We start from the raw sequence: 49,476 nt of genomic DNA, 5'->3' as shown, positions 1-49,476 counted from the left end.
CGCAGGCGCTGCCCTGAGCGAAGTCGAAGGGAGAAGGGGGAAAAGTCCCTCTCCCGTGGGAGAGGGCTATTCCTGCGGACATGAAAGGGAGAGGGCAAAAACGACATCAACACTCACCCTCATCCCCCTACCCCCTTCTCCCGCAGGCGCTGCCCTGAGCGAAGTCGAAGGGAGAAGGGGGAAAAATCCCTCTCCCGTGGGAGAGGGATATAGGGAGAGGGCATTTCCAATTGCACAACTCATTTAGACTAGCTATAACTACAAAAATTCAGAAATCGAACTTGGGAATCGTCTTCAGATTGGAGAAGCGAAAGCCAGATACTTTAAATTATCTGGACTCGATCTCAAACATGACAACAGGGCAAATTCCTATAAGAATATGCTCAACTAAAAAAGTCAGGAAGCAGTTGGGGGCGGTTGTTTCAACCGTATAAATTAATCGCATCAGAGTGGACTGTATCTACCATCAATACTCCACAAAAATTTGGGTTAATATTGATGCAGTATCCAGAAATTAAACGACCAAAATATTCTGTTTCTAAATATAAAAATCTCAATCCTTTAGAAGAGGAACACCTATTACAGCGTCTCTATGAAGGGGATCTAAATGCCTTTTGGCCGCTCTGGCAAAATTATCAGGACTATCTTCATACGCTCTGTTTGCGTTGGCTGAATAATGATGCTCATGAAGCCGAAGATGCCCTCAGTTTGGCTATGCTCAAAGCCAGAAAGAAATTGCCCGATTATGCCCATAAAATCACCCATCTCCGGGCTTGGTTAACTCGTTTAACCCATAATCTGTGCATGGACAAGTATCGACAAGATCGACGCAGAGCCGTGGGTGTGGAGAATATTGACGAGATCGCCCCTACTTCTCTGGACTCTCTTCTCATCAGTTATACTTGCCCGGAATCTACCCTACTTTCTGAAGAGTTATCCCAGTCTATTTTTCGCGCTATTAATCTGCTTCCTGAGCGACTGCGGCAGCCGTTTATTTTGCGTTACTATCACCATGTTTCTTGTGCTGATATTGCCCAACAATTGGCGATCTCTCAGGACAATGTATACAAGCGAATTCAGGAGGCAAAATATCGGCTAAAAAAACATTTAAGGTGCTATTTATTAGGGCAAGATGATACGGTTTTTCATGGCCAGACTGCGGTCAATCTAAGGAGTTTATCGGATGCTCTCACTGCCAAGACTCTCCCCTATGTCAATCCAGTTATTAGTTATCATCTTACTGCCACATGCCTAGTCAAAGGGTCTCATCGGTTGCCGTAGTTTCTCAGCCTTCAGGAATGGAGGCTGAGGTTTGTTTGGTTTTGGAGAAAAAGCCGACCCGAATTCAGCAGAAACTCAAGTCTTTAAATCAGTATATCCAGAAGTATCCATCGGGATGGAAAAAGCGCTTACAATTGGCGAATTTGCTCTATAAAACGGGAGATTGGCAACCGGCAATTGAGCAATATCGACAGGTGATTGAGCGACAGCCTCAAGTGCTGGAGGCATACTTAAAGTTGGGTAAAATTTTGCAGTTGATGGCCCAACCGATGGAGGCGGCGAGGGTGTACGAGCAGGCTTTGTCCCATGTTCTCTATGAACCGACGAAAGGGCATATTCGCGGATTGATTGCGGTGTGTAACTGGGATTTGGAGGCGGCGGTAGACTTCTTCGAGTCAGCCGCCTCATTGGAGCCGGAAAACCCGTCTCACTGGCTGTCCCTGGGGCGGGTGCAGATGGCGAGAAACGATGCTGCGGCAGCTCTGGAAGTCTATGAGCGCATTTTAGCGAGGTATCCTGACGATATTGTAGCGGCAGGCGATCGTTTTGATGCGCTGATGGCTTTGGGGCATGTGGAGGAAGCACAGGAGCAGTTAAACCGACTGATGGAACTTGCTCCCAATGACGTGCGGGTACAACAGCGATCACAAAGGAAAAGATCGTAATTCTAAAAATTCAAAAATTATCCCTAACTATCGTTTTATAACTGAAAGCGACTCATATAATAGAGAGGATGAAGAAATTATGAATGTAAATGAGTTTGGAAACTATTATTATCGAGATACAGATAACGGAGACAATTTTGCTTTGACTGGAATTTGTATATATAATCACCTCCAATTTCACAAGAACTTTAAACTCACCTGGGCGTGTCGCCCAATCTCCCATCTTTGGCTGGTTAATCTAATCAAAAAAATGAATGATGATGACAAACAACTAATAACTCATGTCTTATCTGGTAGTCATGGCTCCCCTGAAGGAAATACAAGCCAAGATCGCGAATATCGAGAACATTATTTCTATAAGCAAGATCTAAACACTGTAAATGACTACAATTTGCAGAGAAGTTGGACTGTTCATGATATTGGAAAAGCTCATGATGAAGAAATGTTTCTTCATTTTTTGCAGAACCTTTTCACGCAGAATCCTTCGATGGAGCATCTTATTGTTTCTTGGTGTTATGGAGCAGGTACTGTTGTTCAGTTGATGGACAAAATACCAGGGCTACAGATCCAAGATAGACAGACTCTTGATATTACACCAGCTAAGTAGATAGATACCAACGGATAGATTGTAGGGGGTTTCATTGAACTACTATTTGGTATGTAGGGGCGAACGGCCGTTTCGCTTCACGACATGAAACACCCCTACAGATTGTCAATACACCACTAAACCTTGTCCTATTGGATGATGTTTAGTCGAATTAAGAGCCTGTTTTAAAACCCCTACAGGATTAGCTCCTGTGGGAGAGGGATATAGGGAGAGGGCATCACAAAAAAATTTCACAAACTCACCCCCACAAACGTCTTATAAATAGAACACCCTAACATACTCATAAACATCCCAACCATGAAAAACCGTCATCTTGCCCTCGCAAGTGCCCTGGCTATCCTCGGTGCTGTAACCTTGGCTCCCAAAGCCCAAGCCCAAAACAGCACAACTGTCAACTTCAATGGCACTGTGAGCAGCACCTGCACGTTTAGTAACGTTCAGAATGGTACATTGGTGCAGCCCAGTGCCACGGCTGAATATCTGATGGCTGACAGTCAGTTTAACAGTATTGGTACGTCAGGGTCTCTACAGGTCAACTGTACAGCCCTTAGCAATCTTTCTATTAGTGCCCCAGTGAAAATTCAGGCTCCGGCTGGGTTCAACCCCGATATTGTTCAAGCGTCTCTATACAATCTATTCAATCTAGAGTTTACACACAATGGCAACGGCGAGTTTAGCAATAGTTTTCCTTGGAATGTCTCTACTGGAAATTCAATAAAGGCTACCAGCAATTCAACCTATGGTGTCGCTATGGTTGTGGGCAAGAATGCTAATACTAATGGCTTACCTTCCGGGACTTATGAGTATCAAGTCACGGTGACTGCGACTCCTAACTAGGGGCATTTTAAGTAGAATATTTCCCCGGTTGAATGGGGCAATTCTTATCAGTCTATTATGGGGGGCGAAAAATTTTTCGCCCCTGGTTTTGTTGTTGGTTAATACTGATGGGTAAGGTGGGCAGTGCCCACCAATCTATTCAAAGTGACCCTAACTACAAAAAATCAGAAATTGAACAACTCAATCGTCTTAGAGATAGAAGGGAGAAAATCGTCAAATTTATCTCCCTTCAGAAATACTGAAACTTGAGGAAAAATCAATGACTGAACTGGTTGAAAAAGGGGATTGGATTACATTTGATCCTGACAGCTATAAAAAAGAAGAGGTAATTAGATGGCAACAAAATTTAGGAAGTCGTGAAGAGCCATATGTTGCTCTTCTCTACTCCGTTAAGGACAAAGAAGCAAGTGGTAGTCTTTTTGTTTTAAAGGGGCAAGCTAATCAATTTTTTGCGAAATGTCAAAAAAACGAATCTGAAAACCCCCTAGTCAGTGGTGGATATAAAATCCAGGTTGATGATAATTTCCAGTATGGACAGAACCAGGAAAAAACCTTGAGGTTTTTGGTTTACCATAACAAATCGAATAAACCCTATCAACATCGGTTTATTGAAACCACTGCTTTTTCTAACATCGGAAATAAAATTGCAGCCGTTGGCTCCGCAGCAGGAGAAGCTTCGGCTTGGGGTAAGCTCGTAGAACAAGGACTGGAGATTGGTAAGGCTTTTATTGGTGATTACCTAAGAGATTTCTAGTCTCTCCTCTCCTTCTTATAGCCATTTCCAATAGCAATGAGACATGATTGATTGTAGGGGCGAACGGCCGTTTCGCTTCGCGACATGAAACGCCCCTACAGATATCGTTGTTTTAGATAAACTGTTGTGTCTCAACTTTAATCGAATTAACTATATAATTATAGCATTAGCGATCGCCTGAGTTGCTCTAAGCAGACAAAGCAAGCTTTGAAGCAATACCTTGTTTTAAGGAGATTTGCACCCAAAGCAACCAATCGGCATAGGAAATTCCATAAACGGTTGGGTCATAGTAACAACTGAATTCAAAGACTATCATTGCTTTTAATTGATTGGGTTCAAGGTTCTGAGTCAGTAAGTTTTCGATATCTTCAAGAGTTTGTTGTACTTGGGTTATGGGTTCATCTTGAAGATAGTTGTGGATCAGACCTAATGCATCAGGAGCCTCTAAATTCCAATCTTGGTGAAAATAACTGCTACAAAATTGAGCAAGTCCAGGAAAGTTTTCAGTATTCATGGTTCTGGGTAAGCGGTTAAAATATAGTATCCTAGCGACACAGTGGCATCTCGTTTCAAAATGATGCGTAAGTTTTGGGCGATCGCCGGATGAAGATTATTTTGAGCTAGACTAATACCGATCGCCTGGTTGACTCTATGATAGATTGATAAGCGAGCAGTGGCCGTTGCCAGCCAATTGACAATTTGGGTTTGATTTGCATCCATCGCATCTGAAATCGTTTGCTCTGCAATTTCTCGATTGAAGAAGGATGAGGCCCTAGGAAGAGTCGGCTGAGTAACCAAGCGGTTAACCAGTGACGCTTCAGTTATGCCAACATGCCTCGCTAACGTATGACCTCCTGCCCTTTCATGAACAACCAGACCTCCGCCTGGGGTTAGCCGACTAAAGTTAGTCACGGATATTTGGCTTGATTGAGGAAAAGTTAAACCTGGGTCAGGTAGTATTATACTACCCATTCAATGAAAGGCGATCGCCTCCCCCAAAGCCACAAACAATACCTTCGCCAAAACCAAAAATGCCTTGATTCGTAGGTTGGGTTGAGGAACGTGCATGTCGGCGACAGCCGAAAACCCAACAAATACGTTGGGTTTCACTTCGTTCAACCCAACCTACGGGAAAATGGCGAAGGTATTGCACAAAGAAACCGGGTTTCTGCCCTAACTGGCGACGCTCAACCCCCCCTCTGGCCGGAGAAACCCGGTTTCTAAACCTCTGGCGATAAAATAATGATTAACCAAGGTTGAGTTTGTTGGTCATTTCCTACCTAGAATAAATACAATAGCCCCTTTTTCAACCCAGTTCCCCTATGAACAAACTCCGAAAACAACTCTACGCCCTCCTACTCGCCCTAGTCTGTACCAGCGCCCTCCTCTTAGGAGGCATCACCCTAGGACAAGCCCAAACTCCCAGTTCTACCCAAATTCAGACCCAAGTGGTGGAATATCAACAAGGGGATGCGGTTTTAGAAGGATATCTGGCCTATGATGCATCCCGTAATGACCAACGACCTGGAGTGTTAATTATCCACGCTTGGAAAGGCTTAGGAGAATTTGAAAAAGAGCAAGCCGACAAACTGGCGCAGATGGGCTATGTAGCTTTTGCTGCTGATATCTATGGTCAAGGCATTCGCCCCGAAACCACCGATGAAGCGAGGGAGCAGGCAACCTATTATCGTTCTAATCGTGGATTATTGCGCGATCGCGCCCAAGCCGGATTAGACTACCTCAAACAACATCGTCTCACGAACTCCAAACAAACCGCCGCGATCGGTTACTGTTTTGGCGGCACAACCGTCCTAGAACTGGCTCGCAGTGGGGCACAAGTCTCCGGAGTCGTCAGCTTCCACGGCGGACTCGATACCCCCAACCCAGACGATGCCCAACAAATTACCGCCAAAGTTCTCGCCCTTCATGGTGCAGACGATCCTCTCGTTCCCCCCGAAGAAGTCGCTGCTTTCCAAGAAGAAATGCGTCAAGCTGGGGTAGACTGGCAACTGATTGCCTATGGCGGAACGGTTCATAGCTTTACTAACCCTAAAGCAGGCAATGACCCTTCAAAAGGATCAGCCTATAACCCAGACAGTGCCCGCCGTTCCTTTGCCGCCATGGAACTCTTCTTTGACGAACTCTTTCAATGAAACTTCTAGTCAGTAATGATGATGGCATCTTTGCCCAAGGGATTCGCGCCTTAGCCAATACTTTGGCCAAAGCCGGCCATCAGGTGAGCGTGGTCTGTCCAGACCGGGAACGGTCAGCCACCGGCCATGGTCTCACCTTACATAAACCCATCCGCGCTGAAGAAATAGATGCCGTTTTCGATCCGAGGGTGAAAGCCTGGGCTTGTTCCGGCACGCCCTCAGATTGTGTAAAATTGGCATTAGGGGCCTTACTGCCAGAGAAACCCGATTATGTTCTCTCTGGGATTAATCATGGGGCCAATTTAGGAACCGATATTCTCTATTCAGGAACTGTTTCGGCAGCCATGGAAGGATTAATTGAAAAAATTCCGGCGATCGCCTTCAGTTTAACCAGCTATACAGCACAAGACTTTAGCGTAGCAGCCAACTTTGCCGCCTCCTTAGTCAGCGCCTTAGATGCAACCCAACCCTTTCCACCCCTGTTGCTCAATGTCAACGTCCCCCCTCTCAAGGCTGAGGCGATCGCCGGAGTGGCCATTACCCGTCAAGGCACTCGTCGCTATGACGAAATCTTGGAAAAACGCATCGATCCCAGAGGTAAAACCTACTATTGGCTGGCCGGAGAATTAACCGAAGATGTCCTTGACCCCCCTTCTCAAAATCCTTCCGACTCGCCCATACTCACAGATGTACAAGCTATCCGCCAAAACTATATCACCCTAACTCCCTTACACTATAATTTGACTTGCTCTTCAGGCTTGGAGCATCTAACCCATCAACGGTTGCATTTACCCTATCCGCTCTTGGGTTGATCCAACGATCCAGATGAAGACCTCTGCGATCGATTCAGATTGGGCCAGACCCGAAACGTCACTTCTCAGGTTACCCTAGTGAACAACATGCAGGTGGCACATTAGCTCAAAGGTTGTGGAATCCGGTAAAGTCTTATGTCTCTTACACAACAACAATTCACGGTTCATTTTTGGGGCGTTCGCGGTTCAATTCCCTGCCCCGGCCCCGAAACCGTTCGCTATGGCGGCAATACGTCTTGTATTGAAATGCGAGTCGGCGGTCATCGTATTATTTTTGATGGCGGCACAGGATTACGGGTATTAGGCCAATATCTTTTAAAGCACATGCCCGTTGAAGCCCATTTATTTTTTACCCACTCCCACTGGGATCATATTCAAGGCTTTCCCTTTTTTACCCCAGCCTTTATTCCTGGTAATACATTTAATATTTATGGTTGCGTTGCTCCCAATGGAGAAACCATAGAGAACCGCTTAAATAACCAAATGCTCCATCCCAATTTCCCTGTCCCCCTGAAAGTGATGGGATCGAAATTGGTCTTTAATGACATCGAGGTAAAGCAACCGATTAAGTTTGATGATGTGGTGATTGAAAACGCTCCCCTGAATCATCCAGGGGAAGCCGTGGGATATCGTGTCAGTTGGGGCGGCCATACGGCGGCCTATATTAGTGATACGGAGCATTTTCCCGATCGCATGGATGAGAATGTGCTGTTCTTAGCCCGAAATGCTGATGTGATGATTTATGATGCCACTTATACTGATGCTGAATATAATCATCCCAAGACCAGTAAAGTCGGTTGGGGCCATTCCACTTGGCAAGAAGCGGTCAAAGTGGCTAAAGCGGCCAATGTGAAGAAATTAGTGATCTTTCACCACGACCCTCTCCACAATGACGAGTTTCTCGATAAGGTGGGCGAAGATGTAGCTCAAGCTTTCCCCGATAGCCTGATGGCGAGGGAAGGTTTATCCCTAACTCTGGTTTCTCCCCCCTCCGATCCCCTAGAACCCTAGAGCTTGGATTCGTTTTAATGGGATTTCCCTGCTACCATGATAGGGATGTTTCATATTGCGAAATGTAAAGCGTGTGGTCTATTGCTTCCCCGACAACTGCGTTAAAGCCCATGGCGATCGCCCTGGGTAACTTTGATGGAGTTCACCGGGGACATCAACAAGTCATTCAACCCATTGCCGGTTTTCAGAGTCTTGGCCGCGATCTCTATTCCAGTGTGGTGACCTTTTTCCCCCATCCTCAAGAAGTGTTAACAGGCCAGAAAAAGTTGCTGCTCACTCCTCCAGAGGAAAAAGCCGCCTATTTGCATCAAATGGGGATCGATCAATTGGTCATTGTGCCCTTCGATCGCCAGCTCGCTTCTCTGAGTCCTGAAGAATTTGTTCGCCAAATTTTGGTCACCTCTCTGCACACAAAAATCATCAGTGTGGGGGAAGACTTTCGCTTTGGCTATCAACGCAGTGGAACCGTTGAGGACTTAAAGGCGATCGCCGCTCAATGGGGAATTAAAGTCATCATTACCCCCCTGGAAAACTGCCAAGAAGGACGCATCAGTAGTTCCCAGATCCGGTTAGCCCTCACCGAGGGAGATCTGGTGCAAGCTCAACGACTCCTAGGCCGACCCTACTCATTACAGGGTAAAGTCATTCAAGGACAACAGCTCGGTCGTACCCTCGGCTTTCCCACCGCCAACCTCGAAGTTCCTCCCCAGAAATTTTTACCTCGTCTCGGAGTTTACAGCGTCCGAGTTTCTAACCCCCTCTGGAAAGAAGCTCAACCCGTAATGGGAGTCATGAACCTCGGAAATCGCCCCACAGTGGATGGAGTGAAACAAACCATTGAAGTTCACCTCTTCAATTGGTCAGGAGACTTATACGATCAAGTCCTATGCGTTGAACTCGAATCCTTTCTGCGTCCAGAACAAAAATTCGCCTCCCTCGATGCCCTCAAAGCCCAAATCAAAGCCGACTGTGAAACCGCATTATGGGTAATGGGTAATCGGTAATCGGTCATGGAAAAACCGTTTTCCTGTTAAAAATACCTTCAGTCTTTTCTTGTAGATTGGGTTTCGTTCCTCAACCTAACCTACAAGTCATATCAAGTCCGCTAGATCAGTGACAATATGTCATTGCGAGTGGAGCGGAGCGGAACGAAGCAATCTCAGCAATATCGGGAGATTTGGCGATTGCTTCCCTGCGGTCGCAATGACAACTGTTTAACCGGACTTTATATCAAGACCTCTTTGGGCGATCGCTGACTATTTGGAAACCGATGAAAACCCTGTAAAACTGATTCTAAAAGCGGCATCATTTTGCCCAATTGGTGACCGCGAATCACCCAATCCCAGAACGGCTCAAATTTTTTCCAACTCCCCGCATAAACCAAATGACGTAAGCGATGATTAAAACTGGTTTTAGTCGCTGCTCCTTGCCAAATGGCACTCCACCGATAAAAATCTTGATAGGCTTGCCAATACCCCGCTTCCAACCTTTCTACACTCATTTTTGCCGGTTGAAACACCACATGACGAGTATCGTATAAATCCCAATTTTGGGTTAAAATTCGTCCTTCTTTCACCATCCGTTCATAGAGCGGTGTACCGGGATAGGGGGTGAGAATATGAAAAGTTGCCGTTTCAATTCCCTGGGAAATCGCCCATTCTACCGTCGTCTCAAAAACACTCTCATCATCTTCATCCATGCCAAACACAAAACTACCATTAATCATTACTCCCAAATCCTGTAAGCGCCGAATAGCAGCCGTATAATCCCGATTTAAGTTATGATATTTATGCTGTTGGCGTAAATTATCAGCATTTAAGGTTTCAAACTCAATAAACAAACTTCTCAGACCACTTTCAACCGCCAATTCTAACAGCTTGGGTTGTAAAACTGCCTGAATCGTTCCTGCGGCTTGCCAAATCCGATTCATACCCAGCATACCGGTAAAGAGTTCCCGCGCAAATTGGGCATTCCCAAACAAATGATCATCGAGAAAAAATAAATAGCGTCCCGGTAAACGTTCAATTTCTGCTAAAGCCTGATCGACCGATTGTGTATAAAAGGATTTCCCCCCTTGAAAAAATGCATCTTTATAACAAAAATCACAATGATGGGGACAGCCTCTAGACACCACAATGGAATTAGGTATCAGATACAAATGGCGTTTAATGAGATCTCGACGAATGGGCGGAGCGCTGAGTAAATCTCGTTCCTGAGAACTATATCGCTTTTGGGGATGTCCAGCCCGAAAATCGGCTAAAAAACGAGGCCAAGTATCCTCTCCTGGCCCTAAAAATATCGTATCTGCATACTGTTGTGCTTCTTGGGGTAAGGCCGTTACATGCAATCCTCCTAAAACAATATAAGCGCCTTTTTGACGATAATGATCGGCTAATTCATAGGCCCGATAAGCCGAGGTAATATACACTTGAATCACGACTAAATCGGGGCTATCGTCTAAAGTTAAGACTTCCACATGCTCATCTTGTAAATCAATCTCATCGTCTGGACTAAAAAATGAGGCGATTGTGGCTAAACCTAAAGGTGGAAATAGGGAATATTTAATTGGTCGCCAATGGGGACTAAGGGCTTCGGTTAAGGCGGGTAAAATCATTTTGATTTTCATGAGTTTAAGCTTGGGAAATTGAGGGTCAAGCAGGGAACTGAAGAACTTTGCCAAAATTCAAGTCTTTTTTTAGTATGGACTAAAAGTTTTTAATTGTGTAAAGATTGTGATTTATGTATTTTTATAGCTATCTTGTATGAAAAATTAAGATCTTTTAATCAAAGATGTTCTTGCGGGCGAAACAGAACGGTTTACCCCAGTACGATCTTCACATCAGCCGTCCCGACGTTAATGGGTCGATCGTGCTATCTTGTGCCTAGTAAGGGGTGGCTCAGTAATTACCAATCCTTGTAGGCTGGGCAGGAGCCTAGGCAAAATGATTCAAATTCTACCCGCATACCCTGCCCACCTTACCGCCATATTTTAATTGATTACCCGGACTTGATATTACTTATTACTCATAATCCCGTCCTGAGCCGTAGTGCCAACCCTCTCGCCAACGGTGATAAGTGTAGCGTTGCTCTGGAGAAAGGAATTGCAGATCGGGGTCTAAGGAATTACCCAGTATATCTAATAGGGTATAAACGCCTAAATTCTGATAATGGATCATCCAATTAATCAGGGTGGGTAAGCCGACTTGGGGAATGATTTTGAGGACAGAAAGGGGTTGTTGAATCCAGGTTTTGAGTAAGGTTTCAGTTAAGCCGGGAAACTGCACCACATCTTGCAAAAAGGGACGTAAAACATCATCGCCTGCTTCTTCCATAATGGCAAAAACGCCCCGGAGCAAGTCATTGGGAGGCACGAGAAAGTCTTTACTTTCCATGCTTAAACTCATGGAGCGCTGGAAGAGCCAAGTGACGGATAAACTGGGTTGATAGGGTTGGAGAAGGGATAATTGTTTTTGGGTCAGGGTATCGAGGCTTAAGGCTTCTTCTATACCCAAGGTTAAACGCTTTAGGTGTCGGATCATGGCTCCAAAACCGCCAAAACTGAGGGGCGACTGGCTACCACTACTATCACCGATGGGTAAGATGCGATCGAAGGGGAGTTTTAGGGGACTGTTTTGATAGCAGGGAAAGAAGCCGAAGAGGGCGCGTTGAAAGGTGAGTTGATCGAGGGAAATGTTTTGGTATTCGGGGAGTAGGCGCAAGTATTCTTCATAGAAAAATTCTAGGCTAAAGCGATCGCGATGGGCATCTAAGTAGGTGAATAAATAGGTGGTGCGCCCATCTTTGGCAGGAAAGGCTTCCCAGAAATATTGACAGTGATGCATCGGGGGAGTGAAGGAGACAAAGAGATCTCCGGTGTCGTTTTGGGGATAGCCTTGAGCGACGCTACCGACGACTAAACAGACGGCATCCGGTTTTGCTCCGGCTCGTGCTTGTTTGCTGATAGGGGAAAAGTGCCCCATGGCATCGAGGAGTAAGCGAGCGTTAATATTTTGATTTCCCGCTTTGACGATAATGCGATCTGGGTAAATCGTCGCTCCTGCAAACGGCGTTTGCTCTAATAGAGTTCCTCCGGCTGCCAAGAAACGCTGCTTTAGACACTCCAACAGAAACACCGGATCGATGCCAATATTGAGGATACCCTTAACCCAAATATCCCGGCTACCGGGAAAACTAATCCGGGCTGGGTTATACTCAGTGGCGATCGCCTCCTCCAGCTCCTCCTCAGTCAAAACCCCCAACTCCACCAACACCCCCAACTCCCGACGGGAAATATTCCACTCCTGCACCCTACCGCGCAAAATGCCCCGCTCTACCACCGTCACCCCAATGCCGCGCAACTGCAACGCACAGCCCATCATAATCCCCAGAGTGCCCCCACAGATCACCACATCCGTATCTAAGGGTTTATCCTCCGCACTCCCCGGATCAGCTACCGTAATCACTTCAGGAACCGGTATACTTGATGAGCGCACACCCGACCAGAGCTGATCCGCCTTTCGCAACCCTGCCAGCACATCCCCTGGTAATTGAGATAAAATTTCTTCAGTTTTACTCATACCCGACTCCATACACTCACCCACCCTCTAGGGTAACCCCAATTCCTTCTAGACGGAAACTTAAGATTTGAGTTACAATAAAAAATTGTGAGTTTTTAGGAAATAGAAGGCCATGCACGCTCAAGAGATCATCCGCTCCATCGAAGCGGAACAAATGAAACCAGAAATTCCCCTAATCTACGTTGGAGATACCATCAAAGTCGGCGTAAGAATCCGTGAAGGTGGAAAAGAAAGAACCCAGCCCTACGAAGGAGTCGTCATTGCCAAACGCAATGGAGGCATCAACGAAACCATTACCGTCCGCAGAATCTTCCAAGGCGTAGGCGTAGAGCGAGTCTTTCTACTCCACTCTCCCCGGATCGCCAGTATTCAAGTCATCCGTCGAGGAAAAGCCCGCCGAGCCAAACTCTATTATCTGCGCGATCGCGTCGGTAAAGCCACCCGTCTCAAACAGCGCTTCGATCGCCCCCTAAACAAAAAAATCAAGACCAAATAACCCTCCCCCTTGACACTACTTCCAATTGAGCTGTACAATCAGAGAGCTGAGGTTATAAAAAATCTCCGTGCGCTCTTAGTTCAGTTGGTAGAACGCAGGTCTCCAAAACCTGATGTCGGGGGTTCAAGTCCTCCAGGGCGCGTTAGCTCATTCCAATTGGCCAGCGTGTCATCCGTCCCGGTTAGGGCTGCCTGAGCAGCCGAAAAGGAAGTGGTGTAAAGGTCGTAAAACACAAGCCAGGTTCGTTAAACTGGAAATCAACACCAGGGGAGAACCCAACACACCCATGCTCACAACATGGGCACAGTTCACCCCTCACCCAACCACCCAATTGCAAGGGAGATCCAAACACCGTGGCCAAAAAAGAAACCGCTCAAGCCCCAGAAAAATCAGAAAACCCCATAGAGGTTACCCAAAAATTCCTGCAAGGAACCAAAGACGAACTGCAAAAAGTTGTTTGGCCCTCTCGCCAACAACTCATCAGTGAATCTGTTGCCGTCATGTCCATGGTAGGACTATTCGCCTTTCTCATCTTTGCAGTCGATAAACTATTTATGTGGACAGCCAGTCAGGTATTTTGAGCATGGTATCAGAGGAGTCTTTCGAGTCAAACCCCAGAGAAACCGACCCCCAGGAAACCGAAAATAAACCGGCTGAAAAACCCAGGTGGTACGCCGTACAAGTTGCCTCCGGTTGTGAAAAGCGAGTCAAAAACAACCTAGAACAACGGAAGCAAACCCTCAACGTCGCCAACCGCATTCTGGAAGTCAAGATACCGGAAAAATCCACGGTTCAATTCCGCAAAGGCGGCAAATCTCAACAGAGTATAGAAAAAGTTCTTCCTGGGTACGTCTTGATCCATATGGTTCTCGACGATGAAACCTGGCCGGTAGTCAAAAACACCCCCAATGTGATTAACTTTGTAGGGGCAGAACAAAAACGTCGCTACGGTCGAGGACGGGGCCATGTTAAACCCCTTCCCCTGAGTCCGACAGAAGTCGAGCGCATGTTCAAACAGACCCAGGAAGACAAAACAGTGGTCAGAATTGATATGGCCCCTGGTGACAAAATCCTGGTCTTATCTGGGCCATTCAAAGATTTTGAAGGAGAAGTGATTGAAGTTAGCCCCGAACGGAGCAAACTCAAAGCCCTCCTCTCAATTTTCGGTCGAGATACCCCAGTCGAACTCGAGTTCAACCAAGTTGAAAAACAATAAAGTTAATTAGGATAATTAGCCAATGGGTAAAAAAGTTGTTGCCATGATTAAACTAGCCTTACCTGCGGGTAAAGCTAACCCTGCTCCCCCCGTTGGCCCTGCCTTGGGTCAACATGGGGTGAACATCATGATGTTCTGTAAAGAATACAATGCCAAAACTGCCGATCAACCCGGTATGGTGATTCCGGTTGAAATCTCCGTTTACGAAGACCGCAGTTTTACCTTTGTTCTCAAAACCCCTCCCGCTTCGGTTCTGATTAAAAAAGCGGCCAAAATTGACAAAGGTTCAGCCGAACCCAACAAACAAAAAGTCGGAACCATCACCCGCGACCAACTGCAAGAAATTGCCCAAACCAAAATGCCCGATTTAAATGCCAATGACATCGAGGCAGCCATGAATATCGTCGCTGGAACCGCCCGCAATATGGGAGTCAAAGTGGTGGACTAGAAGAAGTATTCTTCTTGTGCTATCATAATAAAATTGTCTAATCTTGAGACAACCCTATTGAATCAATCGCGGGGGAGAAGTCAAACCTTCGTTATCCACCCCAGGAGACTCAAAAAACATGCCTAGAAAGCTATCGCGCAGACTGCAAGAGCTGTACAAAAAAGTAGAAGATCGGCCCTATGAACCTTTAGAAGCCATTCAATTACTCAAAGAGACAGCAACGGCCAAATTTCCAGAATCAGCAGAAGTTCATATTCGCCTAGGAATTGACCCCAAATATACCGATCAGCAGTTAAGAACCACCGTTGTTTTACCTAAAGGAACGGGGCAAACTGTCCGAGTCGCTGTTATTGCTAGAGGGGAAAAAGTTTCAGAAGCCTCCAGTGGTGGCGCAGATGTCTATGGTTCTGAAGAACTGATTGATGAAATCCAGAAAGGACGGATGGACTTCGATCGCCTGATTGCCACACCAGACATGATGCCGCAAGTAGCAAAACTCGGTCGTTTATTGGGGCCCCGTGGCTTAATGCCTTCACCGAAAGCGGGAACCGTCACCTTTGATGTTGCTCAGGCAATTACTGAAGTCAAAGCCGGTAAACTCGAATTCCGCGCTGACCGGACTGGAATCGTCCATATTCTCTTTGGCAAAGCAGCCTTTAGCGCCGAAGATCTCTTAGAAAACCTCAAAGCGATCCAAGAAACCGTCGATCGCAACAAACCCTCTGGTGCAAAAGGTCGATACTGGCGCACCGTCCATATTTGTGCCAGCATGGGCCCGCCCATTGAGGTCGATATTTCCTTCTTGCGAGATCTCAAAGCTGCTGAAGCTGCCTAGCTTGTACAGATTTAGATTGCAGCGCGTCTAAAACTCTAAACCTCTGAATTTTTTATATCAATTCAGCCCAAGATAGCAGGTGCGTACTGCTTAATTTCCTGCCGAGGCCTATCGAAAATGTTCTTAAATCCCCGATCGCCAACTCAGTATGGCCAGATTGGGGCGCTCATTTTCGCCCGCAACGCCCCGGCTCCCCGTCGGGGCGTTGCTTTTGGGCCACTAATGCCAAAGTCCGAGTAAGGTCTGACTCAGACCATGGAGGTAACACATCAATGGGGAGAACCCTAGAAAACAAAAAGGAAATCCTTGCCGAGCTTCAAGAAAGCTTGAAGGATACCCAACTGGCCGTTGTCATTGACTATAAAGGTCTGTCCGTTGCCGAAATCACCAATTTACGGCAACAACTGCGCCCAACCGGAACCACCTGCAAGGTCACCAAGAATACCCTAATGCGGAAAGCCGTAGAAGGGGATGAAGCTTGGGAACCCATGAAGGAATTCCTTTCCGACGCTTCGGCCTTTTTACTGGTTAAAGACGACATTGGTGGAGCCATTAAGGCCTATCAAGGCTTTCAAAAAGCCACCAAGAAAACAGTCCTCCGGGGCGGAGTCATGGAAGGCCGGGCCCTCTCCGAGGAAGAGATCAAAGCCATTGGTGACTTGCCCTCTAAAGAGGAACTCATCGCTCAAATTGCTGGGGCCATTAATGGCGTGGCCACCAAACTGGCGGTTGGAATTAATCAAGTTCCATCCTCGATTGCCCGTGGCCTGCAAGCCTACGTGGACAAAGAAGGAGGGGACGCTGGCAGTGATGCTGCTTAGAATCCCCTTCACGCGATCGTAAATGACTAATACGGAGTATACCTAACTATGTCTGCTGTTACTGACGAAATCATTGAAAAGCTGAAAACCCTTTCTCTGCTCGAAGCCTCTGAACTGGTGAAGCAAATCGAAGAAACCTTTGGGGTAAGTGCTGCGGCTCCGGCTGGTGGCATGATGATGATGGCTCCCGGTGCTGGTGGGGCTGCGGCTCCGGCTGAGGAAGTGGAAGAGAAAACCGAATTTGATGTGGTTCTGGAAGAAGTTCCGGCTGATAAGAAAATTGCCGTGCTTAAGGTGGTTCGTGGCCTGACCGGTTTGGGTCTGAAAGAAGCCAAAGAAATGGTGGAATCTGCGCCTAAAGCGGTTAAAGAGGCAGTGGCTAAAGATGCGGCAGAAGATGCTAAGAAGCAGCTTGAAGAAGCAGGCGCTAAAGTTAGCGTTAAATAAACAACCATTGGCCTGAATTGATATACCTGGAGGGGGTTGAATCACCCCCTCTTTTTTTTGATTGATGATTTTCCCATTACCAGCCCATAGCGCTTAAGCACTTTTGAAAAAGCGAATAATTTCTCTGGCATGGTTGAGAAATTGGGAATCTTCATTGATTTGGGCTAGGGCGGTTTGGGCTTCTCTAGAGAGTTGCTGATGGGCAGCTTGGTTAGTTGCTTTCAGGTCTTCGTGGGCGGTGGCTAACCGACTGAGGTCTTGGCGCAAGGTGTCTAATTGGTCTTGATGTTGCTGATGGTTTTGATCGAGTTTTTTGCTGAGGGCTTTGAGGGTTTTTTCCATTTCCATGAGCCGTCCTCGCACTTCGAGGATGTCTTCGCGGGGATATTTGAAGCTTTGGTTAAGACCGTTGAGACGAATGACGAGATATTGATAGAAGGCGATCGCCGGCCTTAAACCGGTAAATAAGAGGGCCGCTCCGGAGCTAATGTAGCCGATCGCACTGATACCAGTGGCTGCTAATAAATAGAGTCCGATCGCCGAGAGCAGGTGAAGGGCGATCGCTATTTGCAGGGCGCGACGAGCTACAACACTCACATAACGCTGTTGTTCTAAGTTAATAGGAATGCCTTTATTCATCGATTCTTGGCCATTATCTAAAACCGATTTAGCCGTAAAATAGACATTCCAAGGAACGGTAACAATGGCCATCAACCACCAAAAACTCGCCGTTCCTACAATCCAATCTAAAAAGTTACCGGTGGGAATATGCAGCCAAGTTAATAGGCCAAAGGTGACCAAAACAACCAGCACTAATCCCACACTAAAAGCAATGAAGTTTCCTAAGCTTTTAGAAATCATAATTCATTTTTGAGCAGTGATTTATCTTGGATAGTAGCGAGCAAATTACTCAGGTTTTGGGCACTTGTGACAGTTTTATAAGTGGTTTAGAGCGCAAGGTGGGCAAAATTAATCGTTAAGTTTCCTTCTCCTTTGTCTGAAGTATTTGCCCACCCTAGATCTTTAATTTTTAATGGATATTATGGAATCGGTAAACTAATCACAAACGTTGTACCTTGGGTGGCTTCGGGTGGATAGGCGGCTGGACTAAAGACTTTCAGAGTTCCCTGCATTTGTTCGGTTAAATCTTTGGCGATCGCCAAACCCAAACCGGTTCCGGGAATCTCTCCTTGGCTCTGAACCCCGCGATAATGGCGCTTAAAGACCTCTGTAATATCTTCTGGGGGAATTCCTGGGCCTGTGTCGCTAATGGCTATGAGCAGTTGATTTTGGCTGTTGTGAGCCGTAACTTGTAGATAAATGGTTCCCGGTGCTGGGGTGTATTTGATCCCATTTTCTAAAAGGTTGTTTAAGACTTCCGTTAACGCCTTCGGATCGACATCAATCAGGGGTAAATCATCGGGAATTTGCTGTTTGAGGGTCAGTCCCTTATCTTCGGCGATCGCCTCAATCGACGGCAAAAGAGCGCCTAAGATCTCTTCAATGGCGCAAGATTCAAGGGTGAGGGGCATGGCTCCGAGGGAAGCAGGGAGTTGGGCCACCGCAGAAGCTGTCGCACTCAACAATCGGGGTTCTGAAGCCTCACTTCCATCAGATTCTAGAGTACGATCCGATTGTTCTAGGACATCCATGGATTGATTAAAATGTTGCAGCAAATCTTGGAGCCTGGTACTTTCCCGGAGCATATTTTCAGCGATCGCCCGATTGGGATCTGCCGGCGCTAGTCGCTTGAGCAGCAATTTCCCAAAGGTTCCCAAAGCCGTTAGGGGGTTGCGAAATTGATGCAAAAAATTATGCAACAGTTCATGACGCTTACTTTCCAGCTCAGTCTGTTGTTGATAACGGTGTTCAGACCATTGCCCCCGTTGATCCAATAAACAAGCGATCGCCAACGTATTGGTAATTTGTTGAATCTGTTCTCGCTCTAGATCATTCCAGTGTCGATCTTGCCGTTGCGTCACCAAAAAGCCCATCAACATCTTTTGTTTCACCAGGGGGAGAATCAGTTGATGGGATTGGGGGAGTACCTCCGAGTCGGCTGATTCTGGCTTCGGATCGAGGGGATCGGGTAAAGAAGGGGTGAGACCTTGAAATTGCCAATCTGAGGGAAGAAAAGCGATCGCTTCTAGCTCATTCCAGGGAGTCGCCCGATCCGGATAAGCGGCGATCGGAATCAGTTGGGTAAACGACCGGTCTAGATGATGTTCGGTCAGATAAACTGCACTTAATGAAGCTCCCAAGGATTGGGTCAGTAGGGAGATTTGCGATCGACACAGTTCAATAAATTCCGAACTGGCAGGCCTTAACATGAGGATAGAACTTAAGCAGGGACGTTAGGATTTCACAACATCCGACATTGCCGTAATGCCAGAGTTAGATTTCGCTTTCCCTATTGTAGTGGTTTCCGGGGACTCAAGGGGTTTAGCCCGGAAGTTCTCTGGGCATCTCCACAGAAAGTGACCCCCGATGATTAGGAAATTTTGTTGATTTATCTTAAGACCGATTGATTTTTTTCATATAAACCGATATAATCTGCACGTATTTTGTAACCACAACTACATCTGTCTGCTAAAAGGGGAGGTAAGGACATTTGGCTAGAAGACGTAAGCGCAAAAGCCGTCGTCGTCAGGAAGGACGACGCATCCTCGAACAAGTTCCTCAGTATAGCATTGAAAGCGGCGAAGATAAACCTGTAACGGCAGCACGAAAATTCATTCGTGCCCAAGGGATTATCCCACCCGCTTTATTACTGGTCAAGCGGAACGAGCATACCACAGATCGGTACTTCTGGGCAGAAAAAGGTTTATTCGGCGCTCAATATGTTGAGGAAAACCATTTTCTGTTTCCCAGTCTTAAACATCCCGATGAACTCCAAGCCCCATCAATGCTACTGGGAACCGGCGTAACTGAAGCCAAATAAGCTGATACACCTTATCCGATCGGATAGCAGCGTGTCAAGCTTCAGGTCACTCGGCAAGTTTCTGAGGCAGGGTTTTAGGTGAACTCTGCCTCAGAAGAGATCAAGGGGTCTAAGGCTTTCTGAAGTTCAGCAAGTTCATCTCGGTGTGCTTTCAGAGCAATCAAACTTTGCGCCGTTTGGGTCGGTTGATCTAAGGGTTGAACTTGCAGCTCCACTTGTTCAGTACGATAAGCACCCTTCCAGTAGAAAAGGCCTGCACCAGGGGCAAGGGCAACGCCCATCCATAGGATTGGGGGAAACTCAGACCAGAGGGTGGAGAATACAAGATTAGCACAAAGGATGCCGAGGGCAGCTAAAAAAGAGAGAAAGATGGCTAGAAACCAACTGGGCTGAACCGTACCTTCGAGAGTAATTTTCTGGGTTTGGCTCTCTAGGGCTGTGACTTGATAGGCTCGGCGGTCAAAATAGTCTTGCAATTGGGGAAGTAATTCTTCTTCTGTAACGTTAGCAATGAGCGTGATTTCTTCCGTTCGGTCTTTCACCGATGCGCGGATAAAGAAAAAGAGACCGATACACATCAGAAGGGTCAGGATCAGTAAGGGAATTAAAGCAGGATTTTCGCCGATCATGTCAGGGTTTAAAGTATAGAAGACGCTTTTAATAGTTTACGACGGGGTTATGAAGGTTAAAGAAATTGGTGAACAGGGTCTGTTGCAGCATCTTTTTCGGTTTTGTCCGGCCCATCGGGTGGGTGATGATGGGGCAGTGTTAGAGCTTTCCCCAGGATACTCGATGGTGGTGACCACGGATGTGTTGGTGGATGGAGTCCATTTTAGCGATCGCACCACGCCCCCCCATGCAGTGGGCTGGCGAGCGGTAGCAGCGAATTTATCGGATTTAGCCGCGATGGGCGCTGCGCCTTTGGGGATCACGGTGGGGTTAAGCTTGCCAGGGGACACGGAAGTGGAGTGGGTTGAATCCCTCTATGAAGGGATGACAGAGTGTTTACACCCCTATGAGACTCCCATTATCGGCGGGGATGTGGTGCGATCGCCAGTGATTTCCCTCAGTATTACTGCTTTGGGACAAGTGCAACCCGATCGCCTCTGTCAGCGCCATACAGGAGAACCAGGCGATCGAATTGTGGTCACCGGGGTTCATGGAGCCTCCCGCGCAGGCTTAGAATGTTTGTTAAATCCGGAGTGGTCTACGGCTCTATCCCCTGGCGATCGCCAACGGTTAATTCAAGCCCATCAATATCCGAAACCGCGCCTAGATGTTTTGCCTCAGTTATGGGAGTTGCATCCCCAATGGATCACCGGAATGGATAGTAGTGACGGGTTAGCCGATGCCCTAGAGCAGATTTGCCGAGCCAGTGGGGTGGGCGCTCAGATTCATCTGAGCAAAATTCCCACGGCTCACGGCTTAAAGGCTGTACTTTCTGAAGAAGAAATTCGCCATTGGGCTTTTTATGGAGGAGAAGATTTTGAGTTAGTGCTGTGTCTTCCTCCACAAGTCGCCGAGCCGTTTGTAGAGAAACTGGGGGAAGATGCAGCCGTCATTGGAGAACTCACCGTTGGCGATCGCCTGGAACTTTTAGATCATTTCGACTATGGAGATAAACCAAACCCCAACTCGACCTTAGATCGACGTTGGGGCTTCCAACATTTTAATTAAATTATGGAGTCAATGGGCAATGGAGGCAATGCATCTATATTTAAGCTATTTAGGCTTGCCAGTTCTTCGCCACCACCTCAGCCAGATCCACAACTCGCTGAGAGTATCCCCACTCATTGTCATACCAGGCAATCACTTTTACCATATCGCCATCCATGACCATGGTTAGGCTGGCATCCACAATAGAAGAAGCATCATGACCGCGATAGTCACAAGAGACTAATGGGAGATCGCTATATTCGAGAACTCCTTTTAAGGGGCCTTCAGCCGCTTCTTGCAGCACTTCATTGACCTCTTCTACAAAAGTCCTTTTCTCCACCTGAACCACTAAGTCCACAACGGATACATTAGGAGTCGGAACCCGCATGGCTATCCCATTGAGTTTTCCTCTTAATTCAGGAATCACCAAGGCTACAGCTTTAGCTGCTCCGGTAGAGGTCGGAACAATATTCAATGCTGCGGCTCTAGCACGACGGACATCGCGGTGAGAAGCATCAAGCAGGCGTTGGTCACCCGTATAACTATGGGTAGTGGTCATGGTTCCCTTAATGATCCCAAACTTCTCATGGAGAACCTTGGCAAATGGAGCTAAACAGTTCGTCGTGCAACTGGCATTACTGACGACGTTATAATCTCCATGCCGATACTGTTGATCGTTGACTCCGACTACGAAGGTTCCGATGTTTCCTCCTTTTCCGGGAGCAGTAATCAGAACCTTTTTAGCTCCCGCTTGTAAATGCTTGGATGCTCCTTCTTCGGTTACAAATACCCCTGTCGATTCAATAATTAAATCGATATCCCATTCTTTCCAGGGTAAGTTTAGGGGGTTGCGATCGGAAACACATTTAATGGTCTTACCATTGACCGTTAGGGAGTTCTCATCCGCCGATATCTCTGCATCCAATGTGCCCAACATGGAGTCATATTTGAGCAAATGGGCGTTTGTTTTCGGATCGGAAGTATCATTAATACCCACAACTTCCAGGTTGCTATTCTCTCTGCCTGCCCAGCAGCGCATGAAGTTGCGTCCAATCCGACCAAAACCGTTAATTGCTACTCTAATCACTTCGTCTTGCCCTCTATTTCTTCAACCAAGTATTTTTAAGCAAATGCTAAATGTTTATTGTGACATTAACCCGACTAGAAAATCGCTGTTCGCGTGCGATCGCACTACAAAATCAGCTCTCCTCGCCCTGAATCAGGGATCGGATGGACACCAAATTTTATGACTGACTCCCCAAAAACCATGCAGATAAGGCTGCTTGATTTTGGGTCACTCACTGGCGATCGCCATCGATTGATTGAGGCAGTCCATCTAGCGATCCAGGGTTAAGCCCGATAGAGCCTGGCTTGGGTGAAGCCAGATTCTGTTGTTTATCCTCTAATCTAGAAAATCTTCCAGAATTGAGTTGAGCTTCCTAAGCATGAGAAAGCCTGTTCAATCTGAAGATACCATAAAAGGGAACCGAGTTTTTGAGAACATCCGGTTTAATTTCCGGAAGCAGGGGCAAGCAAAACGAAGAGATAATAAATAAATCTCTCTATTATATCATAAAACTCAAAAACATCCAAATCAGGCTATCCTGGGGGGCACAAACAGAATCAAAATAGGGAAAACCATGGTGATGCTCAGGAACAGATTGGGAATTTTATGGCATAGTATTGCCATAAAAACAAATCCTGAAATATGATATCGCGTGTTATTGGTGTGGTGTGTGAGGAAAAAATGCTTAGTCCGATAGACTTTGGTGGCAAACCCTTCCATTTTATCGGGATAGGTGGGATAGGCATGTCCGCTTTAGCGTACATTTTAGCCAAACGAAACCTACCCGTTTCGGGTTCAGATATTCGCTTATCCCATATTACCGAACGGTTGCAGGGGTTAGGAACTCAGATTTTTGGCTCTCAAGAGGGCCAAAACTTAGAAATCTATCAATTTAACCGCTCTGACTTAGAGAGGGGAGAAGAGAGGGAAAGCCAAGCTCAAGAGGCGATCGCCCCAGTCCCCCAAAGCCCAGTCACTACAACGAACCCAACCGTAACCGATCCGTATCGCTTACCCCAAGTGATTTGCTCAACCGCCATCAATACCAATAACGCAGAATATCGAGCCGCTCTAGAATTGGGCTGTCCCATTTTTCATCGCTCTGATGTCCTCGCTGCTCTGATCCAAGACTATCGGAGTGTAGCCGTGGCCGGAACCCATGGTAAAACCACCACCAGTAGTTTAATCGGTTATCTGTTGCTCAGAGCCGCGTTAGATCCCACCATTATCATTGGGGGAGAAGTCAAAGCCTGGGAAGGAAATGCCCGATTTGGCCAAGGAGAATTTCTAGTGGCAGAAGCAGATGAATCAGATGGTTCTCTGGTTAAATTGGCAGCAGAAATTGGAGTGATTACCAATATAGAATTAGATCATCCCGATCATTATGACAGTCTCGATCAGGTGATTGAAACCTTTGAAAGATTTAAGAAACAGTGTAAAACATTAGTGGGATGCATTGATTGTGCAACGGTGCGCGATCGCATTCATCCCACTCTTACCTATAGTTTAGATTTAGAGTCAGGGGCAGCATACAGCGTCGATCGGGTGGTCTATACCTCCCAAGGAACCCAGGCGAGGGTCTGGGAGCGAGGTCAGGTGTTAGGGAATATAGAAATTCCCCTCTTAGGCCAGCACAATCTTAGCAATGGGCTGGCGGCGATCGCCGTAGGTCGTCACTTAGGCATCGAATTTACCACCATTCAGGAGGCCCTGTCCTCCTTTGAAGGAGCCAAACGACGCTTTGAATACCGAGGAGAATTTAATGGCAGTATACTCATTGATGACTATGCTCACCATCCCAGTGAAATCCAAGCGACATTAGCCGCAGCCAGTCTCAGAGCTAAAGACCAGCGAGTGATAGCCATATTCCAACCCCACCGCTATAGTCGAACCCAAATGTTTCTGGCCGAATTCGCCCAATCCTTCGGACAAGCCAATCAAGTGGTGGTAACGGATATCTATAGTGCCGGTGAAGCTAATTTAGAGCATCTCCAGGGTGAAAGCGTCGCTCAGGCGATCGGTCAATATCACGATCGAGTCTGCTATCAACCCACACTCAAAGACGTTGAACACTACTTGGCCACCCATTTACAACCGGGAGATTATGCCGTGTTTCTAGGAGCTGGGAACTTAAACCAAATTATTCCCCCACTCATCTCTCGTTCGGTTTAATCCCTCACGTTCTCCCCACCTCCTCCACCTGCCCATACACCATTGATGAAAACCCATGACAATTTCCTACGATCCCCCTAGACTCAAAAGCGCTCGTGGTCTGACTCAGATGGCTCCTGAAGGCATCCAACTCAAACCAACGGATGGGGTGAGTCAACCGAGTATGATTCAATCCCATGTCCCCTTAGCAGGGTTAACCTCATTTCGGGTGGGGGGGCCAGCTCAATGGTATGCTGCCCCTCAATCAGAAGCCGAATTACTGGAGAGTTTAGCTTGGGCAAAATCAAAATCTCTACCTGTGACCGTGATCGGGGCAGGATCAAACTTGTTAATTAGTGATGAGGGGTTACCGGGACTGGTGATCGGGACTCGAAATCTGCGAAATATTGAGTATGACGATCAGATGGCACAAGTGAGCGTTGGTGCTGGTGTGTCCTTAGCCTATCTAGCTCGGCAAGTGGCTCGTAGGGGGTGGTCTGGACTCGAATGGGCGATCGGCATTCCCGGAACCGTTGGGGGAGCTGTAGTGATGAATGCTGGGGCCCACAAAAGCTGTATTGCCGATATTCTCATGGATATTGAAGTGATCTCTGGTAACGGCATCAATCAAACCTTAACCCATGCAGACCTCGAATATCGTTACCGCAGCTCTATCCTGCAAGGGTCAAACTACACGGTTACTCAGGCTCGGTTTCAACTCAAGCCAACCCACGATCCCCAAAGGATAATAGCAACGACCAATACCCATCTCCATCAACGTCACGCCACCCAACCCTATCATCTGCCCAGTTGTGGCAGTGTGTTTCGCAATCCTGAACCCCAAAAAGCGGCCCAACTGATTGAAAAAACGGGCCTGAAGGGCTATAAAATTGGAGATGCCCAGGTTTCTGAACTCCATGCCAACTTTATTCTCAACTGTGGCCAGGCAAAAGCCAGTGATATTTATCAATTAATTCACTATGTTCAGGATCAAGTGGCTCGGCAATGGTCAATCCAATTGAAACCGGAAGTGAAGATTTTAGGAAAGTTTAACCCATAACTCAAAACACTCCTATCTCTTAGGAGTCAAGGGTCTAACCCTAGATCTCCTGAGATTTTTACCGCCATTTTGGTTATGCCTGAGCCAAGTGTGGGTAAAATAGCGTAGGAAAGCAGAACAACCCAAATTAGAGTTAATCAATTATGTCACAAGGAAAGGGATTTGGCTTCGGTTTAGGAAAAATGAAAGAGCTGACCGAAGCGTTTAAAAAAGCTCAACAGGTTCAAGAGGGAGCAAAGCAACTCCAAGAAGAGTTAGAGGAACTCGAAGTTGAGGGAGAAGCAGGCGGTGGACTGGTTAAGGTGGTCATGAATGGCAACCAAAATCCCCAGCGTGTAACTATTTCTCCTGATGTTCTGGGAGAAGGGGCTGATGTGGTCTCAGACTTGGTTACCGCAGCCATGAAAGATGCTTATAACAAGTCTACAGCCACCATGAAGGAAAAGATGGAATCCTTGACAGAAGGATTAAATCTGCCGGGTATGGGATAATGCTTGCTCAGGGGTTCATGGGTCTGGGATCTTGAAGTGAACAGGCGATCGTGACCCCCTTTTGTACTGACTAGAACTGCTGTAAAGAGAATGCCATATAAGCTGTTATTTGTGTGTCTGGGCAACATTTGCCGATCGCCTTCCGCCGAAAATATTATGAACCATTTGATCGCCCAACGGGGTTTAGAAGACCAAATTGAGTGCGATTCAGCCGGTACAAGTGCCTATCATATTGGTAGCTCCCCAGACCGCCGCATGGCAGCCGCAGCAGCAAAACAAGGGATTGAGCTGAAAGGAAAGGCGCGTCAGTTTCAGACGGAAGATTTTGAAGCGTTTGATTTGATCCTGGCCATGGACAAGGATAATTATCGTAATATTTTGTTCTTAGACCAGAGAAATCAGTATAAGGATAAAGTGCGTCTAATGTGTGATTTCTGCACTCGTCATCCCCAGATTTCCGAAGTTCCAGACCCCTATTATGGTGGCCCGGAAGGGTTTAATCAGGTCATTGATTTACTCATGGATGCCTGTGAGGGGTTGTTACATCAATTAACAATTAACAATTAATATCAAATCCAGTTATTCATCCATAATTAAAAGTCTAGGGAGCCAGACGCTCCCACTCCAATAATATCAAGGGATTCCAGGAGTGCGGGCATCTTGCCCGCTTGTCTTTTCCCATTCACCGGACTTGATACAGCGCAAAGCGCTATATCATTCCCCCTACTCCCTACTCAATCAACCCGTGTTGCATGACATAGTGAACCAGTTCTGCTCGATTATTCGTTAAGGTTTTGCGTAATAAGCTACTCACATATTTTTCAATGGTGCGGGGACTTAAATGTAAACGCTGGCCAATTTGTGCATTCGATAAGCCACTGGTAAGTAAATGCAGAACATCCCATTCTCGATTAGTCAAAGCTAGATCGGGGGGTACAATTTTGCTGGTTAACGGTTCCGAAGAAGTACCAATAGCAGGAGTCGGGGCTTTAGAGGTTGCCTGCATCATTAATGAATAGCGTTCAACCAAATTCCGTACCACTGCCCCTAACTCTTCGAGTTCAAAGGGTTTGGGTAAATACATATCACATCCTAACTGATAGCCCCGAATGCGGTCTTCCATAGCTGTACGAGCCGTTAAGAAAACTACCGGCAATAAACGAAATTCCGGTTGCTTACGGATCTGGCGCACCAATTCGTAGCCATCCATCAAGGGCATAGCAATATCTGTGACTATCAGATAGGGATGATATTGTTTAACCTGTTGCAGAGCTTCTTGTCCATGTGCCGCCAGGATAACCGAATAACCTCCCTGCTCTAAATAGTCTTGAATAGCAAGGCGTGTTCCCAGATCATCTTCGACAACCAGAATCACCAGTGACATGGCAGTAGAGTATTAGTTTTTCTGTTTTTGGGTTTTGAGTCGCTCAATTTCTTGCTGTAACTCTTCAAGTTGATGACGCAGGTCTTCTGCTTCTTTTCTTGCTGACTTGGGCGCTTCTGAGTCCACATTGACCGATCCTTCGGCAGCCTCTTGGCGATAATTTCCTTGACGAATTTGGGCATATTCTGGGGAATCATACCAGGTTTGTAGATATTGGAGCCGGTCAACGGGGAAGGGATGACTTAGGAGCATTCCCTGTCCTCCATTGTACAGAAGAAACTTATAAACCTGATTGAGATTGTCTTGATCCAGGTCTTGATAGGTTTGAGATTGACGGATAAATTCTTGTAGATTGACTTCATGGCCATATTGACTCGATCCCCCTGCCATTTTCATCATGGTATTCATGACGAGAGGAAGGTTATCGGTGACGAGGAGAGCGGCACGATCTGCTGATAGTTCAGCTTTGCGCCGCCATTCGTAAAAGGCATAGATGAGACCGCTACTGACGACATTGCCTAAGCCAAAGGTCATTTCACCGATCGCTGCTGCTGTGTTCATGGCCCAGATCGCCATCTGAATTAAAATGGTGTGGCCACACTTAATATGACCGAGTTCGTGAGCCAGGACAGTTTTAATTTCCGCTTCACTCATCAAGTCCAATAAGCCGGTATTCAGAACAATAAACGGCTTATCTTTGCCCAAAGCATAACTATTGACTTGGGGATTTTGGGACACAAATAAGTCCGGTTGTGGGGAAACATCCAGATCGCGGACAGATTCCCGAAACAGTTGATAAATGGTGGAATACTGGCGGGGCCCCACTTCAATACTGTTGCCCATTAAGTAAATATATTGAGGACGTTCGTAAATAAATTCTACAAATTTGCGAGCGACTGCATCAAATCCTGGGAAACTGCGTAAGGTTTGTTCGGCTTCCCAGTCTAGGGGATGACGGAAGGCTTCGCTAGAGATTCCGGTATAAGTGGGCATAAGGGTTGATCTATCTTAGTTGTACAGTTACAAACCTCTTTTATGATGACATTTCTTGGCTGGCGTTGCCGTTAATTCGATTAAAACCCACCTCTGGTTTGGGATCTGAATGGGGTCGGGCGGGTTCATGGGGTGAAGCAACCTATTACCAATTCACCATTACTAGCGGAAAGCGCTATACAATGCAAGCGTTGATACATTCTATAAGAAGGTCATGAAAGTAGTAGCCCTTGTTCCTGGTGGCATTGGCGATCAGATCTTATTTTTTCCGACGCTCGATCGCCTGAAACAATCCTACCCCAAAGCGGAAATCGATGTCATTGTCGAACCCCGCTCAAAGGGAGCCTATCGCGTCAGTCAGTCTGTAAATGATGTGTTTGCCTTTGACTTCAAAGACCGCAACTCTCCGGCAGACTGGGGGAATTTATTGGGTATTTTACGCGATCGCGAATACGAAGTCGCCCTCTCCCTCGGTCAACGCTGGGCCGTCGGTCTGCTCCTCTGGCTCACCGGTATCCCCACCCGCATCAGTTATCAAGGGCCGGGGTCTTTCTTCCTCTCCAACCCCATTCCCCTCAAAACCGAGCAATACGCCGCTCATATGTACTATGACCTCCTCCAAGGTCTGAACATCAGCGGCCCCTGTCCCGACCTCTCCCTCAACGTCCCCAAAAAAGACATCGAATGGGCCGAGCAAGAACAGCAAAAACTCGGCATCGGTGAAGGCGGTTATCTCTTAATTCATGGAGGGTCGAGCCAACTGGCCCAAACCAAAGGCATTGATAAAATCTATCCTGTCGCCAAATGGCAAGCCATTGTCCAAACCCTCAACCAGCAACAGCCAGACTTACCCCTAGTCGTGCTGAAAGGCCCCGAAGACGAAGCCCTGGTGAGCCAACTGATACAAGTTTGTCCCAACTTAAAAGTCACCTCACCCCCAGACATTGGTAAACTAGCCGCCATGATTGCCAATGCCAACTTAATGCTCTGTACCGATAGCGCCCCCATGCACTTGTCTGTAGCGGTAAAAACCTTTACCATCGCCCTCTTTGGCCCCACTGACCCGCAGAAACTTCTTCCTGCCAGTGACAAATATATCAGTATTTCTTCCCCTACGGGCAAGATAGCAGATATTACCCCCCAAATGGTACTGGAGAAAATTCTCGGCAGTTAGCTCTCTATCGTTTACCCTCATCTGGCGGCCCCCCCTTCGACTTCGCTCAGAGCGACGCTCCCGCAGACCCTGCTCTGGGGAAGCCGAAGGGAGAGGGCAGGCGCTTCGCGCTAGGGAATAGGTGAAGAATGGAGGGGAAATTCATCTGGGTTCCCGTGGCTCTATGGGAATTTCGCCCGGTTCGATCGCACTGAAGTGTCGCTCAAAGACGGGGATGATCCACTGGCCCTCGTTTTGAAAGTTTTCGGGTTGGAGTTCTGGGGCTGGTGTAGGGGGGGTTGGGTGCAGTTCGCGATCGAGAAGCTCGAATAGTTTTTGTTTGTCAGTGGGGTTGAGTTGATCAATGGCTGGCAAGAGTTCATTGAGTGTCATATCTGGCTCCTGGTGTGCTGTATCTATTTTACCTTCTGCAAACGCCAGGGGGCGATCGCCGAGGGTTGGGTTAAATGGTTTCTCAAATGTTATTTGGGCGGCGTTTACCATGATTGGTACACCTTGGTAAAGTGAATTAACAAGTCTATCCCCTCTCCCATGAGCCAACCCGCCGTATTTCTAGACCGTGATGGAGTTCTCAACCAAGAAGTCGGTTATATCCATCGAGTAGAAGACCTCAACCTCATTCCCGGTGTCGCTCAAGCAGTGCGCCGCTTAAATGACCAAAACTTCTTCTGTTGCCTGGTGACCAATCAATCGGGGCCGGCGCGATCGTACTATAGTATCGATCATGTCAATGCGCTCCATCAGCGCCTCCGTAGCCTCCTAAAAACCCAAGCTGGAGCCGTCTTAGATGCCCTCTTCGTCTGTCCCTATCTCAGCCCCCCAGAAGGCGGTATTGACCCAGAATTTGCCCGATGGAGTACCTGGCGCAAACCCAACACCGGCATGTTAGTCGCAGCCGCTTGGGAACATGACTTAGACCTCAGTTCTAGTTTTGTTGTCGGCGATAAAGCGACAGATGTAGACATGGCTCATAATGCCGGATGTCAAGGCATTTTAGTCCAAACTGGTTATGGTTCGCGGGTTCTCTCCGGAGACTATCAGCACCATACTCGACCCGATTATATCGCCACAGATTTAGCCGATGGCGTAAATTGGATTCTTGGAATAGGGAATAGGGAATAGGATGTTTAATTTTTAATTTTTAATTTTTAATTGATCATGCTACCGAGCGAATTACTGATTTATCGCTATAGCGGCGAAACTATTATTCCCAAAAGACTCAAACTAGACCGCTATTGGATAGGGATAGCCACCGATTTAATTGCCTGTTTTCAAGACCATATCGGACAACCCCAAAAAGACCTCGATCGCAGCTTACAGGAATTTGAAGGCGAAAGTCCCGATTTTCGCATCAAGCGCGGACTCGCTCATCTCTTGAAAAGCTCCTTTTCTACCTTTGAAATCATCAGCCCCCTTGACCCCCCCCTGCTCAGACAGCGCATCTTTGCCGCAGCGGCCCAAGGTCGGCCGGGACACGACTGGACAGAACACACCTTAACCCAAGTGGCCCACAGTTTGAGCCAAGAACTCAAGCGCGAAGTAGTCATTGATGAACTGCGTCAAGGACTCTATGCCGATTTAATCGAAAATCGCATCTTCACCCAATTTGACCCCCCAGAACCGGAAGCGCTGCTGCATCGCTATAACCTGTCCCAAGTGCAAGGTATCTTTTATCGCGCCACCCATATTAAAATTAATGCACATCGCAATGTTCCCGGAGAATATAAGCTCTTATTTCGCTATCTGAAGCTGTTTCAATTGATGGCATATATTGAAGGGGATGCCGACCATGGGTTTACGATTACCATTGATGGGCCCTCTAGTTTACTAAAGGTGAGTACGCGCTATGGACTGGCTTTGGCTAAGTTAATTCCGGCTCTGTTGCATGTGACCAAATGGAGCATCGAAGCCAATTTACAAACCCGTGATTTCTATACGGGTGCGCCGAAACAAGGTAAGTTTTCTTTAGATTCCCAATGTCAGTTAGTCAGCCATTATCCCCCCGGAAAACCCTATGATAGTATGATTGAGTCAGCTTTTGCCGATCGCTGGGAAAAGCAGAAAACCGATTGGGCTTTAGAGCGAGAAGTGGATTTAATCCCCATTCCCGGTAGTGTGATGATTCCGGATTTTCGCTTTGTCCATGCCGATGGGCGATCGGTTTTATTAGAAATTGTGGGCTATTGGCGACCGAGTTATTTACAGAAGAAATTTTATCAGGTGAAATTTATTGATGACAAGGCTTTTATTTTGGCGATTTCTGACCGTTTGAATCTAGAAAAAGCTGGGGTTAAGATTTCCGAGTGTCCCATTCCCATTGTCTGGTTTAAGGAGAAATTATTGCCCAAGTCAGTTCTGGAATTATTAGAAAATTTATGAAGATTTTATGGTTTTCCCATTACCCATTACCTACAGCAGTTTTCTCTGCTATCCGGTACACTTTGATCCCCCTAAATCCCCCTTAAAAAAGGGGGACTTTCTTATTCCCCCCCTTATTAAGCAGGGGGTTAGAGGGGGATCTTTTACTACTGCACTTCATTACAGCGCAAAGCACTGTAATTATCCATCCTTGATGTCCATATACTCAATTGCCCAGTCATGCATCGCTGTTAAAACTGGTTCTAAACTCTCTCCTGTGGGGGTTAAAGAATACTCAACTTTGGGCGGTACTTGGGCATAAACCACGCGCTGAATTAGTCCATCTTCTTCCATTTCTCGCAGTTGTTGGGTGAGCATTTTCTGCGTGACTCCAGAAATGGCTCGTTGCAGTTCTCCAAAGCGCTTGACTCCAGAGAACAGTTCGCGCAGAATTAACACTTTCCAGCGTCCCCCAATCACTTTGATGGTAGTTTCTACGGCACAGGTTAGGCGGGTTGAGGACTCTAATTTACTGTCCATTGTTACTTTTTGGGTACTAGGGCACTTTGAAGTGCCGTCTTTACAGGCTCAGTTGGGCTGGACTACACTTATCATTAATGGTTGAATTCAGAAGTTAGGTTATGGTTCATACACCCCTACAAACCCCCCAAATCACAGTTCGTAAATCCTCAGAGCGGGGATTAGCTAACCATGGATGGTTAAATTCATATCATACCTTTTCTTTTGCCAATTATTATGACCCTAAGTATCAAGGATTTCGCCATCTTTTGGTGATTAATGAAGACCGAATTAAGGGCGGTTCGGGTTTTGGAACCCATCCCCACCGAGATATGGAAATTATTTCCTATGTGATTGATGGCGCTTTAGAGCATCAGGATAGCATGGGCAATGGGTCGGTAATTCGTCCGGGAGATGTGCAAATTATGAGTGCAGGAACGGGGGTTACCCATAGTGAGTATAATCCTTCTCAGGAAGATTGGGGGCATTTTTTGCAAATCTGGATTTTACCGAATCAAAAGGGGTTAAATCCGGGTTATCAACAACAATATTTTAGTCCAGCATCGAAACAAAATCAACTGCGGTTGTTGGTTTCTCCGGATGGTGAGCAGGGTTCGGTGGTGATTCATCAAGATGCTAAGTTGTTTGCTTCGGTGTTAGATCCAGGGGTGGCGTTAGCTTATGAGTTTGCCCCAGAGCGTTATGGATGGATACAAATGGTGCGGGGAAAACTGTCAGTTAATGGTACAGTATTGGAAACTGGAGATGGGGCTGCGATCGCCCATACGGAAACCTTAAATTTACAAGCCCAAGAATCCTCGGAGTTTCTGCTGTTTGATTTGGCTTAGTTTTTGTTAATGCCCTCTGCTTATCTCCCTCTCCCCTCATCTCCAGAGGGGTTGGGGGATGAGGGCAACGGTTAACTACTCATTTTTTTTACTGAATGAATCATGTCTAATTCAACCAAAATTCTCGCTTTTGCAGGTAGCGCTCGCCAGGAATCTTTTCATAAAAAACTGGTGAAAATTGCGGCTCAAGGAGCTACGGAAGCAGGCGCAGAAGTGACATTTATTGATTTGCGGGATTACCCGATGCCGATTTATGACCAGGATTTAGAAGAGAAGGAAGGTTTACCGGAGTCGGTTTTGGCTTTGAAGGCGCTGTTTAAGACTCACCAAGGGTTGTTAATTGCCTCTCCGGAATACAATAGCTCAATTACGGGATTATTGAAAAATACGATTGATTGGTTGTCCCGTTCGGAACCGGATGAACCCCCTTTGGCGCTTAGTTGTTTTCGGGGTAAGGTGGCTGGAATTATGAGTATTTCTCCGGGAGGCGTAGGAGGTTTGAGGGGATTGGTTCATTTACGGGCGATTTTGGAGAATATTGGCGTGATGGTTTTGCCGGATCAAAAGACGATTCCGAATGCCTTTGAGCAGTTTGATGGTGAGGATCAACTGAAGGATGAACGGCAACAGAAGTCGGTTAAGGCTTTGGGGCAAAAGTTGGCAGAGTTGGCGATGAAGTTGTCATAGGTTGCGTTTGCCTTCTTCCCCCTACCCCCCTTCTCCCGTGGGAGAAGGGGGACTTTTTTTCTCTCCTATTTTTTGCGGGTTTTCTTGATGTTTTGTTTGATGGTTTTTTGGAGGTTGGGTTCGCGTCCGAGTTTGGCGATGAGTTCGGAAGAGTTGATATCCCGATCGCCTTCATATCCGCAATGGGTACACCGATAGACAGGCTTATTGATGTCCATGTCTGGATCATAGGCTAGGCATTGGCAGCAAATCCGAGATAAGGGTAGATCGGACGCAGGTTTTAGGCGCTGCATCTTTTTACCGAATTCTTGGGTTTTCTTGTCGATTAAGTCGATTTGTTGACCGATCGCCGCATCCAGATTACTCTTATTTTGGCCCGCTACAGCCGCCGCTTGGTTTTTGTCAAAGCCGCTCCCGTCCTCTTTGGCTTTGGCTTTTGCCTTTCCTACCTTATTCTGCAAGCCATGCTCAACGGCGATACCGGAGGAATAGGTGGTTAAATAGGAAGCAATCCGGTATTGATGCGATCGCCGTCTGCGTTTCGTCTTTTCGTGGATGCGCTTGATTTTCTGCTTGCAGTTTTTCACCCCTTGGGAGTCTCCGCACTGCTTCCACCGTAGGCGCTGAATGGTGCTGGCGTTTAAGTCAACACCAATATGGGCGCACAAATCCTCAACCGTGCGGCAAGTTTTGAGGATGTCCGCATCTGCTTTCGAGACATAATCCAATAGATTCGTGTCCGGGTGATGTATCCACAGAATCAGCCGACGGTAGAGTTTCTCATCCAGGTGTTGCTGTGCTTTCTTCAGTTTTTCTTGGGAGTCCCGATAAAATCGGGGTTTACTGATTTGTTGACTGCGGGTTTTTCCCTCTTCATTCACCCAAGTTACGGAGCAATAGTTCTCTTCTTTCCATCCCCAATCAACCCCTGCATAGCCTCTCGGCTCCACATTTCGCACCCGTCGGGGCGGTTCTTCGCGGGTGAGTTGGACAAAAAACCCGGATGCTTTCTCGACAATTTGCATCACTTTTACCCGACTCTTTCCCCAGCGCTGGTCAAGTCCGGGGAGGTGAACATCGCCAAAACCGGGGATTTTTAGCCGATTTTCTCCTACAGTGCGGACAGCATCGGCTGATTGGGGTTTTTTGCCTCCGGCATTGGGGTTGGGGTGGCGAATGGTGGTTACAGGGGTATTCGTTCCCTTAAATTTCGGCTTTCCTCGACGTAGGGATTCTTTACTGTAGCGGTCTTTTACATATTTATCCCAAGCGCCCCCTAGTTGTTCGAGTAATCCCATGCGATATTTTTGTTGCACGTTGAGGATCAGTTGCCGGTCTAAATCTTTGAGGAGGTCGGGGGTAATAATTGACCGGTCTTGTAAATCTCTAGCCCTGGCAAGGATGCCTAAGCCTCGTTTGGAGTCCTTCATGGCTGAATTGCTGATTAGTCCGGGGTTGTGGTCGCGTTGAATGGGGCAAGAGTAGCCATAGCCGCCAAACCATCCAGAGGCTTTAATCTCGGCACGGGTGAAGACGTGATCCTTATCGCCCATTCTCTCATGACCGGCTTTAGTAGTGGCGATTTGATCGGCTGTAAAATTGGCCTTAAATTCACTAACTTTACAGATCATGAAGTGTGGTTAAAAATTGGTTTTGGGTGGTATAATCACTATAATATCTTCGGATGTTCCCCGGTTTCGGGGGATATGGCGGTGTAGCTTTGGCAGCCGCAATCTGCTGGTGAAACTAACCAGCGATCTATCTAATTTAATATAGAGGGGACAATTGATCAAGCAGAGCAATTTAAGATTGCAACTGCAATCGCTCTTCAAATTTCCAATCACCCCTCTTAGGGATTGAAACTCAAAACCTAATAGAGATTTCGATAAATTTCAACACTTTCTATTTCCAAAACACCCATTTTTATTTAATTTTTAATTGATACAACTCTGAACCTCTTGCATCCATTGTTGATAAACCACTTGCTGCAAGGTTTGACTAAAATCCCGGCAAATGGAGATCAAAATCTGGGGGCGCTGGTAGCCTAGACTCATTAACCGTTTTTTATCAATTTTGAACAGTTGACAGTCGGTTTTGGCCGTAAATTGTAGTTGGGAGGGTGAGTCATCAAATAAGTCAAGATAGCCAAAACCGGAACCGGAAGCAATTTCCTTAATCGGGATTAACTGGTCTCCAGAGCGTTTAGAAGAAATGACGGTTCCCGACCCGACAATATAACAAGCGTTCATCACCTTACCGGCGGCAAGGATGATTTCATGTTCTAAATACTGTTCTTGGACTAACTCTTGGGAGATTAAAATCAGTTCGTCTAAGCTCAGGCTTTGGAACAGGGAGAGGTTTTGCAGGAGGATAATGGGGTTCATTAGTTAGGGAATGGGGAATGGGGAATATCAAGTCCGGGTAATATCAAATCCGGTTAAACATTTGTCATTGCGACCGAAGGGAAGCATTCGCGCTTCGCGTTTCACGCAAGCTTCGCTTTTCATGTCCGCGAAGCGGAAACGCCAAGATTCGGAGATGATCGAGATTGCTTCATTCCGCTCCGCTCCATTCGCAATGACATATTACAACTGATCCAACGGACTTGATATAATCCATTAAAATATTGCATGAAGGTGGGCAGGGTTTGTTGTTAAAAGTTGAATGATTTCGCTTATCCTCCTGCCCACCCTACGCAAACTAATTAAGGAGTAAGGGAGCGAGACGCTCCCACTCCGAAACAGGAAGGAGTGCGGGCTAATTAAGGAGCTAGGGAGCGAGACGCTCCCACTCCGAAACAGGAAGGAGTGCGGGCATCTTGCCCGCTTCTCCCCATCCCCCATCTCCCCATCCCCCCATCTCCCTATCTCCCTGTCTCCCTATCTCCCTATCTCCCCATCCCCCCATCTCCCTATCTCCCTGTCTCCCTATCTCCCTATCTCTCCATTCCTATACTGTAATCTCGGTTTCTTCTAGACTTTGCTTGAGGAAGGTGCTGAAGCGTTTGCAAATTTCTATAATCATATCGGGTTTTTGGTAGACCAAATCGAGGAAGCGATCGCTCTCTAATTTCAGTAAAGTACAATTGCTCTGGGCGATCACATCCACCCAAGCGGGGGTTTGGTTAAAGAGTTGGGATTCTCCAAAGTAATCCCCTGAGTGGAAGGTAGCCAGGATTTGGGGATTCCCGCCGATGGTTTTGACAATCTGAGCGGTTCCGGAAGCGAGAATATAGAGATGGTGGCGTTGAGATCCTTCGGTAACGATCGCCTCTTCGGGGGCAAACTGTTCTTCGATTAATTCCTGATTAATCAACAGTAACTCATCTAAGGAAAAATGGCGGAAGAGCTGAACGCGGGTGAGGATATAGATCCGCTCTAGGGTTTGCTCCTGGTGACAGGTTTGGCTTCCGGCGGGAAATAGGGTTTTGGCCACCTGCTGCACCAGAGGATCGGGGGTTTGGATCAGGGTCTTAGGAATGTCCACCAAAGCCACCATTGCACCGAGTTCTAACCATCGGTCTTGGGAAGCGAGGCTCTCTAAAATCAGTTTATAGCCCTGGGTTTTCATCCATTGGGCATCGGTCTCGATGTCCTGTTGCGGCAAGCCACCACTAGCCCAGGTTTCCAGGAAGGGGAGCAGGGGTTGGACAAATCGACGATAGCGCAGGGAGGCGATGGTTTCCACTGCATTGGCCCGATCGCGTAAATTCTGGGAATGAATCACCTGTTTGAGCGCGTCCAGAGTATCGCCACAGCCCAGGCTGGAGAGGGTATGGAACACCCGGTCTAGAACCCGTTTTTGATAGTCCCGAATGGCGATCGCCAAAAGTTGCCACTGGGGACGGTCTGCGGGAATCTGCTGCCGCCAGTCCCAACTGCGGCTAAATTGCTGTAACTGGGGCGCTAAATAGTGATAGAGCCGATCTTCGGCGCGGGGTGTGCCCATATATCCCAAGGTGGCGATCGCCCCATCCACCACTTCGGCACGGGGCGACTCTAGATAGGGTTCCACCCAAGATAGGGCGCTCTCTCCCCCATGGGCTAAGGCCTGGGCAGCTTGTTCGCGCACATGAGGATGGCCGTCCGTTAAAGCTTGGGCTAAATAGGGGAGAAGCTTTTCCTCCGGCGCTTTGCCCAAAATTGCAATGGCTGTGGCTCTCACCTGGGGATCGCTATGACCCAACTGGGAAGCGGCCAACTCCCGGATCTGGGCAAACAGCTCGCAGTTGAGGCAGGTTATATACTCTAACCCCTGTTGCTGGACTTCCAAGGGAGCATGGCGGATCAGGGGGTCAAGCAGAATGAATAGATCGGGGTTACTGGTGCGAGCGATGATATGGATGATATTTTGTTGGCTCTGGGGGGGCAAATTGGCCGCCCAAGCGTCTAAATCATCGGGTAATGAGGTTTTTGAGGTTTGCAGGTCTGCCAGGGTAATCAGGGCGCGAATTTCTGGGTTTCCCGTTTCCCAAAACTGCGATCGCTGGGGTTCGGGAGCCGGTTGTTGACAGATAATCAACAATTCTAAGGCGATCGCCCGTCCTAGGCGATCCGTTGACTCTAACAAATTCCGGGTACAAAAGCTTTGATCCTCAGCCGGAAGTTGGCTCAGAAACGTCACTACCCCCTGGCGCAGTTCCGGGTGGGTGTGGGAAAACAGGGTTTTCACTTCCGGCAACACCTGGCTAGGGTTCTGGAGACGAGTAGCTAATTGTAGCCCTAAAAGCTGAGTTTGGCGATCGCCACTGGTGAGCATTTTTTTCACTTCCTCTTGATAGGAAGCCGGAAGTTTCACCCATCCCGTTTTCACCCCCTCTAAATTCACCAATCCTTCCGTTACCATAGACATTAAAGAATCTAGATAACTGCGACCGGTCAAATAACCCACCCCACTATAAATAATACTTAAACCAATACCCAATAAGGCCGTTGTGCTTAAATTTCCCCACTTTTGGGCGCTTAGAAGAATCAAACCCCCTAACACTTGCCCAATCGGGGAAAATAGCCCTTCACTCAAAACTCGAAACCGCCCCAAAATGCGCGGGGGAACCGCATTATAGTTCAGCAGACGTACCGCTTCTGCCATACCATAATTGAGGGAGCGCTGGTTAATGTTAGTGAAAACCGCCGAACCGAGTCCTGGAGCGAGAAATAAACCGATAAAACTAGCTAGGGTGGTGATCGGATAAATCAGATTCATGCGTCGCACTCCCATTGTCTGAATTAACCAGGGAGTGACGAGAGACGATAAGCCAAATTCTAGTACACTTAAGAGCGTGGCCATTAAAGCGAGAAAACTGGCTAATTTTTGGGCATCTCCCAAGGTCTCAGCGTAGATGGCTGAGTATTGGTATTCTCCTAAGAGCCGCAATAATAGGAGTAAAAAGGTATTGCCCGTCAGAAACAGAATAATCGGATAGCGGGAAATCAGTTGGGGAAATTGGCGCAGGGAGTCTTTGAGGGTTTCCGCTTGTTGATGGGGTTCGTTAACTTCGATATCGTTTTGGTCAATTTCAATATAGACCATTTCGGCGATCGCCAGCCCATACAATACCGGCAGTGCCATCACCAGCACAGAGGGTTTAATCACCTGAAGGGCAATACCGGCGATCGTATTCGCCAGTAAATAGCCTAAACTAGAGGCTAAATTCAGATAAGAGGTATAGCGCTTCAGTTCTAACGCCGTAAAATAATCCGCCACCAAATTCCAAAAGCCGATTTTAATCACCAGCACGCTGACGACTTCGGAAAAAATATAAAAGATAAACAGAATATAGAGTCCAGACTCTAACCATCCCAAAATTCTTAACCCCAACATAAACAGGGCACTACCTAACAGCAGCAATTGCAGCAAGCGCTTATGGGAAAATTGACCAATCACCTGGGAAAACAACCCAGAGATAGCAATTACACAAATCGGGGTTAAGGTATAGAGCAAGGGCAGTTGATCCGCTCCTGCATTAGCCAAAAACAGGGAACGAGCGAGTAAAGATGCTAACCCTTGAGTTCCCACTAAGGTTAAGGCCAGCAGCAGAAATGCGCCTAGCCTTTTCAGTTGATCTTCGGATAAGCCTAGGCGCTTTTTGAGGACGGATAACAACATGGGATAGGGACAACCAAGGGTTACGGGTTAATGTCGGAGCGATCGCGGATATATTCTATCAGAGTATCAGACAATAAATACCCCGTATCCATCATATTTTTACCTTCAGCAAATAGGCTATATCCATCTCCTCCTTTAAACAAAAAACTAGACGTAACTACCCGATACGTTTGATCCAGATCTAGGGGAACATAAGCGCCATCAGCTTGTCGAGTTTGGATACTCAGCATCCGCGAACCCACCGGTAAATCGGCGCTCCAATCCAGTTTCAGTCCCGCCACTTGGGGAAAACAACCATCGAGTTTCTCCACTTGACTGACTCCATATTCTAGAAGCTCTTTAATCTGTTTTCCCGTTAAGTCTACTTCAATAATCGTATTGGAAAAAGGGAAAGCTTCTAAAACATCACCGATGCTAATTTCTCCGGCTGCAATACTTCCTCGAATTCCACCTCCATTAATAATTGCAATTTGAGTATTGTTAAGGACTGTTTTGGTCAGCAATGCTTCTCCTAAAAGAGTGCCTAGGTTGGTTTGCTTTTGGCGAATATCCGGGCGATCGCCATTCAGTTTAACCGGGGTTTTTCCAATCACTTTAGCCTTCATTTGATCGATGGGTTCAGCGAAAGCTTCTAAAATCTCCTCAAATTGAGGATGATCGGTAATTTCCGCATTTACAGGATGAAGATTTCCCTGCCAGTTCTGAAGATTTCCCTGGCGATTAAACGTAATATCTAAATCCCCTAAATATTTACCCCATTCCCAAGCGGTGACGACTAAAATGGGTTGACCATTGGGTGTTTTTTCCACAATAGGATAGGGATAAGTTGCCTCTGGCATATCTCCGACTCTGGTATGGGAATGGCCGCCAATAATTACATCTATTCCATCGACTTGTTGGGCTAACTTGAGATCCTCAGTAATTCCCAGATGGGTGAGGGCAATGATTTTATTAATTCCTTCTTCGCTTAACGCTTTGATTGCTTCTTTGGCTGCTTCCACTGGGTCTAAAAATTCCACCCCTTCCCCAACTTCTGCCATACTCATGGTTTCCGGAGTTGTGAGTCCCAAAATCCCGATCTTTTGCCCATCCTTTTCCAGAATAGTCCAGGGTTGGACTAACCCAGAGAGAGGGGAGTTAGACGCGATTTTAAGATTAGCCGAAACCAGGGGAAATTTACTCCCTTGAATGAATTTTGCTAACACCTCCTGACCCCGATCGAATTCATGATTGCCGAGGGTCATGGCATCATACTTTAAGGCATTGTAAAATTTACTATCAGCTTGCCCTTGATAGGTGTTAAAATAGAGTGTTCCTTGGAATACGTCACCTGCATCTAAGACGAATAAGGGTTGATTGGCGATCGCACTCTCTTCTCTGAGTTGATCGATTAGGGTTTTGCGTTTAGAAATCCCTCCCAATGTCCCATTTTCTCCCATCCCTACGGGTTCTAAATGGGCGTGATGATCGTTGGTGTGCAACAAACGGACTTCAAAAGCAGCCGCGCTCCAGAAACGCCCACTGATTAGCCCAATCATGACGGCGATAACAAGGCCAAGAAGGACTTGTAGGCTTCTTTTCCAATAGACTGAAGTTCGAGTCATTGATTTGTGATTTTAGAAGTTTCAATAAAGTATTCCCATTTTAGGAGATCTCCATATTAAATTTCCCTAAAACTTTGATAAACTAAACTTAAGTCCATGACTGGTGTGAGCTTCTATGGCTTCTGTCCCTTTTTATATTGTTGATGTTTTTGCTGTGAAACCCTATAGCGGCAATCAATTAGCTGTCATTCTCGATGCGGGAGAACTGACGACGGAAACGATGCAAACTATTGCCAAGGAAATTAACTTTTCAGAAACTACGTTTATTTTAGGCGATCGCCCGGAAAATGGTGGCTACCCAGTCCGCATCTTTACCCCCACGCAAGAACTCCCCTTTGCAGGACATCCCACCCTAGGCACTGCCTACATCATCCAGCAAGCCATTATTGGATCAACCGTCGAGCGCGTCACCTTAAACCTGCAAGTCGGCCAAATTCCCGTCCATTGGCAAACGGAGAATCAAACAGAAATCTTATGGATGCAGCAAAATCCGCCAGAATTTACCGCTACCTATTCTAAAGAAGTCCTTGCTCCTATCCTCAGTTTAGAACCGGAAGACATTGACGATCGCTTTCCCATTCAAACCGTCTCGACTGGAATTCCCTTTATTATCGTTCCCCTGAAAACCCAAGCCGCTCTCAAGCGATGTCGAATTCAGCAACCCTTATATTTTGAATTTATAGAAGACAAGCCCGTAAAAATGATTTTTGTCTTTTGTCCCGAAACCAAACATCCCGAAAATACCTTTAGCGCTCGCATGTTTGCCGACTATCTCGGCATTCCCGAAGATCCCGCAACCGGCAGCGCCAATGGCTGTTTTGCAGGCTATTTAGTTCAACATCATTATTTAGAAACTGAAGATATTCATAATGTGCGCGTCGAACAAGGCTATGAAATTAATCGCCCCTCCCTCTTACACCTCAGCGCTCACCGGCATCAAGATACGATTTCGGTTCAAGTCGGCGGTACAGTCATCCCCATTGCCAAAGGTGAATTCTTCCTCTAGTCCATTCTCTTACAGCGCGAAGCGCTGTAATGTTTTTCCTAGCAGGCTAAGGACTCTGTTACAATCTTGACTTTACCTCGTTGTACACCTCTTAAGATGCGATATGCTGCTTTGTATTCTTCACTCTCCTTGCTAAAGGTTTGACAGGTTAGCTTGAGGAAGAACAAGTCTTCAGTGGAAATGGAGTTGATTATACTAACGGAAGCAAAAAGGCTAGAGATGTAGTCGGATAGTTTGTCTGTCGCTGATAGCATGGTATTCTCCCTAAATCCTGATGTTTTTATTCTCTACAAGTTTTTGCGATCGGTAAGTGACACTCCTCAGTGTTGAGGATGATCGTGTACAAGCTAACCTGTGATGGCTATTGAGCAGCTATGGCGACGGAGATCACTGCCTGGCAATTCGCAGAGCGATCGCTTTACGCATCGCGCCAGTGATGCCGTGGCTTTGTACTAGGGGCAAGAGGTAAACGGCAATAGGCGTTACTCATTACCCCGCACTTCTTCCCCAAAGGGCTAATCCTCCCCCCCGTCCGCGAGCAGCAATCAGGTTATCTTGGACTAAAAAGTAGTTGAAAAACGCTAGTTCCCGGATAGGCGCACCATAGAATCGAGCGTTGCGGTTTTCTCCGTTGCGAATCAGGGTAGAAAATAGGACTTTACCGAAAAATTTCACTTGCATTGTCGTAAAGTCAAATGCTAGAATGGAATTAGACTTTAAACGTTTTGCGGGCCCAAACACGACTAGGGTAAACAAGCCGATTTGAATTCGATTTTCGACTTCTCCCCCTTCAAATTTCTCCCCCTCGATCTCTTCTAAATCGGGTAACGGACGGTAAACCAATTGAATTGGAATCACCCGCAGCAGGGTTTGCGCTAACTTCATCTGCGTCAAATTAAGCGATCGCCCCCGTTGTTTTTCCCCCGTAATCCAACACAAGCGCCAAGTTCCCGCTAGTTGCTCGAAGCTATAGGGCGCTTTCTCCTTTTTCCCCCACTTTTCCCAAGCCAACAGTTCCTCAACCACCTCCCCCCCATCGGGAGCCGCCACTTGAGGGTTCAACATTGATGCGACCGTCTGTTCGAGTACCGCCAAATTTGTCATTTTTATTCCTGTCCATAGATCAGTCATTCAAGAGGCGGTTTTACCCGCCCCTAAATCTCCCATTATTTCAGTCTGGATAATCCTTGCAAATCAAACTTTTGCAGCCAAACTTGGCGATCGCTCTCTGTAAAAGACTGATCGCGAGATTGGGCCTTCACTTGAAAGCGATCGGCCACCAAAACCCCCGTAATATTTTTCCCCTGAGTCACCGCCGGAAACCCCCCAATATTTTTGGTACTCTTTTCGTACTTTTTCCGAGCCGCAGGCAAACTAATCGTATCGGAAATCGACAAAACCGCCATATCTGTTCCTCCCTGCTTCAGCTTATATTCAGAAAATCCCTTTTTCTCCTGAGCTGCAACCACCTGATACCCATCCCCAGACCTGGGGAAAAAGCGGTTCAAACGAGAACCTGGAAGCGCTTCCTTCTTCACGGCTGGTGCAGCATTGCGTTTAGTCGTCTCCCGTTGCGTATTTTGCCAAGATTGAGTCGTATCCTCTGAACTCTTCTGGGGCTGAGTTTGGGTTGGCGTATTCCGTTGGCTACTGCTTGAAGATGAAGATCCGGTCGTACCCGCACAACCAGAGACAAACACCACTGTCGCCAGCGCAACGGCAACCCACTGTTTCCGTTCAAAGCTAAAGATCATCAGTATGTCCTCCACTTGAGATCGATCTGTTCCCATTGTGGCTGATGATCCTTACCCTCTGTCTACCAAGGAGAACCAATGAGAGTAAAAGCCGCCCAATAAAACGGAGCGGCTAGATTATCAATAGCCAAATTACTTAGCTCTGAAGGTAATTCCACCGCCCCCCGACTCCCCCGTAATTCACGGTTATTTAAACTTACTTCTCCTCGTAATAGGGAAATTTGCGCTTGGCGCAGGGCTTCCGCTTTCATTGAAACCCTGGGTAACTGCTGATAAAATTCACTCATCAGTGCCAAAGTTCCCCCATCACTGACATACCAAAGACTCGCTAACGCTGATTGCACACCACTTTCAAACGCTAATCCCGCAAACCCTAATTCCGCTTCCGGATCGCCAATAGCCGTCCGACAAGCACTCAACACCAGTAAATCCAAAGGCGGATCATCCAAAGGCAGTTGGCGAATCCGATCCAGGGTAAGCTGAGTATCCCAAAATTGAATATAGGATTGATTCGGTTTTCCCGGCTGAAATTCAGCATGGGTGGCTAAATGAACAATATCAAAATCCTGGGATTCCAATTGGGTTTGTAAGTTCTCTAAGGTAAATTCCTCATTCAAAAACGCTCGGCTCTCCCAAACGTTTTGCCCTTGCACTATCCCCTCACGGAGCAACTCCAATTCTAGGGCAACGGCAGGTAAAGGATTGAGATTCTTAAACTCCGAGGCTCCCATCGCCAGAAGTTTTGACTGTTGGGGTTTTTCTGCTCCCACCGTCATCAAGTTAAACGCTGGGATCATCGCCAAGTTATATTTTTCCACTAAAAATTGCTCACCATCAAATAAGGCAGCAAACGGAACCGATCTTAATCCCACTCCTGTACATAAGAGTAAGGTGTCAATGCCTTCCGTTTCTAATTGGGCTTCTATCGGGCGGATGATCCACTCGTAGAGTTGTTGTGCCGAAGCTTGATATCGCGTTGTCCGGATATATCGGGGATTGGTGATTGTGCTGCGAAATTCATCAGCGATTTCCCCAAGTTTAGGTTGAGATGCATCTTGGATCTGATGATGGGTTAGATGACCCTGAGCCGTCATCAAAAGTAAATTTAGACCTTCTGGCATAGGATGAAGATAGAGTAGCGCTGGGGTTTTTCCAGTTTCTTTCTCCTTCCGAGCCAGAAACTCGGCAATTTCTGGTGCTTGTAGGGCTGACTGATTCCTAGTCCCTGATTGGAAGTAATCGGTGTAATCGTTTTTCCACATCTGTTCTAGATGGTTAACGACACTGATTAACTCTTGTCGATCTGAAGGCTCTTTTGACTCAAGGGGGAGACTCCAGCTTAAATGCCCAGTTACTACAATGATACTGAATACAACCAAAAACAAGCCCAGGCAAGAGATCCACCGGGTTGCTCGTTTACGCATCAGATAATGATCAAACATAAGGTTGACCTTCAAGACATGAAAGGATCTCCTCTGTCATAACAAATTTAGGAGGCCAACGGAATGATTTCTCTAGCCACAAAAAAACCTGCTGAAGCAGGTTTGAGTTAGGAAGACGGAACAATACACAATCATCAACCAATCGCTGACCGTAATTTTTCCAGTTGTTGAGGTGAAATTGACGCTAATGCTTTTTGTCCCTGTTCAGATTCCACGAGCTTGACTAATTCCTGAACAGCTACTTCAACTTCGTTGGAAATCGGAGGATTAAGAATTTCGCCAGCTTCGGGATGGCAAACTCCTCCTTCACACACCCAGCCTAAGTCATGCCAATATCGGGTGGGGACAGTGGTTCCCCGTTGCCCAATGTGTTCGGAGTTCAACCACTGGGTTTCTAGGTAAGATTGGGGTGATTCGTAATATTTGGGCGATCGCGCATAAGGAACGGTAAAACATCCGAAAACTTTCCGGTATTCCTCTGAATCTAGAATAGCGGTAATTAACTGGTCAACACCTTTTGTGGTTAAAGTTTGCGAATAGTGTTGAATTTCAGCTTTATCTTTTGGCGCACGACCAAGAAAGTGTTTCAAGCAGATTTCTAAGAACTTCACATTGGAGTAACGGTGATAGAAAGAATCCAGATAAACAGCAGAATGACCTAGCTCTTTCAGAAACCGACGTACTCCAATTTTATCGTGCAAAAATTGATGCTCGGCTTTCTTTAAAAGTTTGTGTTCATACTGATAAGGCTGACGCTCCAATACTTGATAATAGATGGCGATCAGCGCTTGTTGCCGTTCTTCGAGCGATGAAGTTCGACTGACAGTTATGGGTTTAGGGGGGCAGTTCATGGGTGTATTTTCCTCTACAACAGGATCGATTTACTTAAACATGGGAGTTCAACATCACGGTAATGATTTTGATATAAGGATGGACTAAACTACTACAGTTAGGGGGCAACAGCTCATCCACTTCTTTATGCAAATAGTCATAAACCCTCGTACAATGACTGGTGCGTTTATAAGCCACTAAAATAGTGTCGAGCCAAAACATCATTTGTTCTTTGAAGAACATCTCGTCATTCCGCAAAATTGACAAGGCAATATAACGAATGACTGAACCCATATCGTATTTGCATCGAGCGCCATGATTTTTGATTAACTCTGGATAGGCTTGGGCAAATTTACGGAGGGTATTGACGATCAGCTTTTCACTGTTTTCACTCAGAAGCTGATAGGTTTGTAGCCGGAGTTGATAGCTTTGCAAATATTGCTCTAAAGGATAAAGCTCTTGTGCATTGAGGTATCGGCCATCAGCCTCTATTAGTTTGGTATCTAGATCGTGATTTAATGTATGCATGGTTATATCCTCGGAAGATGCTTGAATAGGGCTGAACTTATCAGCAAATTTCTGAATTCTTACTTCACCTCTCTTCTTCTAGGTTGCCTCAAGACTAAAATATTCTCAAGGTATTGCAGCGATTCTTAATAAAGATTTTTACATTTTTTGATGAATCTCATCTCACCCTACTCCTTGAAGCGTGAAGATTTATTTCTGTATATTGCTAACCCTGAGAGAGTTTAGCTCGCGATCCTGGGGATTTCTATATTTCCCAATGCCAAAATCCGCCCTGAAGCCTCGATCTTCGAGCATTGAGCCGAGATCTGCCCTGAGTTCAGAGGTCTTATGTTGTCGGTTGCTTTACAATTTGTTACATTAATCGAGTGTAGAACTGTATCTAACTGAAAAACAGCATGTTTACTGGCGTCACCGGTTTCTTTGGCAGTCCTGGAAATACAGATATGGGAGAGAGGCTCCTCAATACCGTGGCGAGCCAGTCGATTCGTCATCTGTTCACCCGCAGTGAATCGATTGAGGTGTCGATTCGCTGTTATCCATCTAGCAAAATTCTACAAGGAGCGATCGATGGTTTGCAAATGCAAGGCCGGGGCTTACTCATTCGCAATGACTTTCCTATGGAGGAGATGTCGTTTCAAACGGATGCTGTAGCCCTTGATTTTAGCGCTCTGCTTGGGGGGAAATTGCGCTTGAAGCAACCCACTCAGGCTGTTGCCCAAATCACCCTATCTGAAGCTGGCATTAACCAGTCCTTCCAGGCAAAATTGGTGACGAAACGGTTGGAGAATCTAACTCAACCTACCTTAACTGAAGTGTCTGGAGGAAATCCGGTTTCGTTTAAAGAGGTTTCGGTTGAGTTACTTCCCAATCATCAAATTCGATTATTGGCGAAAACGGATGTGGGAGGAGGTGAGCTGATTCCGATTGCCATGAAAGCTACGTTAGTGGTGGAACGTCGCCGACGCATCATTTTTAGCGACGCTCAGTTTGAAGAAGATCGTATTCCCCCAGAACTATGCGATCGCGCTCAAACCTTAACCCAAGCTCTAGCTGACATCTTGAATGATATGGTTGATCTAGATCGATTTGACCTCGATGGTGTTACCTTGCGGATTAATCGCCTAGAAACTCAAGGTAAAAATCTATTGTTTAGTGGTTATGCTCAAATCGATCATTTTCCCGATACTTAGCTTCTTATCTGTGCGCTAACTGTGATAGACAGCCTATTTTCCTTGGGTGGAGTTGTGATTGTACCGTTGTTAGGATTTTCTATCCTAGCAACTACCTTGATCCTAGAACGGTTGATGTTTTGGTGGCAAATCACTCGCCGCCAAAAACGATTAGCACAAGAGGTGTTACGAATCTATCGTCAGGATGTGACAACGACCTTAATCAAATTAGATCAGAATCGAGATTTACCTCTGGCCAGAATTTTTATTGCTGCTCTGGAACTGGATCAACCCACCCCAGAAGAATTCCGATTAGCCCTGGAAAGCGCAGGACAAGCAGAAATCCCTATCCTGAAGCGATATAATACCCTCTTTGAAACTGTAATTACCGTAGCTCCTCTATTGGGGTTGTTAGGAACCATTCTCGGTCTAATTCACGCTTTTTCTGCCCTGCGTATCGGAGATCTGGGGGGGATGGACAATATTGGCGTAACCGCAGGAATTAGTGAAGCCTTGATTTCTACTGCTGTCGGATTAGTCGTGGCGATCGTTACCCTATTATTTACTAACCTATTTCGAGGTCTATATCGCCGACAAATTTCCCTGATCCAAGAATATGGTGGCCAACTAGAACTGATTTACCGCAAACGGTTCATGAAAAACCAAAAAAACTAACCTTGTCTTGACTAAAATGACAAAACCCCTTTGTGTGAAAAGGGGTTTTGAGAAAGAATAACCTGGCACCGAGC

General features: G+C 46.7%; 53 protein-coding genes, 1 tRNA gene and 1 other annotated feature. Of the genes, 32 read left to right on the top strand and 22 right to left on the bottom strand.

Features of this window, described 5'->3' with window-relative positions; genetic code table 11:
• The 6 genes from PMG25_RS05870 to PMG25_RS05845 form a co-directional block, all read left to right on the top strand.
• A partial coding sequence (locus PMG25_RS05870; RefSeq protein ID WP_283765970.1) for a hypothetical protein occupies positions 1–247 on the top strand: 247 nt, incomplete at its 5' end.
• A gap of 251 nt (positions 248–498) precedes the next feature.
• Positions 499–1,281, top strand: a complete 783-nt coding sequence (locus tag PMG25_RS05865; protein WP_283765969.1) for an RNA polymerase sigma factor — start codon at positions 499–501, stop codon at positions 1,279–1,281.
• Positions 1,248–1,946, top strand: a complete 699-nt coding sequence (locus PMG25_RS05860) for a tetratricopeptide repeat protein (protein WP_283765968.1) — start codon at positions 1,248–1,250, stop codon at positions 1,944–1,946. Before PMG25_RS05865 ends, PMG25_RS05860 begins: the two co-directional genes overlap by 34 nt.
• Positions 1,903–2,553, top strand: a complete 651-nt coding sequence (locus PMG25_RS05855; RefSeq protein WP_283765967.1) for a hypothetical protein — start codon at positions 1,903–1,905, stop codon at positions 2,551–2,553. The genes PMG25_RS05860 and PMG25_RS05855 overlap by 44 nt, the downstream gene beginning before the upstream one ends.
• Positions 2,554–2,850: 297 nt before the next feature.
• Positions 2,851–3,390, top strand: coding sequence for a hypothetical protein (locus PMG25_RS05850; protein WP_283765966.1), 540 nt, complete (start codon positions 2,851–2,853; stop codon positions 3,388–3,390).
• A 259-nt stretch (positions 3,391–3,649) separates the two neighbouring features.
• The gene (locus tag PMG25_RS05845; RefSeq protein ID WP_283765965.1) at positions 3,650–4,144 is read left to right on the top strand and encodes a hypothetical protein; all 495 of its coding nucleotides are present in this window, start codon (positions 3,650–3,652) and stop codon (positions 4,142–4,144) included.
• Positions 4,145–4,331: 187 nt separating this feature from the next.
• On the opposite strand, the gene PMG25_RS05840 is transcribed toward PMG25_RS05845, so the two are convergent.
• The 3 genes from PMG25_RS05840 to PMG25_RS05830 are packed head-to-tail and all read right to left on the bottom strand — an operon-like array spanning position 4,332 to position 5,254.
• Entirely contained in the window at positions 4,332–4,658 is a 327-nt protein-coding gene (locus tag PMG25_RS05840) for a contact-dependent growth inhibition system immunity protein (protein WP_283765964.1), read from the bottom strand.
• On the bottom strand, positions 4,655–5,056 hold the full coding sequence (locus PMG25_RS05835; protein ID WP_283765963.1) for an RNase A-like domain-containing protein: 402 nt from the start codon (positions 5,054–5,056) through the stop codon (positions 4,655–4,657). Before PMG25_RS05835 ends, PMG25_RS05840 begins: the two co-directional genes overlap by 4 nt.
• A gap of 60 nt (positions 5,057–5,116) precedes the next feature.
• On the bottom strand, positions 5,117–5,254 hold the full coding sequence (locus PMG25_RS05830) for a hypothetical protein (protein WP_283765962.1): 138 nt from the start codon (positions 5,252–5,254) through the stop codon (positions 5,117–5,119).
• 212 nt (positions 5,255–5,466) lie between these two features.
• Here PMG25_RS05830 and PMG25_RS05825 point away from each other — a divergent pair, with 212 nt between their 5' ends.
• The 4 genes from PMG25_RS05825 (at position 5,467) to PMG25_RS05810 (ending at position 9,124) form a co-directional block, all read left to right on the top strand.
• Positions 5,467–6,297 (top strand): dienelactone hydrolase family protein, encoded by an 831-nt coding sequence (locus PMG25_RS05825; protein ID WP_283765961.1) that lies wholly within the window; start codon positions 5,467–5,469, stop codon positions 6,295–6,297.
• Positions 6,294–7,109, top strand: a complete 816-nt coding sequence (surE, locus tag PMG25_RS05820; protein WP_283765960.1) for a 5'/3'-nucleotidase SurE — start codon at positions 6,294–6,296, stop codon at positions 7,107–7,109. Before PMG25_RS05825 ends, surE begins: the two co-directional genes overlap by 4 nt.
• A gap of 135 nt (positions 7,110–7,244) precedes the next feature.
• Positions 7,245–8,120, top strand: coding sequence for an MBL fold metallo-hydrolase (locus PMG25_RS05815; RefSeq protein ID WP_283765959.1), 876 nt, complete (start codon positions 7,245–7,247; stop codon positions 8,118–8,120).
• A 71-nt stretch (positions 8,121–8,191) separates the two neighbouring features.
• Positions 8,192–9,124: a bifunctional riboflavin kinase/FAD synthetase gene (locus PMG25_RS05810; RefSeq protein WP_283765958.1), complete on the top strand. Its 933-nt coding sequence runs from the start codon at positions 8,192–8,194 to the stop codon at positions 9,122–9,124.
• A gap of 221 nt (positions 9,125–9,345) precedes the next feature.
• Here the strand turns inward: PMG25_RS05810 and PMG25_RS05805 are convergent, their stop codons facing one another.
• Positions 9,346–10,746: a B12-binding domain-containing radical SAM protein gene (locus PMG25_RS05805; RefSeq protein ID WP_283765957.1), complete on the bottom strand. Its 1,401-nt coding sequence runs from the start codon at positions 10,744–10,746 to the stop codon at positions 9,346–9,348.
• 394 nt (positions 10,747–11,140) lie between these two features.
• Positions 11,141–12,697: an NAD(P)/FAD-dependent oxidoreductase gene (locus PMG25_RS05800; RefSeq protein ID WP_283765956.1), complete on the bottom strand. Its 1,557-nt coding sequence runs from the start codon at positions 12,695–12,697 to the stop codon at positions 11,141–11,143.
• 112 nt (positions 12,698–12,809) lie between these two features.
• Here PMG25_RS05800 and rplS point away from each other — a divergent pair, with 112 nt between their 5' ends.
• The 8 genes from rplS (at position 12,810) to rplL (ending at position 16,960) form a co-directional block, all read left to right on the top strand.
• The gene (gene rplS / locus PMG25_RS05795) at positions 12,810–13,193 is read left to right on the top strand and encodes a 50S ribosomal protein L19 (RefSeq protein WP_283765955.1); all 384 of its coding nucleotides are present in this window, start codon (positions 12,810–12,812) and stop codon (positions 13,191–13,193) included.
• Between the two features lie 69 nt (positions 13,194–13,262).
• Positions 13,263–13,335 (top strand) — tRNA-Trp (locus tag PMG25_RS05790).
• Positions 13,336–13,546: 211 nt separating this feature from the next.
• Entirely contained in the window at positions 13,547–13,774 is a 228-nt protein-coding gene (gene secE, locus PMG25_RS05785; protein WP_283765954.1) for a preprotein translocase subunit SecE, read from the top strand.
• 2 nt (positions 13,775–13,776) lie between these two features.
• Positions 13,777–14,409, top strand: coding sequence for a transcription termination/antitermination protein NusG (gene nusG / locus PMG25_RS05780; protein WP_283765953.1), 633 nt, complete (start codon positions 13,777–13,779; stop codon positions 14,407–14,409).
• A 22-nt stretch (positions 14,410–14,431) separates the two neighbouring features.
• Positions 14,432–14,857: a 50S ribosomal protein L11 gene (gene rplK / locus PMG25_RS05775; protein ID WP_283763394.1), complete on the top strand. Its 426-nt coding sequence runs from the start codon at positions 14,432–14,434 to the stop codon at positions 14,855–14,857.
• Between the two features lie 118 nt (positions 14,858–14,975).
• A complete protein-coding gene (rplA, locus tag PMG25_RS05770; protein WP_283765952.1) occupies positions 14,976–15,692 on the top strand; it encodes a 50S ribosomal protein L1 in 717 nt (238 codons plus the stop codon).
• A 48-nt stretch (positions 15,693–15,740) separates the two neighbouring features.
• Positions 15,741–15,913 (top strand) — a sequence feature (ribosomal protein L10 leader region).
• Between the two features lie 51 nt (positions 15,914–15,964).
• A complete protein-coding gene (rplJ, locus tag PMG25_RS05765) occupies positions 15,965–16,513 on the top strand; it encodes a 50S ribosomal protein L10 (RefSeq protein WP_283765951.1) in 549 nt (182 codons plus the stop codon).
• Between the two features lie 48 nt (positions 16,514–16,561).
• On the top strand, positions 16,562–16,960 hold the full coding sequence (gene rplL / locus PMG25_RS05760; protein ID WP_283765950.1) for a 50S ribosomal protein L7/L12: 399 nt from the start codon (positions 16,562–16,564) through the stop codon (positions 16,958–16,960).
• Positions 16,961–17,053: 93 nt separating this feature from the next.
• Here rplL and PMG25_RS05755 read toward each other — a convergent pair whose 3' ends face one another.
• Together PMG25_RS05755 and PMG25_RS05750 are read right to left on the bottom strand one after the other, a co-directional pair.
• On the bottom strand, positions 17,054–17,821 hold the full coding sequence (locus PMG25_RS05755; protein ID WP_283765949.1) for a hypothetical protein: 768 nt from the start codon (positions 17,819–17,821) through the stop codon (positions 17,054–17,056).
• 179 nt (positions 17,822–18,000) lie between these two features.
• Entirely contained in the window at positions 18,001–19,290 is a 1,290-nt protein-coding gene (locus PMG25_RS05750) for a sensor histidine kinase (RefSeq protein ID WP_283765948.1), read from the bottom strand.
• A gap of 281 nt (positions 19,291–19,571) precedes the next feature.
• Between PMG25_RS05750 and PMG25_RS05745 the strand changes: the two genes are divergently transcribed.
• Positions 19,572–19,901: a DUF3155 domain-containing protein gene (locus PMG25_RS05745; protein ID WP_283765947.1), complete on the top strand. Its 330-nt coding sequence runs from the start codon at positions 19,572–19,574 to the stop codon at positions 19,899–19,901.
• A 74-nt stretch (positions 19,902–19,975) separates the two neighbouring features.
• Here PMG25_RS05745 and PMG25_RS05740 read toward each other — a convergent pair whose 3' ends face one another.
• The gene (locus PMG25_RS05740; RefSeq protein ID WP_283765946.1) at positions 19,976–20,530 is read right to left on the bottom strand and encodes a cofactor assembly of complex C subunit B; all 555 of its coding nucleotides are present in this window, start codon (positions 20,528–20,530) and stop codon (positions 19,976–19,978) included.
• 49 nt (positions 20,531–20,579) lie between these two features.
• On the opposite strand from PMG25_RS05740, the gene thiL reads away from it, so the two are divergent.
• The gene (thiL, locus tag PMG25_RS05735) at positions 20,580–21,578 is read left to right on the top strand and encodes a thiamine-phosphate kinase (protein ID WP_283765945.1); all 999 of its coding nucleotides are present in this window, start codon (positions 20,580–20,582) and stop codon (positions 21,576–21,578) included.
• A gap of 49 nt (positions 21,579–21,627) precedes the next feature.
• Here thiL and PMG25_RS05730 read toward each other — a convergent pair whose 3' ends face one another.
• Complete coding sequence (locus PMG25_RS05730; RefSeq protein WP_283765944.1) at positions 21,628–22,644, bottom strand: type I glyceraldehyde-3-phosphate dehydrogenase; 1,017 nt, start codon at positions 22,642–22,644, stop codon at positions 21,628–21,630.
• A 660-nt stretch (positions 22,645–23,304) separates the two neighbouring features.
• Between PMG25_RS05730 and murC the strand changes: the two genes are divergently transcribed.
• The 4 genes from murC (at position 23,305) to PMG25_RS05710 (ending at position 26,892) form a co-directional block, all read left to right on the top strand.
• Positions 23,305–24,795: a UDP-N-acetylmuramate--L-alanine ligase gene (gene murC, locus PMG25_RS05725; protein ID WP_347178751.1), complete on the top strand. Its 1,491-nt coding sequence runs from the start codon at positions 23,305–23,307 to the stop codon at positions 24,793–24,795.
• 55 nt (positions 24,796–24,850) lie between these two features.
• Positions 24,851–25,834 carry a UDP-N-acetylmuramate dehydrogenase gene (gene murB, locus PMG25_RS05720; RefSeq protein ID WP_283765942.1) on the top strand — a complete coding sequence of 328 codons (984 nt, stop codon included), beginning with the start codon at positions 24,851–24,853 and terminating at the stop codon, positions 25,832–25,834.
• 143 nt (positions 25,835–25,977) lie between these two features.
• Complete coding sequence (locus PMG25_RS05715) at positions 25,978–26,325, top strand: YbaB/EbfC family nucleoid-associated protein (RefSeq protein WP_430540951.1); 348 nt, start codon at positions 25,978–25,980, stop codon at positions 26,323–26,325.
• A gap of 90 nt (positions 26,326–26,415) precedes the next feature.
• Positions 26,416–26,892 carry a low molecular weight protein-tyrosine-phosphatase gene (locus PMG25_RS05710; RefSeq protein WP_283765941.1) on the top strand — a complete coding sequence of 159 codons (477 nt, stop codon included), beginning with the start codon at positions 26,416–26,418 and terminating at the stop codon, positions 26,890–26,892.
• Positions 26,893–27,055: 163 nt separating this feature from the next.
• Here the strand turns inward: PMG25_RS05710 and PMG25_RS05705 are convergent, their stop codons facing one another.
• Positions 27,056–27,709: a response regulator transcription factor gene (locus PMG25_RS05705; RefSeq protein ID WP_283765940.1), complete on the bottom strand. Its 654-nt coding sequence runs from the start codon at positions 27,707–27,709 to the stop codon at positions 27,056–27,058.
• Between the two features lie 12 nt (positions 27,710–27,721).
• On the bottom strand, positions 27,722–28,702 hold the full coding sequence (locus tag PMG25_RS05700) for a M48 family metallopeptidase (RefSeq protein WP_283765939.1): 981 nt from the start codon (positions 28,700–28,702) through the stop codon (positions 27,722–27,724).
• 214 nt (positions 28,703–28,916) lie between these two features.
• Here PMG25_RS05700 and PMG25_RS05695 point away from each other — a divergent pair, with 214 nt between their 5' ends.
• Positions 28,917–29,876 carry a glycosyltransferase family 9 protein gene (locus PMG25_RS05695; protein ID WP_283765938.1) on the top strand — a complete coding sequence of 320 codons (960 nt, stop codon included), beginning with the start codon at positions 28,917–28,919 and terminating at the stop codon, positions 29,874–29,876.
• Between the two features lie 141 nt (positions 29,877–30,017).
• Here the strand turns inward: PMG25_RS05695 and PMG25_RS05690 are convergent, their stop codons facing one another.
• Positions 30,018–30,359 carry a hypothetical protein gene (locus tag PMG25_RS05690; protein ID WP_283765937.1) on the bottom strand — a complete coding sequence of 114 codons (342 nt, stop codon included), beginning with the start codon at positions 30,357–30,359 and terminating at the stop codon, positions 30,018–30,020.
• 48 nt (positions 30,360–30,407) lie between these two features.
• On the opposite strand from PMG25_RS05690, the gene PMG25_RS05685 reads away from it, so the two are divergent.
• Both PMG25_RS05685 and PMG25_RS05680 read left to right on the top strand, forming a co-directional pair.
• Positions 30,408–30,998, top strand: a complete 591-nt coding sequence (locus PMG25_RS05685; protein WP_283765936.1) for a D-glycero-alpha-D-manno-heptose-1,7-bisphosphate 7-phosphatase — start codon at positions 30,408–30,410, stop codon at positions 30,996–30,998.
• A gap of 36 nt (positions 30,999–31,034) precedes the next feature.
• Positions 31,035–32,255: a DUF790 family protein gene (locus tag PMG25_RS05680; protein WP_283765935.1), complete on the top strand. Its 1,221-nt coding sequence runs from the start codon at positions 31,035–31,037 to the stop codon at positions 32,253–32,255.
• 180 nt (positions 32,256–32,435) lie between these two features.
• On the opposite strand, the gene PMG25_RS05675 is transcribed toward PMG25_RS05680, so the two are convergent.
• Entirely contained in the window at positions 32,436–32,774 is a 339-nt protein-coding gene (locus PMG25_RS05675) for a winged helix-turn-helix transcriptional regulator (protein ID WP_283765934.1), read from the bottom strand.
• Between the two features lie 101 nt (positions 32,775–32,875).
• Here PMG25_RS05675 and PMG25_RS05670 point away from each other — a divergent pair, with 101 nt between their 5' ends.
• Complete coding sequence (locus PMG25_RS05670) at positions 32,876–33,601, top strand: pirin family protein (protein WP_283765933.1); 726 nt, start codon at positions 32,876–32,878, stop codon at positions 33,599–33,601.
• A 102-nt stretch (positions 33,602–33,703) separates the two neighbouring features.
• Positions 33,704–34,288 carry an NADPH-dependent FMN reductase gene (locus tag PMG25_RS05665; protein ID WP_283765932.1) on the top strand — a complete coding sequence of 195 codons (585 nt, stop codon included), beginning with the start codon at positions 33,704–33,706 and terminating at the stop codon, positions 34,286–34,288.
• Positions 34,289–34,353: 65 nt separating this feature from the next.
• Here PMG25_RS05665 and PMG25_RS05660 read toward each other — a convergent pair whose 3' ends face one another.
• From PMG25_RS05660 to PMG25_RS05645, 4 genes are all read right to left on the bottom strand, one after another.
• Entirely contained in the window at positions 34,354–35,919 is a 1,566-nt protein-coding gene (locus tag PMG25_RS05660; RefSeq protein WP_283765931.1) for a transposase, read from the bottom strand.
• A 303-nt stretch (positions 35,920–36,222) separates the two neighbouring features.
• Positions 36,223–36,672, bottom strand: a complete 450-nt coding sequence (locus PMG25_RS05655) for a Crp/Fnr family transcriptional regulator (RefSeq protein WP_283765930.1) — start codon at positions 36,670–36,672, stop codon at positions 36,223–36,225.
• Positions 36,673–37,237: 565 nt separating this feature from the next.
• Positions 37,238–40,393, bottom strand: a complete 3,156-nt coding sequence (locus tag PMG25_RS05650) for a HEAT repeat domain-containing protein (RefSeq protein ID WP_283765929.1) — start codon at positions 40,391–40,393, stop codon at positions 37,238–37,240.
• Between the two features lie 20 nt (positions 40,394–40,413).
• Entirely contained in the window at positions 40,414–41,997 is a 1,584-nt protein-coding gene (locus PMG25_RS05645; protein WP_283765928.1) for a bifunctional metallophosphatase/5'-nucleotidase, read from the bottom strand.
• A gap of 115 nt (positions 41,998–42,112) precedes the next feature.
• Here PMG25_RS05645 and PMG25_RS05640 point away from each other — a divergent pair, with 115 nt between their 5' ends.
• Positions 42,113–43,003, top strand: a complete 891-nt coding sequence (locus tag PMG25_RS05640) for a PhzF family phenazine biosynthesis protein (RefSeq protein WP_283765927.1) — start codon at positions 42,113–42,115, stop codon at positions 43,001–43,003.
• 489 nt (positions 43,004–43,492) lie between these two features.
• Here PMG25_RS05640 and PMG25_RS05635 read toward each other — a convergent pair whose 3' ends face one another.
• The 5 genes from PMG25_RS05635 to PMG25_RS05615 all read right to left on the bottom strand — a co-directional run bounded on the left by PMG25_RS05635 (position 43,493) and on the right by PMG25_RS05615 (position 47,558).
• A complete protein-coding gene (locus PMG25_RS05635) occupies positions 43,493–44,068 on the bottom strand; it encodes a hypothetical protein (protein WP_283765926.1) in 576 nt (191 codons plus the stop codon).
• A 101-nt stretch (positions 44,069–44,169) separates the two neighbouring features.
• A complete protein-coding gene (locus PMG25_RS05630; RefSeq protein ID WP_283765925.1) occupies positions 44,170–44,793 on the bottom strand; it encodes a hypothetical protein in 624 nt (207 codons plus the stop codon).
• Positions 44,794–44,819: 26 nt separating this feature from the next.
• Positions 44,820–46,199 (bottom strand): CHAT domain-containing protein, encoded by a 1,380-nt coding sequence (locus PMG25_RS05625; protein ID WP_283765924.1) that lies wholly within the window; start codon positions 46,197–46,199, stop codon positions 44,820–44,822.
• Between the two features lie 134 nt (positions 46,200–46,333).
• Positions 46,334–47,050, bottom strand: coding sequence for a phycobilisome rod-core linker polypeptide (locus PMG25_RS05620; protein WP_283765923.1), 717 nt, complete (start codon positions 47,048–47,050; stop codon positions 46,334–46,336).
• A 34-nt stretch (positions 47,051–47,084) separates the two neighbouring features.
• Positions 47,085–47,558, bottom strand: a complete 474-nt coding sequence (locus PMG25_RS05615) for a globin family protein (protein WP_283765922.1) — start codon at positions 47,556–47,558, stop codon at positions 47,085–47,087.
• A 395-nt stretch (positions 47,559–47,953) separates the two neighbouring features.
• On the opposite strand from PMG25_RS05615, the gene PMG25_RS05610 reads away from it, so the two are divergent.
• Together PMG25_RS05610 and PMG25_RS05605 are read left to right on the top strand one after the other, a co-directional pair.
• The gene (locus PMG25_RS05610) at positions 47,954–48,748 is read left to right on the top strand and encodes an LmeA family phospholipid-binding protein (protein WP_283765921.1); all 795 of its coding nucleotides are present in this window, start codon (positions 47,954–47,956) and stop codon (positions 48,746–48,748) included.
• A 54-nt stretch (positions 48,749–48,802) separates the two neighbouring features.
• Positions 48,803–49,402, top strand: coding sequence for a MotA/TolQ/ExbB proton channel family protein (locus PMG25_RS05605; RefSeq protein ID WP_283765920.1), 600 nt, complete (start codon positions 48,803–48,805; stop codon positions 49,400–49,402).
• Positions 49,403–49,476: the final 74 nt, after the last annotated feature.

Origin of the sequence: Roseofilum capinflatum BLCC-M114, assembly GCF_030068505.1 — a bacterium.
GTDB classification, from domain to species: Bacteria; Cyanobacteriota; Cyanobacteriia; order Cyanobacteriales; family Desertifilaceae; genus Roseofilum; species Roseofilum capinflatum.
Note: the sequence above shows the minus strand (reverse complement) of the source record. Positions and strands in the feature narration are given on the sequence as shown.

What these genes read in the sequence shown, in the direction of transcription:
- PMG25_RS05865 (WP_283765969.1), top strand. Translation starts at nt 499, where the DNA reads ATGCAGTATCCAGAAATTAAACGACCAAAATATTCTGTTTCTAAATAT.
- PMG25_RS05860 (WP_283765968.1), top strand. Translation starts at nt 1,248, where the DNA reads ATGCCTAGTCAAAGGGTCTCATCGGTTGCCGTAGTTTCTCAGCCTTCA.
- PMG25_RS05855 (WP_283765967.1), top strand. Translation starts at nt 1,903, where the DNA reads ATGACGTGCGGGTACAACAGCGATCACAAAGGAAAAGATCGTAATTCT.
- PMG25_RS05850 (WP_283765966.1), top strand. Translation starts at nt 2,851, where the DNA reads ATGAAAAACCGTCATCTTGCCCTCGCAAGTGCCCTGGCTATCCTCGGT.
- PMG25_RS05845 (WP_283765965.1), top strand. Translation starts at nt 3,650, where the DNA reads ATGACTGAACTGGTTGAAAAAGGGGATTGGATTACATTTGATCCTGAC.
- PMG25_RS05840 (WP_283765964.1), bottom strand. Translation starts at nt 4,658, where the DNA reads ATGAATACTGAAAACTTTCCTGGACTTGCTCAATTTTGTAGCAGTTAT.
- PMG25_RS05825 (WP_283765961.1), top strand. Translation starts at nt 5,467, where the DNA reads ATGAACAAACTCCGAAAACAACTCTACGCCCTCCTACTCGCCCTAGTC.
- surE (WP_283765960.1), top strand. Translation starts at nt 6,294, where the DNA reads ATGAAACTTCTAGTCAGTAATGATGATGGCATCTTTGCCCAAGGGATT.
- PMG25_RS05815 (WP_283765959.1), top strand. Translation starts at nt 7,245, where the DNA reads ATGTCTCTTACACAACAACAATTCACGGTTCATTTTTGGGGCGTTCGC.
- PMG25_RS05805 (WP_283765957.1), bottom strand. Translation starts at nt 10,746, where the DNA reads ATGAAAATCAAAATGATTTTACCCGCCTTAACCGAAGCCCTTAGTCCC.
- PMG25_RS05800 (WP_283765956.1), bottom strand. Translation starts at nt 12,697, where the DNA reads ATGAGTAAAACTGAAGAAATTTTATCTCAATTACCAGGGGATGTGCTG.
- rplS (WP_283765955.1), top strand. Translation starts at nt 12,810, where the DNA reads ATGCACGCTCAAGAGATCATCCGCTCCATCGAAGCGGAACAAATGAAA.
- nusG (WP_283765953.1), top strand. Translation starts at nt 13,777, where the DNA reads ATGGTATCAGAGGAGTCTTTCGAGTCAAACCCCAGAGAAACCGACCCC.
- rplK (WP_283763394.1), top strand. Translation starts at nt 14,432, where the DNA reads ATGGGTAAAAAAGTTGTTGCCATGATTAAACTAGCCTTACCTGCGGGT.
- rplA (WP_283765952.1), top strand. Translation starts at nt 14,976, where the DNA reads ATGCCTAGAAAGCTATCGCGCAGACTGCAAGAGCTGTACAAAAAAGTA.
- rplJ (WP_283765951.1), top strand. Translation starts at nt 15,965, where the DNA reads ATGGGGAGAACCCTAGAAAACAAAAAGGAAATCCTTGCCGAGCTTCAA.
- rplL (WP_283765950.1), top strand. Translation starts at nt 16,562, where the DNA reads ATGTCTGCTGTTACTGACGAAATCATTGAAAAGCTGAAAACCCTTTCT.
- PMG25_RS05755 (WP_283765949.1), bottom strand. Translation starts at nt 17,821, where the DNA reads ATGATTTCTAAAAGCTTAGGAAACTTCATTGCTTTTAGTGTGGGATTA.
- PMG25_RS05750 (WP_283765948.1), bottom strand. Translation starts at nt 19,290, where the DNA reads ATGTTAAGGCCTGCCAGTTCGGAATTTATTGAACTGTGTCGATCGCAA.
- PMG25_RS05740 (WP_283765946.1), bottom strand. Translation starts at nt 20,530, where the DNA reads ATGATCGGCGAAAATCCTGCTTTAATTCCCTTACTGATCCTGACCCTT.
- thiL (WP_283765945.1), top strand. Translation starts at nt 20,580, where the DNA reads ATGAAGGTTAAAGAAATTGGTGAACAGGGTCTGTTGCAGCATCTTTTT.
- murC (WP_347178751.1), top strand. Translation starts at nt 23,305, where the DNA reads ATGCTTAGTCCGATAGACTTTGGTGGCAAACCCTTCCATTTTATCGGG.
- murB (WP_283765942.1), top strand. Translation starts at nt 24,851, where the DNA reads ATGACAATTTCCTACGATCCCCCTAGACTCAAAAGCGCTCGTGGTCTG.
- PMG25_RS05715 (WP_430540951.1), top strand. Translation starts at nt 25,978, where the DNA reads ATGTCACAAGGAAAGGGATTTGGCTTCGGTTTAGGAAAAATGAAAGAG.
- PMG25_RS05710 (WP_283765941.1), top strand. Translation starts at nt 26,416, where the DNA reads ATGCCATATAAGCTGTTATTTGTGTGTCTGGGCAACATTTGCCGATCG.
- PMG25_RS05705 (WP_283765940.1), bottom strand. Translation starts at nt 27,709, where the DNA reads ATGTCACTGGTGATTCTGGTTGTCGAAGATGATCTGGGAACACGCCTT.
- PMG25_RS05700 (WP_283765939.1), bottom strand. Translation starts at nt 28,702, where the DNA reads ATGCCCACTTATACCGGAATCTCTAGCGAAGCCTTCCGTCATCCCCTA.
- PMG25_RS05695 (WP_283765938.1), top strand. Translation starts at nt 28,917, where the DNA reads ATGAAAGTAGTAGCCCTTGTTCCTGGTGGCATTGGCGATCAGATCTTA.
- PMG25_RS05690 (WP_283765937.1), bottom strand. Translation starts at nt 30,359, where the DNA reads ATGGTAAACGCCGCCCAAATAACATTTGAGAAACCATTTAACCCAACC.
- PMG25_RS05685 (WP_283765936.1), top strand. Translation starts at nt 30,408, where the DNA reads ATGAGCCAACCCGCCGTATTTCTAGACCGTGATGGAGTTCTCAACCAA.
- PMG25_RS05680 (WP_283765935.1), top strand. Translation starts at nt 31,035, where the DNA reads ATGCTACCGAGCGAATTACTGATTTATCGCTATAGCGGCGAAACTATT.
- PMG25_RS05675 (WP_283765934.1), bottom strand. Translation starts at nt 32,774, where the DNA reads ATGGACAGTAAATTAGAGTCCTCAACCCGCCTAACCTGTGCCGTAGAA.
- PMG25_RS05670 (WP_283765933.1), top strand. Translation starts at nt 32,876, where the DNA reads ATGGTTCATACACCCCTACAAACCCCCCAAATCACAGTTCGTAAATCC.
- PMG25_RS05665 (WP_283765932.1), top strand. Translation starts at nt 33,704, where the DNA reads ATGTCTAATTCAACCAAAATTCTCGCTTTTGCAGGTAGCGCTCGCCAG.
- PMG25_RS05660 (WP_283765931.1), bottom strand. Translation starts at nt 35,919, where the DNA reads ATGATCTGTAAAGTTAGTGAATTTAAGGCCAATTTTACAGCCGATCAA.
- PMG25_RS05655 (WP_283765930.1), bottom strand. Translation starts at nt 36,672, where the DNA reads ATGAACCCCATTATCCTCCTGCAAAACCTCTCCCTGTTCCAAAGCCTG.
- PMG25_RS05650 (WP_283765929.1), bottom strand. Translation starts at nt 40,393, where the DNA reads ATGTTGTTATCCGTCCTCAAAAAGCGCCTAGGCTTATCCGAAGATCAA.
- PMG25_RS05645 (WP_283765928.1), bottom strand. Translation starts at nt 41,997, where the DNA reads ATGACTCGAACTTCAGTCTATTGGAAAAGAAGCCTACAAGTCCTTCTT.
- PMG25_RS05640 (WP_283765927.1), top strand. Translation starts at nt 42,113, where the DNA reads ATGGCTTCTGTCCCTTTTTATATTGTTGATGTTTTTGCTGTGAAACCC.
- PMG25_RS05635 (WP_283765926.1), bottom strand. Translation starts at nt 44,068, where the DNA reads ATGTTGAACCCTCAAGTGGCGGCTCCCGATGGGGGGGAGGTGGTTGAG.
- PMG25_RS05630 (WP_283765925.1), bottom strand. Translation starts at nt 44,793, where the DNA reads ATGGGAACAGATCGATCTCAAGTGGAGGACATACTGATGATCTTTAGC.
- PMG25_RS05625 (WP_283765924.1), bottom strand. Translation starts at nt 46,199, where the DNA reads ATGTTTGATCATTATCTGATGCGTAAACGAGCAACCCGGTGGATCTCT.
- PMG25_RS05620 (WP_283765923.1), bottom strand. Translation starts at nt 47,050, where the DNA reads ATGAACTGCCCCCCTAAACCCATAACTGTCAGTCGAACTTCATCGCTC.
- PMG25_RS05615 (WP_283765922.1), bottom strand. Translation starts at nt 47,558, where the DNA reads ATGCATACATTAAATCACGATCTAGATACCAAACTAATAGAGGCTGAT.
- PMG25_RS05610 (WP_283765921.1), top strand. Translation starts at nt 47,954, where the DNA reads ATGTTTACTGGCGTCACCGGTTTCTTTGGCAGTCCTGGAAATACAGAT.